The organism is Chitinophaga sp. 05T412, assembly GCF_056396465.1.
This window is the reverse complement of the sequence record NZ_JBFTLN010000003.1, coordinates 692,056-749,726: the sequence shown is the minus strand read 5'-3', so window position 1 is coordinate 749,726 and position 57,671 is coordinate 692,056. Positions and strand designations below refer to the sequence as shown.

Sequence of the window (57,671 nt, the reverse complement as noted above, 5' to 3'; positions counted from 1 at the left end):
TCGATGCCGATTACTTCCAATGGTAAGATTAACCGCAAGTTGCTGCCTGATCCTGAAACCATTGGTGGGCGCATAGGAGAGACCTATGTGGCGCCGGAAAATACTACAGAATCACAACTCGTAAAGATATGGGAGGAAGTGCTGGGACTCACCAATATTGGTGTGATGGCGAGCTTTTTTAACCTGGGAGGAAACTCACTCAAAATCATCAAGATGTCACAGCTGGTGAACCAGGTTTTTGGCGTAACATTTTCTATCGACCGGTTTTTTGAATACCTGACTATACGCGACATCGCACAGGCACTGGAACAGCAGCAAACCCTTTCTGGTGACAGTGATACCGCTGCCCCCGAAACAGATGTGATCATCTTTTAAAAAAAAAGTTATGAAAAAGGCAATCGCAATTATCGGTATTTCCGTGAAAGTGGCTGATGTAGACAATCTCGAAGGTTTCTGGGAATTCATCAAAAAAGGTGAAAGTGGTTTCGGGTCGCTGTCTGCCATCCGCCAGAAAGATATGTTCGATCGCTTCGGGGAATTTGATATCGCTACGCAGGCTTATCTCGATCGGATAGACCTGTTCGATAATGAGTTCTTTAAGATCGCTCCGGCGGAAGCAGAACGTATGGACCCTGAGCAACGCCTTATGTTGGAGAGTGCCGTGAAAACACTGCTCAATGCAGGTTATCGCTCCTCATCCCTCCGGGGCCAACGGATAGGGATCTTCCATACATTTGGTCAGTCGTTATACAAAACATTCTTTGACGACCTTTCAAACCTGTCGCTCACCGCACATATGCCGGGAATGGTAGGCACGCGTGTCGCCAATTTTATGGACTGGCGCGGACCGGTAATTGGTTTTGATACTACCTGTTCCTCTTCGCTCAGCGCCCTGTACTATGCCTGTGAAAGTGTATCCAGCGGGGATTGCAGTATGGCATTGATAGGAGGGGTAGGATTAGGGGTTACCTCCAAAGACAGATCACGTAACTCCCCGGTGATGTCGCGTAACAATCAGTGCCTGCCTTTCGACAAGGCGGCAGACGGCACGCTGGGAGGAGAAGGTGCTATTTGTATTCTCATCAAATGTGCAGATGACGCCATACGTGATGGTGATCCGATTCATGCCATTATCAAAGGTGTTGCCGTTAACCACGGTGGTGCATTGATACAGAATATTTCTGCGCCCAGCCCGGTGGCACAATCGGCCGTGATAAAGATGGCCTGGGAAAACAGTGGCGTCGATCCGGCCAGGATTCGTTTTATAGAAGCACATGGCACCGGCACCGTGCTAGGTGACCCCATTGAATTCAGTGGACTGGTAAGTGCCTTTGAAGGGGTACAACAGGGGAATGAGCRTATCTGTTCCATCAGCTCTGTTAAGGGGCAGCTGGGGCACCTGGGCGCCGTAGCAGGACTGGCAGGGCTGGTAAGACTGGTACTTGCACTGAAGCATCAGCGTGTGTTGCCGCAGGTAGGATTCAGTGAGATCAATCCGCATATCAATGAAAATAACGCACCTGTAAACATACAGCGCAGCATGGAATATTGGGAGAGCAGCGGCCCCCGCACGGGTGGTGTTAGCTCCTATGGTCTTACTGGTACCAATGTGCACGTAGTACTGGAAGAGTATGTGGCGCCGGTGCCCGTAGCACACGCCGCCACACAATTTGCATTGAAAGTGGCCGGTATTTCCACTGCCAGGGCTAAAGCTATCAGCAACTATCTGGCGGATTATCTTGACAGGCATCCGGATGTGCCGTTACAAGATCTTTGCTATACGGTGAACAGGGTAATGGAAGATGAACCTTACCGGGAAATGATTTTGTTCCGGGATCGTGATTCCCTGCAACAGCAGTTGCGTGCGCTCCCATTTAATACACCGCGTACTTTGCCGCGGCAGCAGGTATCACTGTTGATTCCCGCTGTCCTGGAACGTTCACAGCTGGAAGCTTTTCTGGCAAACAACGATTACTGTCGTACTTCTTTTGAAACGCTGCGGACGCAACACGGGCCACTCACTGCCAAACAGGAAGCCTTCCTGTTGCACTACTGCGCCGCAGCGGAGCTGATACATAGTGGCATACATCCTGCACGCGTCATAGGTGGACAATCAGGTAGGTTGCTGTCGTTGTTGCTTTCCGGTAAAATGCCGATGGAAGATGCATTACAGCAATTTGAAACAGCCGATAATGATGCCTTTAATGCAGCAGGTTTTATGAAATTTCTGCAGGACTTATCACCACAGGAACAGCACCTGTTACTGTTGATGGGCACCGAAGGCAGTATGGCCGTAACTATCCGTGGGTGGCAGCCACCCACGAATGTGAAAGTGGTTGCACCATCCGCAACAGCCGATACCGGTTTGGAATTGATGGCCGCCTGTTACAGGTTGGGGTATGCGGTGAATGGCTTGCCACTGGCACGCGCATGTTTCCTGCAAGACCTGCACCTGCCGGTATTGCAACCTAAAAGATGCTGGCCGGAAGTTAAGCCTGCATTTACGGTGGTGGATAAAGTAAAAGAAACGATAGAAAATACACCACAACAATCCTTCAGCCAACAGGCTGTTATTGAAGGTATACAGGAGATCTGGCAGGAGAAATTGAAGATAACAGCAGTAGGTCTGGAAGATGATTTTTTTGATCTTGGTGGCTCCTCTCTTCTTGGCCTTGACGTATTACAACGGATAGAGAAAAAGTTTGCGGTAAGCCTGGAATACGCCGACATTTTCGATTACTGTACAGTTGCCATGCAGGCGGCCCTGATCATGGAAAAATTTGCAGAGAATGGTATTCCCATAGCCGAGAACCAGGTGCCTGACATTGCACCGGTAGTGCTTTCCGACCGGGCACCTGCCTATGAGCAGCTGGTACAGCGAATAAAAGGACAAAGCGCCGGTTTGCGCCCGTCGCCACAAAAAATATTGCTGACCGGCGGTACCGGCTTCCTGGGCATATTTGTGCTCCGCGAATTGCTGGCCATCACTACGGCGAAGATCATTTGTGTAGTGAGGGCTGCGGATGATGAAGCCGCTCAGGCACGGCTGGCAGAGAGCATCCGGTTTTACTTCCCGGACCTGCAGCTGGATGAAACACGTGTGGTGGGTATCAGGGGAGATGTGACCCACGAAGGACTGAACCTCAGCAACGAGGGGCAACAACAGCTCACTGGTATGGACACGGTATTTCATCTGGCCGCTAACGTGAGTCACTTTGGTAAAGCGGCTCACACAGAGCAGATCAATTACGAAGGTACGGTGCATATACTCGCATTTGCAAAGCAGGCGGGTGTCACCTGTTTTAATCATTTCTCTACGATTGCTGTTGCCAGTGGCGGATACATTCCGCAGGTACCTGCTGCTGATTTCTATGAAACAGATCTAGATCTTGGTCAACAGTTTGGCCGTCGGATTTATCCTGCCTCCAAATTCAAGGCAGAGCAGTATTTGCAACAACATAAAGGCAACATGCACGTGAATGTTTTCCGTGTGGGCAATATCAGCGGAGAGCTTTATACAGGCTTGTTTCAGCAGAACATAGCTTCCAACAGTTTGTATCAGCGGTTGAAAACACTGGCTGCTATCGGATTTTATTGTGATGAGATACTGGAGCATTCTTTCGCTTCCACACCGGTAGACCTGGTAGCCGCTGCCTGCGTGCGTGCGGCCCTGCACAGGAACAACGACCTCTCTGTTTTTCATATCCTCGAAACAGCGCCTATCAGGTTGCGGCAGATGGTAGCGCAGCTGGCGCAGCATCATATTCACCTGCAGCGCACCGATATGGACAGCTTCCTGAAAGAAGTAGATAAAGTGATCAGCAACAGTGATCTGTCCAGCGACAATTTTATTCTTGGTGTGATGAAGTACGGTACAACCGATCCGGAAACTACCCGCTTTACCATCCACGAAGCGGCTACCCAGGCATACCTGGAAGGAATAGGTGCCGCGATTGATTACGACCGGGAGCAGTACGCCGGTACTATTGTCCGGTATTGTATGGAGCAAGGATTTATTCATTCGCCGGTGGCGGGCAATGCCTGATCATCTTTTAAAAAAAAACAAAAACCCAAAACATATGAAAGACAATACCTGGTACGCAAAACCCAACCTGGTGGTTGAACCCTTATTTGATCGGTGGTACGCCTGGTCGCACCTGATTTCTCCTGCTACTTCCGCGATGAATGTAGTGAACCGGCATCTGAAAATTATGGATTCCTATATACAGAATCCGCATATCCACGCTGCAGCTGCCAAAAATCCCAAAATGCGTGGCGGCCCATTTGTAGATCTACCGGTGAATAGAGTGGAAGAAGTAAAAGCGCTGCGTGCGGCTACAGTAGCAGAAAAAGCTTATCACCTGCGTTTCGCGGCTGCGATAGCGGAACTGAACCAGTTACTAAAAACTTCTGCCCGCGGCTTTTCCATGGATACATTGTATAGTAAAGTGCCTGACATTCTCCAGGGTAAAGTGGAGTTGGTATATGACCTCAATAATAATCCGTCATTTCGTTTTTTTGAACCGTTGCTGTACAACAGCGAATGTTATCATGAAGCATCCCAGAGCGTGGCTTTATGGATCACCAACAATGATGAGCGGCCTTTTGTATTGAGCACACCACGCCTTGATGAACCGAATGTGATTCATGTAGAAGTGCCTTTCAAACATCCGGGTATTGATATGCTAAGCCGCATGCGCCACGTGGCCGGGGATATAGAAGATATTGCACAGGCGTTCAATATCAGAGAGGAAGACCGTGCGTTGTTTAATACTTTCTTTACAAAGGAACCGCCGGTAGCATACAGCCCTTATGAAGGCGACAAGATCCGCATGCGTTATTTCGGTCATGCCTGTATTCTCGTGGAAACAAAAGATGTGAGCGTGCTGGTGGACCCTGTGATTAGCTATCATGKATACTCCACCGATGTGACCCGTTACTCAGAGGCACACTTGCCTGAAAAAATTGATTATGTCATCATCACACATAATCACCAGGATCATATCCTGTTTGAAACATTGCTTTCTCTCCGTCACCGCATTGGTCATATTGTAGTGCCCAGGTCAGGTAACGGCAGCATGCAGGACCCGGGACTGAAGAAGATGTTTAATGCTATTGGCTTTAACAATGTGCTGGAGATAGGAGAGTTTGATACTGTTGGTTCCGGTAATTGCAGGATCACGGGTATTCCTTTCATTGGAGAACATTCTGATCTTGATATCCGCTCCAAACTTTGCCACCACGTGAGAATAGGTGAGTATACGCTGATGTTCGCCGCTGACTCCTGCAATGTAGAAGCAAAACTGTATGAGGAAGTTTTTAAAGTAACCGGCCCTGTGGATAGTCTTTTCCTTGGCATGGAATGCGATGGTGCGCCGTTGTCGTGGTTATACGGGCCTTTACTTACAGAAGATATTCCGCGTGATATGGATAACTCCCGCCGCCTGGCCGGTTCCAACTATGAGCGGGGGAAGGCGATGGTAGATGTTTTTAAGCCTAAGGAACTGTATGTGTATGCAATGGGTATGGAACCGTGGCTGGAATTTATCAGCTCTATTAAATACACAGATGAATCGAATCCGATTGTACAGTCCAATAAGCTGATCAACGAATGCCGTCAGCAAAATATTATTTCAGAGCGGTTATATGGAGAAAAAGAATTGTTCTATGAAATAGCCGAAATGGTCGCGTTGTAATCACCACCGGCCATTGTGGCCGGAACTTTTAAGCAAGCACTTTATGAAACGAATACTTAAACTCGCCATGCCACGCACCGGTATAACCGGGTTGTTAAAATATGTGTGTCTTGGTATCCTGTCGGGATTATGCAGCTTCCTTTTTATTAATACCGTGACCAGGGTGGTGACATTGATCATCGCCGGGGAATATACGATCAGCAAGGAGTACATGATCCTGTTTACCTGTATTATCCTGGCATTCATGTGGGTGAGGAGAACATTGGCGCTCGCCATCATCCATCTTTCACAAACGCTTTTCTGGAGCCTGCGCAAAGAGATTTTAGCGCTGGTACTGAAGGCCGACTATCAGCAGCTGGCCAGCAGGAGAACAGATGTACATGCCGCTGTAGTAAGCGATGTGAATATTTTGACGAATGCCTCCATGGGGATTATTGATTTTTTTACGGCAGCTATACTGGCTGTTTCCTGCCTGGTTTACCTGGCTACCATTTCCGTGCTGCTGTTTGGTATTACACTGGTGATCGCCTTGCTGGGGATAGGAGTATACCGTTTCCGGGCAAGGGTGAACGTGCGTAATTTCCAGAATGCCCGTAGGCTGGAGACCAGCTTCCAGGAGAACTTTAACGCTATCCTCAACGGCTTTAAGGAAATATATATGGAGCCGGCAAAGGGTCAGTATATTTTTAATGAAAAGATAGGGGAGATATCCAGGGAAGCATTTACGAATAACACCAAAGCCTATACGGGATTCCTGAATAACCAGATCACCGGGCAGGTATTATTTTACATCCTGATTTCTTCCATATTGCTGGTATTCAGTGTTACACTGAATATCCCTTCCGGCAACACCGTAAGTTTTGTGTTTACGCTGCTCTACCTTTTAGGGGCTATTGAAACCATTATGGTATTGCTGCCCAACCTGGTGAGGGCCAGGGTGGCATCCAATCACCTGATGGATCTCAAAACCAAACTGGAGGAAACGGACTATCATACGCCGTCTTCCGGGGGAGATGTTTTCTCCGGCAACTTTGAGCACATTGCTATCAGGGGGCTTGAATTCCAGTACGGAACAACAGCAGAAAAGGCTTTCCATATAGGGCCTGTCAACTTCGACATCACCAAAGGGGAAACTGTTTTTATTTACGGTGGTAACGGCAGCGGCAAAACCACTTTCATGCATGCGGTGTTGGGATTGCAGATCCCTACTGCCGGCCAGATCTGGCTGAATGGTGTGGAAGTAGGGGAAGATAATTATGTTGATTATCGGGCGATGTTCGCCGTGGTGTTCAGCGATTTTTATTTGTTCAATGACCTCGCCGGTATTCCCGACGTAGACCTGGCACGCTGGAATTATTACCTGCAGCTGTTTGAGCTGGAGGGCAAGGTAACGCTGGAGGGGCGTACATTTTCCACCACCTCCCTTTCCACGGGGCAGCGGAAAAGGCTGGCGCTGATCACGGTGTTGCTGGAGAATAAGCCGGTGCTGGTAATAGATGAGTGGGCAGCGGATCAGGACCCGCATTTCCGGAAAAAATTCTACACGGAGATTATCCCGATGCTCAAGCAGGAAGGCATCACTATCCTGGCTATCACGCATGACGACAAATACTACCATTGTGCCGACAGGCTATACAAGATGGATTACGGGAAGCTGGCAGCGGAAGGTGTACCTGTTTACCAATAAAATATGACTATGAAAAAAGCACAATTGTTCCTGTTGCATTTTGCCGGAGGTAACAGTTATTCTTTCCGTTTCCTGGAGCAATGGTTGCCGGATTTTGAGTTGGTACCCATTGAGTTGCCGGGGCGGGGAAAACGTGGCGGGGAGCTACTGCTGCGTGAGTTCACGCTGGCGGTTCGTGACGTGTTCCGGCAGATCACGGCCAGGTATACGCACGGGGAGTTTTTATTGTATGGCCATAGTATGGGCGCTTACCTGGCATTGAGTGTAACCAGTATGCTGGAAAAAGCCGGCAAGCTGCCTGGCTGCCTGATTGTGAGCGGTAATGCCGGGCCAGGAATTTATGAGCCCAAACACCGTCATCTGATGGAGCGGGAGCCATTTATCGGGGAGCTGAAGCGGCTGGGTGGCGTACCAGATGAGATCATGGAAAACGAGGAGTTGTTTGATTTTTTTGAGCCCATTTTACGCGCCGATTTTGAGATTACGGAAAGAAATAATGCCGCCGCTACTGATCCCATTAGTACACCACTATTTGCGATGATGGGAAGTGAAGAGGAAAAAGCAGACCAGATCACTAACTGGCGGCGGTATACAAAGTCGCGTTTTGGTTATAAGATACTGGAAGGGAATCACTTTTTTATCCATGATCATCCACAACAGATAGCAGATATCATCCGGTCGTGCCGCCAGCATATGGCTTTCCAGCAGCAGCGTTAAGCCGGCAGCCGGAGATATTTTCAACCAAATAATTCATCTCACTTAAAAGTTATTGTATGCCATTTTACAGTTATTGCCCGCCGGTGTTACCTGCTAAGAGCGCTTCTCTGGCCTCTTTCTGGCGGAGCTGCGCAAAAATAGTATTGCTGCTGCTACTCCTGTTTACTTCATTGCCAGACCTGTATGCACAGACGGTTGAAGGAGGTGAGATCAGCGGAACGCTACAGAGCAGTGAGGGGAAGCTCCTGCGCGACGCAGTGGTATTGTTGAAAAAATCTACCGACTCGCTGGTGTATAAAACAGCCCTGAGCAATGAGCAGGGAGTGTTCTCTTTTGGCACCGTGAAAGCAGGAAATTATTTTATAGAGATCAACATCCTTGGATATGAAAAATTACGTCATTATGATGTACAGATAACAGGCATGCCGGTTCGTTTGGGGAATTTGTCCGTGCGCAGTGAATCCAAACAGCTGAGTGGTGTGGAAATAAAAGCGAAAACGCCAATGATAGAACGGCAGCTTGATAAAACGGTGGTGAATATAGAGAACAGCATTATTTCTGAGGGCTCCAATGTATTGGAAGTGATGGAACGTTTGCCGGGCGTACAGATGGACCCGAGCGGCATGATTACGCTCAACGGAAAAAGAGGTGTCACTGTTTTTATGGATGGTAAAGCCATGATGATGTCTCCGGAAGACCTGGCAGATATGCTGCGTGGCATGGCTTCCTCCAACGTATCGAAAATCGAGATCATGGCTAAACCAGGTGCGCGTTATGATGCTGCCGGTAGCGGAGGGATTATTAATATTGTCAGGAAAAGAGTGAAGAAAGAAGGCTTCAACGGTAGCGTGAATGCAGGTTTCGGACAGAGTTATTTCAGCAGGTACAATGCCGGATTTAATCTTAGCTGGAAAACCAAACATTATAATCTTTTCTTTAATGGTTCTTACCAGAACAATAAAACATTTTTTGTGAATCATATCACGAACGATGTGCTAAACGATAATGGTTCCATTAAACTGCGGCAGCAGGCAGATAATGATAATATCCGTGGGTCGAATGCATATAACCCGGCTTTGGGCGCTGAATTTTATCTGTCTCCCAAAACAACGTTGTCGGTGTCTGCCATCGGCGGATTCCAGGTTGCCAAAAACAAGGTCACTGCGAAGTCCACCGACTATGAAGGTAAGTTGCCAAAAGGCAGCCAGGATTTCCATAATGATGTGCGGGACAAACCATTTAACTATACCGTTTCCATGCACCTGGCGCACAAGATAGACAGTACAGGCAGGGAGATTTCCGGTGATCTCGATTATGCCAATTATTGGGGCTATGCTAACCAGGATATCAAGAGTCGTTATTATGACGCCAATGATAAATTTCTGAATGATGAGAACAACCTGCTGGAGCAGCACCGGCAACTACATATATATGCTGCCAAAATAGATTATTCACAGCCCTTGAAAGGCAATGCCAAACTGGAGTTTGGATGGAAATCGAGTTTTGTGAATATTAATACCGACAATAAGTTCTTTAACAAAGAAGACGACAAGGTAGTCCCGGATTCTCTGAACAGTGATCTTACCGTTAACCGGGAGAATATCAATGCGCTTTATGTTAATTTCAATAAAGAATACAAGCAGCTGAGCTTCCAGGTGGGGCTGCGGGGAGAACATACCTGGAGTGATGGGGAGCAACGTTTGCGGGATTTCCGTATTGAAAGAAATTATGTGCAGTTGTTTCCTTCCCTGTTTATAGACTACAAACTTAACAAAAATCAGTCGCTCAATATGAAAATAGGGCGGAGGACAGACCGGCCGGTATATTCACAGATCATCCCGTTCCGCCGGCCTTTGTCACCTACCTTGTATTTCCAGGGTAACCCTAATCTGCAGCCGCAAACATCTGTCAACAGTGAGCTGACCTGGTCGTACAAAAACCAGCTGTTCCTAACCTTTGGTTACGATAATTACCATGACTATATGGGTACTATACCCAGGTTGGATAGTAGCAAAGAAACGATCACCCGCATGCCCACTAACATCAAGGGTTCTTATTCCTTCAATTTTGATATCGTTTTCATGAAACAGCTGTTACCCTGGTGGAGTACCAGTGAGGGTATTTCTTTTTACCGGCAGGCTTTCAGTGGAAATGAAGATGGCTTTACGTTTGATAATAACGGCGTACTGTCTTTTAACCTGGATGCCATTAACAGCTTTACGCTCAGCAAAACATTTTCTGCGGAAATCACCTTTAAGGCGGTATCGCAACACCGGGTAATTGGCACCACATTCGGGGGCTATTACATTCTTAGTGCAGGTGTTAAGCAAATGTTGTTTGGTGGCAAAGGTTCTGTAGCAGCCAAGGTGACCAATATCCTGCAATCAGAAGATGAAGGGTCGACCTACAATTACAAGAATCTGAATCAGAATTGGCTGATCAACTTTTACTCCAGGGCGGCCACTATCAATTTCACCTATCGTTTCGGAAAAGGCAAAGCGCCTAAAATGCGTACGGAAGGTGGTGCTGCTGATGAGCAGCGGAGGTCTAAAGCCGGCAGTAATTAAATCATGGATGAATAAAATCAATAAACAGATGAAAAAAATTAATAGCGGTGCACTGTTTCCCTTCGTGGCACTGACCTTATTGGTGTTTGCGTTTTCGCAACAGATGTTTGAGATACCGCCATTAGGTAAGCTGCTGGAACCTTTTGCAGGGGCCGTACAAAATGAAGAGTCACAGCATGATGGCTTGCTGCAACTGCAGGCGGGCAATGGTCTTAAAGATAGTGTGCGTGTGTTTTTTGATGAGCGGCGGGTGCCACACATCTATGCAAAAAATACGGTCGACATGTACTTTGCACAAGGGTATGTGACCGCCTCGCTCCGTTTGTGGCAGATGGACTTTATTACGTATGCTTCTGCAGGCCGGCTTTCGGAGCTGTTTCCGAAAAAAGAATTGCTCGAGTACGACCGTAATCAGCGTCGCATAGGAATCCTGGAAGCGGCGCGCCATTCGTTGGAGCTGATAGAGCAGGATACGGCCACCAATGCCATTCTTACTGCCTATACCGCCGGCGTAAATGCTTATATCCGGCAACTGCATTATCGTGAGCTTCCGCTGGAATACAAGTTGCTCGATTATAAGCCGGAGCCATGGACTAAGCTGAAAAGCGTACTTGTTTCCAAAAGTATGGCTAACAGTATGACGGGTTATGAAGAGGATCTTTTTTTATCCAAGATGATGCTGGCGCTGGGAGAAGACAGCTTCAACAAGCTGTATCCCGATTTCGTGGATCATACTACACCGGTCATGAATGCCAATGCACCAGCAGGTCCGTTGATGGCCTATAACCAGGTGAAGAAGCCGGAATATCTTAATTATTCATTTCTTTCTACACGCCCTATTGTTACTAAAAGTTCCTACAACCCGGCGCTGGGAAGCAATAGCTGGGCGGTATCAGGAGAAAAAACGAAATCCGGGCATCCTATTCTGGCCAACGACCCACACCTGAACCTGTCGATGCCTTGCGTATGGCTGGAATTACAGATGAGCAGTCCGGGTGTAAACGTATACGGTGTGTCCATTCCAGGTTCTCCGGCGGTGATTATTGGCTTTAACGAAAACATTGCCTGGGGCATTACCAATGGCGCAGATGATGTGAGGGACTGGTATAAACTGAAGATCAGCAACGACTATAAAAAATATGAGTATGATGGAAAATGGCTGGATCTTTCTTCGAGAATAGAAGTGATTAAAAGAAGAGGACTCGCCACCGTGTATGATACTATTTACAGTACCATCCATGGGCCGATTGTTTTTACGCGTAGTTTCCCGGGCCGTGAGCAGGATCTTATGAATAATGCTTTGAAATGGGAGTTGCACAATCCTTCCAATGAGTTCCGGACATTTATCAAGCTGAGTTCCGCCGCCAACTACCAGGATTACCGGGAAGCGATCAGTCAGTATTCCTGTCCTTTGCAGAATTTTACGTTTGCCTGTAAAGATAATACCATTGCCATCAACCACCAGGGAAAGATGGCGGAGAGATGGCCGGGGCAGGGAAAGTTTATTCTTGATGGTACGAGCAAGCGGGATTTGTATACCAGGTATATTTCTACAGACAGTTTACCACAGCTGTTGAACCCTGCATGTCATTATGTACTTTCTGCCAACCAGCATCCAACTTTTGCCAACTATCCCCACTACTACCATGGTTATTATTCGGAGACCAGGGCTAACAGGATCGGGCAATTGTTAGACAGCGCCACGGGAATGGATATTGGCCGCATGAAGGCCATTCAGCTGGACAACACCAATACCTTTGCCGTAGATGCTTTGCCGGTGTTGCTGGCGTCTGTGCAAACCCGGTTGCTCAACAAAGAGCAGCAACAGTTGTTGGCAGCCATCAGCCAGTGGAAGGGCAATTATGACGCTGATAATGAGCAGGCGGAGCTCTATGAGCTGTGGTGGAAAAACGTGAGAGACTATACGTGGGATGAATTTGACAGCTACCGTTTTTTTATGCGTATGCCTGAAGACTACATCTTGCTGAACCTGATCGGACACGATCCTTCCAACAAGTATTTCGACAAGCAGGGCACAGCTATGATAGAGCAGGCCGGGGATATTGTGACTAATTCGTTTGCCGTAGCAGCAGACGATTATCTTAAGATGAAAAAGAAAGGGAAGGTGAGCTGGAGCAGTTGCAACAAGATAAACGTGATGCACCTGACGAACATGCCGGCACTTAGTGTGCGGGACCTGGCTTCGGCAGGGCATCCTACCGCTATCAATGCGATGTCGGCAAACTGGGGGCCTTCCTGGCGTATGATTGTGGAACTGGGAGACCGTCCCGTGGCTTATGGCGTGTATCCCGGCGGACAATCAGGTAATCCCGGCAGCCGTGACTATGATAGTTTTATCAAAGACTGGAACAAAGGGAATTATTATCAACTGCATTTTTACATGTCGCAGCAGGAGGCGCAGCATCAGACAGCTGCCAGCTGGTTGCTGAAGTAATCACTCTAAAAGATTATCATTATGAAAACGAAGTTTTTGCAGACATTGATAGCTATCATGGCGATCACCATTTTGATTATATTAACGCGGCAGGTTGTTTTCCTGCCGTGGTGGAGTTTCCTGGTGCCGGTGTTGCTGGCGGGTATGTTTAGTGTGCGGATACCTTGGGTGTTTCCTGTGTTTCTGACCGGCTTTGCAGCAGGGTTTATCACCTGGGCGGGCGGCAATTTGTATTTCGATCAGGCTGGAAATGGGATTGTGCTGGAGCGGGTTGCTTTGTTGGTATCTGTTTCCAAAGTAGTAGTGCTATTGTTAGCAGGTATAATAGGAGGGGTATTGACAGGATTGGCCCTGTATACAGGCCGTGCGTTGGTTTCACCACGGAAGGTAGTCAGCATGGACAACGGGCGGTAAAGATATGGCTACAACTGAATAGTCAATGAGGCAATGAAGAGCTGACCTGTTTGTGCAATATGTAGGGTGTGCCTGTGCGGATAGATCAGCTCCAGTTGTTGACGGAGATTTCGTAGTCCTATTTTTTTCCCATTGTGATGAAGGGTATCGGGGTCGTATGAGTTTTTTACTTTAAAGTGAAAAGAGGATTCATCCGCCCGGAGATCGATATCTATCACCGGATCATCGATTTTTTGACTGGCTCCATGTTTGAAGGCATTTTCCACGATGGTGAGCAGGAGCATGGGGGCGATGCTGTATTCATTTTCACAGGCGGTAGTAAAGTGTATCCTGAGCCTGTTATCATACCGCAGTCTTTCCAGTTCAATGTAGTTTTTGAGCAGATTGATTTCGTTGGAGAGTGGAACGAACTGGCTATTACAGCGGTTGAGTATATGGTCGAGCATTTCTGATAAGCGCTCAATGGATTCGGATGTTTTCTCCGACTGGCAAACAGACAGGGAGTAAATGTTGTTGAGTGTATTAAACAGAAAATGCGGATGCAGCTGATTCTTCAATATCTGTAGTTCTGCGGCCGACTTTTCTTTTTGCAGTAACAAAGATCTTTGTAAGATATCGTTCTGGTCTTTTAGTGATTTTAGCAGCAGGAAGATCAGTGCAACAGAAAAGTTTCTGAAGAAATATAAGTATATCAGTTTAGAAAAATTGGTGAATATTTCCACCGGTGTTTCACTTTTTTTGGGTGCTACTCCCGACAGGGGCTCCTGAATGTATATGGTGATCACCCTGGACAATACGCAGATGAGATACATACCTGCCAGGAACATCAACAGTACCTGCAGGTATTTTTTTGTTTTGAAAAGGCGGGGAATAATCAAATACGCCAGGAAATAGGAAGTCATCGCCTGCGTAGCGATGGTAAGTCCATTGTATAAGTAGGTGTTCAACGAAAACCAGTCTTCCCGGTAATAATAATTTCTTTCTTCTGTAGAGATTAGCAGGATGCCCAGCCAGAAAAAAAAATGGGTGAGTACCCGGTGGTTTTTATGAAACGCGTTTATTCTCCCCAGTAAATTCATAATAGTAACAATGATACTATTTGTTGTTAAAAAAATATCTCCTCCTGCCTGAAAGGGCAAAAGCACTCCCCAGATAATCAAAAACGCACCACGAAATGCATACGGGAGGCAAGATGCCTTATATGTAGGCTGTAAGCCATTTTCCGGCAACAGTGGGAGTCAGATGTTAGTTTAATTTCGATATTGAACTAAATCTGATCCTGATGAAATTTGTTATCCCGGTTGTTTTTTTATTTGTTAGTCTGTTTATCAAGCTGCCTTCCCTGTCAGCGCAATCTTTTCATGGTGCGTTGATCAGAGGCACCGTGGTGGATGTGCAACACGCACCGGTGCCTAATGCGGTAGTAGTATTGAGGAGGGCTGCAGATTCCGTGGTATACAAAACTTCTCTTACAGATACACAGGGTAAGTTTACATTTGAAGCAATAAAAGATGGGATTTATCTTGCGGAGATCAACATCATTGGATATGAGCGATGGCTGCAAAAACCTTTACCGGCAGATGTCAGTCATCCGGAAACGGATCTGGGCCTGGTGATACTGAAACAGCGGTCGGAGCAGCTGAAGGGTGTAGAGGTGAAGTCGCAGGTGCCTTTTATAGAAAGGCAGATCGACAAAACGGTGGTGAACATAGAAAACAGTATCATCAGCGAGGGTTCCACCGCATTAGAAGTATTGCAACGGCTGCCCGGAGTGCAGGTGGACCAGGGCGGGCAGGTTACCCTCAATGGCCGTTCTGCAGTAAGTATTTTTATGGATGGTAAGGCGGTGCAGCTTTCTGCCGAAGACCTGAATAATCTTTTACGCGGCATGCCTTCTTCCATGGTACAGAAAGTGGAGATCATGACCAAGCCCAGTGCCCGGTACGATGCCGCAGGCAGCGGAGGTATCATTAACATTGTCAGGAAAAGGAATCGGAAAGAAGGGCTGAGTGGCAGTGTTAACGGTGGATTCGGGCAGGCGCATTATGCTAAGTATAATGCCGGTGCTAACCTGAACTACAAAAACAAAAATTATAATCTTTCACTCAGCTTAGCTTATTTACATAATACTGACTTCTATACTACGAGTATCACAAGTGACGTATTAAACCCGGATCTTTCTTTAAAGAACCGGCAAAAAACTGAAAACAGGAACGCCCGCGCCAGTAATGCCTACACACCGCAGCTTGGCGCAGAGTTATACCTTTCTGCCAGAACAACTTTGTCGCTTTCTGCTACAGGAGGATTCCAGTTTGCCAATAACCGGGTAAATTCCACCTTGAAGGAAGAGAACGGAGCTCATCTAAAAACCGGAAACCTGCTTTTTGATAATGACATCCGTGATAAACCTTTTAATTACGGCACGGGTATGCACCTGGTACACCAGATAGACACCAGCGGGCAGGAGTTTTCGCTGGACTTTGACTACCTGCACTACTGGAGTAAATCTCACCAGGATATTAACAGCACAACATTGGATACCTCCTGGAATTTCATGAAAGATAACAATGATGTGCTGGAGCAGGACAGAAAACTAAATATTTATGCCGTTAAAGGGGATTATGTACTGCCCCTGAAAGGCCATGCCCGCCTGGAGGCTGGTTTTAAATCCAGTTATGTTAAGGTGAACAATGATAATAGCTACTATCACGTGATAGGTAGTGCGCACAAATTTGATTCATTGAACAGCAACTATATTATCAACCAGGAAAATATCAATGCTGTTTATGTGAATGTTAATAAGGAATATCGCAACGTTACTGTGCAGGCGGGCCTTAGGGCAGAGCATACGTGGAACAGTGGAGAGCAGCGTCCGGATGGTGAATTGGTGCGTCGCAATTATGTACAGTTATTTCCCTCGTTATTCCTCGACTATAAGATCAGTAAGGACCATGCGCTGAATGTAAAAGTGGGTAGAAGAACGGACCGCCCGGCCTATTCACAGATGAATCCTTTCCGTCGCCCGCTATCGCCTACGTTGTACTTCCAGGGCAATCCTTACCTGCAGCCACAAACTTCTGTAAATACGGAGATCACTTATTCCTGGCGGAATGAGTTGTTCCTGACTTTCGCTTACGACTTTTATCACAACTATATGGCCACTCTTCCTTACCTGGATTCCAACCAGGTAACAGTAACCCGCATTCCTACCAATGTTAACGGCTCACATTCCTGGAATATTGATATTGTGTACTCCCGTAAAGTGGTTGACTGGTGGACAGTCAACTGCGATTTTACGTTGTATCGCCAGACCTTTGGCGGGAGCGTGGACCATTTCAGTCTGGATAATAATGGCGTACTTTCTTTTAATGCTGATGTTAACAATAACTTCAGTATCACCAGCAGGTTATCCGCAGAATGTTCTTTCCATGCGGTGTCCCAACGCCGGATGGTAGCCACAACTTATGGAGGTTACTATATTGTGAGCGCCGGTATTAAACAACTGGTTTTTGGTAGCCATGGGTCTATTTCTGCTAAGGTGACCAATATTTTACAGACAGAAGATGAGGGCTCCAGTTATGTGTATGAGCACCTGAATCAAAATTGGCAGATTAACTTTTTTAGCCGGGCAGCCAGCGTTAATTTTACCTACCGTTTCGGAAATGGTAAAACAACCAAACTGCGCTCGTCTGGTGCATCCGAAGAACAAAGACGGTCAAACTAACACTATCAGCCCTAATTCTAGTAAGAAAAGCAACTATGACTATGAAATCGATTAACCTTGGCCTCGTGAGCGAACATGTTCTCTTTAGAAAATTATTGGTGAAATTTCTGGAAGAACATGACATCAAACTAATGGTGTATGCCGAAAACATCAGTGATCTGCTGACGCAATTAAAGACCACTACTGTTTCTGTATTGCTTTTTGATGCGGGAGAGCAATCGCATCAGAATCGCGAATCATTGCAGGCTATCCGGAATATTGCCCCACAGATGAGGATTTTAGCCGTGTTACCCAACTGCGAAGTAAAGAACATTGTAAATCTTATTGATGCTGGTATTTACAGTTGTATCTCAAAAGATGATGAGCCGGAAGAGCTGCTCAAAGCGATTACTTCTGTTTACGAAAACCGTTTGTACTGTAACCAGTTGTTTACGGAAGCGCTTTACTTTTATAAAGAGAATTTGCATATGAATGCGTCGAAAGAGTTGCTGGATGAAAGGGAGAAACTGATCCTGAAATATCTGTGGGCGGAGAAGAGTAATAAAGAAATTGCAGATAAATTATATCTCAGTGTAAGGTCTATTGAAAAGATCAGGCAGGACCTGAAAGAGAAGGTGGGGGTACGCTCCATCATCGGGTTATTGAAATATGCGCTGGATCATAAAATTCTGAATGCTGAAATAAAGTAGCGTTTATTTATTAATATGTATGAGCAATAATGAGAGAAGAGTACCGGGACATTGCTTTCTGGTACTCTTATGTAAATAAGAATAACCTGCTCATGATATCGCCGGCCATTTGATCATTGATCAAATGGCCGGCTTCGTTATAAATACTTAAACTATCACCACAACTCATCCAACTGAATGACTGAATTTTGTGTTATCAAAAAAAATAGCACAACAAATGACAGCAAAAAACAAAGTAGCCCTGGTAACGGGCGGCAGTCGTGGTTTAGGCAGGAATATGTCTTTACATCTTGCTAAAAACGGGCATGATATCATTATCACTTATAAAAGCAATCAGGCAGAGGCCGAAAAAGTAGTAGCCGAAATACAGGCGCTGGGCGTTAAAGCAGCAGCCTTTCCGCTGGATACCGCGAATACCAGCACATTTGATGCTTTCTTCGATACGGTATCCGGTTATCTGCAAACAACTACCGGCAGCGGTACATTTGACTTCCTCATTAATAACGCCGGTATTGATCGTGGCTCCCTGATCCCGCAAACCACGGAAGAAGACTTCGACGAGCTGTATCATGTACATTTAAAAGGCGTATACTTCCTTACGCAGAAGGCGTTGCCTTTTATTGCAGACAACGGCCGTATTATTAATCTTTCAACAGGACTGGCGCGTTTTGTAACGCCGGGTTATGCGGCGTATGCGTCCATGAAAGGCGCTATTGAAGTATTTACCCGCTACCTCGCAAAAGAAGTGGGCGTACGGGGTATTACAGCCAACGTAGTCGCACCAGGTATTATTGAAACCGATTTTACCAAAGCGGTATTTGATCATGCGCCGCAGGCCATTGCACACATCTCCGCGCAAACAGCGCTGGGTCGTACAGGCGTACCGGATGATATTGGTGGCATCGTAGCATTTCTTTGTACAAACGAAGCACGCTGGATTACTGCACAACGTATTGAAGCTTCCGGAGGGATGTTTTTATAACAGATCCGTTGTAACTGATTATAAAGCCGTTTCCATGAACCATGGAAACGGCTTTATTGTTATTCCGTTATATTTGAAGCGCGTAATTAAATTGCTGAAAAATGTCCGGAACTCCTGTCTTAAAAAAGCTATACTTCCACAAAGCCGCTACGGCTTTGATTGTGGATGCCCCTGATGAATATATTGCCCTGATTGGTGAGGTACCTTATGATACCAAACCTGCCGCTAAAAAGAAGGGCGCCTATGAGTTTGTACAGGTATTTGCTACACAACAATCGGCGTTGGAAAAGCTGGTAAAGATACATGTGGCCTCKGGTAAGCCCGATTGTATTTTCTGGGCCTGTTATCCCAAAGGTACGGGGAGTATTAAAAGTGATATCAAGCGGGAAACCGTTTGGGTTGCTTTTCAGGCGGCTGGATTAGAGGCCGTGACCAGCGTATCTATTGATGACACATGGACGGCGTTGAGAGCAAGACCGATCAACAGATAGCAGAAAGCAGAAGGCAGAAAGCAAAAAGCAAAAAGCTATTGTAGCGGATGATTAGCGCGAAAGGATAGTATCCGCATTAATTATCCGCTACAATAGCTTTTTGCTTTCTGCTTTCTGCTTTTGGCTCTTTAGCATGTCCGGAATCGGACAGCGCTTGTGTTGTAAACGGGCATTTATAATGGCGTAACTGATTGTAATAGATTGATAACCATAGTGTTTTCGTTTCGGCATTTTATTGGAGCAACTATCTGCCATATCAGGTGTCTATACGGTGAACGGCAATAACATCACACTATGTTTAAAAATTACTTCAGGGTCGCATTACGGAATATCTGGAGAAGCAAAGGCTTTTCTGCTATTACCATTTTTGGGCTGGCCATCGGAATGGCTACCTGTTTGCTGATTACATTATTTGTAACAGATGAATTGAGTTACGACCGGTTTAATGAAAAAGCGGATCGTATTTTCCGGCTGGATGCAGATTTCCTGGTAAACGGCAATGCGTTTCATGAAAGATATTCTCCCAGTCAGCTAGGACCTGTGTTGGTACAGGATTTTCCGCAGGTAGAAAATTATGTACGATTTTTCCAGCAGGGTAAAATCCTGGTGAGAAAAGGAACTTCCACCCTGGTAGAGCAGAACGCCAGTTTTGCTGATTCTTCCCTGTTTGATGTATTTACTTTACCGCTGGTAGCGGGTGATCCTAAAACAGCATTGACACAACCGCATACCATGGTGATTTCCGAGCGGATGGCGCGTAAGTATTTTGGTAGTACGGATGTATTGGGCAAAACGTTGTTCACCGATAATACCAATACTTACCAGATCAGTGGCGTGATGAAAGATGTGCCGGATCAGTCGCACCTGCATTTCGATTTTGTGCGTGCCATGTCAGAACTGGAAGATAGCCGCAATACCCAGTGGATGGCCGATAATTATACCACGTATGTATTGCTGCGTCAGGGAACAACCGCCGCACAGCTGAGTGATTATCTCCGGGCTTCCGCCTTGAAATATATGGAAACGTCMCTGCAGAAAATGATAGGAAGCACTATTGCCGAAGCAGAAAAAGCCGGTGGACATTTCCGGTATACCCCGATTGCGTTACCCGATATTCATTTGAAATCTCCTCAGGCCAATGAAGTAGAGCCTTCCGGCAATATTCAGTATGTATATATTTTCATTGCAGTAGCGATCATTATTTTGTTGATTGCCTGTGTGAACTTTATGAATCTTTCTACTGCCCGTTCTGCCGGACGTTCCAAAGAAGTAGGGGTGCGGAAGGTGTTGGGTTCACAGCGTTCGTCGCTTGTTTTTCAATTTTTGACAGAATCTGTGCTGACCAGTTTTTTTGCGTTGATACTGGCATTCGCGATCGCTATTTTGTTATTGCCGTTTTTGAATCAGTTATCTGATAAACATATTACGCTGAAAATGGCTTACCTGTATTGGTTATTGCCTTTCCTGGTAGTAACAGCGACTGTGATAGGTTTGCTGGCAGGAAGTTATCCCGCTTTTTTCCTATCTGCCTTTGATCCTATGAAAGTATTGAAAGGAAAGCTGACAACGGGATTTAAAGGTAGCTGGCTAAGAAATAGTTTAGTGGTGTTCCAGTTTTCGGCGGCTATATTATTGATTGTAGGTACGCTGGTGATCAACAACCAGTTGAATTATATCCGTCATAAAAAACTGGGGTATAACAAAGAGCAGATGCTGGTATTGGGGAATACAGCTTCTCTAGGTACGCATGCAAAAAGTTTCCGGGATGAAGTATTGACTATTCCCGGTGTAACGGCAGGTACGATGACGGCTTCCGTGCCCACGGAGATAGCCATGAACACCAGTATTTATTCCAAAGATGCCGCGCGCAGCAATGGGCAGGTAACGGGTTTAAATGAGTGGTACATCGATGCAGATTACATTCCTACGATGGGGATGCAGATGGCCATGGGCAGAAATTTTTCGCCGCAGATGCCTTCTGATACCAACGGATTGTTGATGAATGAAACGGCTGCGCGTTTGCTGGGCATTACAGACCTGGAAAATAAATATCTCTATGCCAGCAATGAAGGGATGTTACCATTAAAAGTAGTGGGGGTAGTAAAAGATTTCAATACCGGCTCTTTAAGAAAGAAGATACCACCTATTATTTTCCGTTTGGGAGAGTATCATCGCTATATGGTATTTAAAGTGGGTACCGGTAATTTGCAGGGTACTATTGCACAGATCAAACATCGTTTTGATGCGCAGGATGGTATGACCGGGCAGCCTTTTGTATATTCTTTTATGGACGATGACTTTAACCGGTTGTATCAGGCGGAAGAGCGTACCGGACGGATCTTTATATCCTTTGCGGTGCTGGCGGTGCTGATAGCATCGTTGGGTGTGCTGGGGCTGATTACGTATGCAGCAGAGCAGCGTACCCGTGAAATAGGCATCCGTAAAGTATTGGGTGCTTCTGTAGTCGGTATTGTTACCATGTTATCAAAAGATTTTCTGAAGCTGGTGTTCGTGGCTATTCTCGTGGCGTCACCGCTTGCGTGGTGGATGATGAACCGGTGGTTACAGGATTTTGCCTACCGCGTACAGATTAGCTGGACGGTATTTCTGGCCGCTGCAGGTATTGCCATATTGATTACTATGCTCACGGTGAGCTACCGGGCTATCAGGGCTGCGTTGGCGAACCCGGTGCATAGTCTGAAGGCCGAATAATTAATCAGCCAGTGGTAGCTCCAGGTAAAAGGAGCTGCCACCTTCTTTATTATTTTCGAACCAGATTTGTCCGTGTTGGGCGGTGGTATATTCTTTACAGAGGAAAAGTCCCAATCCGATTCCTTTTTCATTATCGGTGCCGAAGGTGGACCGTACTTTCAGTGAAAACATATCCAGTTGCCGGGAGGGATCTATGCCGGCGCCGCTGTCTTTTACTTCGATGCGGCATTTGTCACTATTTTTGCTGGTGCGGATATAGATAGCTCCACCGGAAGGGGTGAATTTAGCAGCGTTGCCTACCAGGTTACGTACAATTAATTGCAGCATGTTGAGGTCGGCCATTACTTTGATGGAAGCATCTATATTGGTGTCCAGGCAGATACTTTTTTTGGCGACGGCCATTTTATTGATTTTGAGAATGGGTAGTATAGCGGCGGCAACATCTATGGGGACCAGGTTCACGTTGAGGCCATCCATCTGGGTTTTAGACCATACCAATATGTTATATAGCATTTCCTGCGTACTGTTGACTACATAGAGCAATTCGGTTTCTATCTGTACTTTATTTTGCGGATCTATTTCTATTTCCCGCAGCAGTTGCAGGTAAGACTGTATAGAAGCCAGCGGATTGCGGAGGTCGTGGGAAATAAGAGAAAACAGTTTACTTTTCTCTGTATTCATAATTTCCAGGGAGCGGGTTTTTTCTTCTCCTCTTTTCTTCTCTTTGTTATAGGCTGTTTTCAGGTAGATAGTGCCCACAAAAATAACTACGACGTTAATGATGTAGGTAGGCGTCATGTCAGCGAAGATGTCTGCACGTTCCGGATAAACATCCGCGATAACATTGGGGTGGTAATATTCAAAAAGAATAAGTCCCAGTACTGTAAAGAGATTCAGCACAATCCACCAGTAGTATTGTTTGGCGGGGGAGGTGAGCATGGTCAGGAAGAAGGCCAGGGTAAAAGACAGCAGGGAGGCGCCTCTGATACCACCACTATAGAAATAATTCACCGCAAAACCCGCGTTGATCATGACTACGGCAATGGCTATACACAGATCTACCTTCTTCCTGACTCTTGATAAATAATATATACCAGCAAAAATGAGGACCAGCACCAAAAAAATCAGCGAGGTAGCGGTGAGTCCTGTCGCGTAGTTGTAAGGAACATTGAATCCAATGATGACCAGTGAGATAGCACAAATAGCATTAAAGATGCGATTTTCGAGGGTAAAATGCAGGGGATCTCCTATAATATACAGTGAAAATGCTTTCACTCGCTCTATTAGATTTCGGGTACCGGTTGTTGACATATAACGAATTTAAGGCAAGAATTACGAATTACGAATTACGAATTACGACTTGGTGAGGAGATATCAGCGGGTATTATCTTCAGTTGATCTGTAATTCGTAATTCCTAATTCGTAATTTTTTTTGGTATTCTTCTTACAATTTGATTAATTTTCAAAAAGATAAGTGTACAGCCAAAATGTATTTCTGACGTTATGAAAAGCAATATCCGCGCCATTCCGCGTCCTATAAATTAATCATTCCAATTGAATTAATGTTTTGATAATACGCTTGCCGTTTATGGGGTAAGCGGATAAAAGTAATTTCGTCAGGTGCGATCATTCAATTAATATGACTACCTCTTTAACAGACATAGCACTGTTTCACCTGGTTAAAACTGGCAGCATAGAAGGCTTTACGGAGTTGTACTTACGCCACTGGGAAGCGTTATATGACTACGCCTGGAAGATCCTGGGTAATAAAGATCATGTGGAAGATGTACTGCAGGAGCTTTTCCTGCATCTGTGGGATAAACGGGAAACCATTGAGATAGATACCAACGTAAAAGGATATTTGTTCCGGAGTTTGAAAAACCGGATTTATAATTTTCTGAAAGCCAATGCGGTAAAAAATGCACACTATCAGGCGCTGCTCAACAACATGGGGAATGTTGCGGAGGAAGACGGCGTGATGGAAAGAAAAGAATACGTGCGGCGGCTCCTGTACCACCTGGAAGTACTCCCCGATAAAATGAGGAAAGTGGCCCGCCTCTATCTTATGGATGGCCTTAATGTCAAAGAAATCTCCGACCAGCTCTCTCTTTCCGAGCATACCGTGCGTAATCAACTCAACAACGTAAAACGACGGTTACTTCGCAAGTAAATTTGTTTGTTAAGGAAATGTTAATTGCTGTTTTCATCTGATCAAAAAAGGATGGCGTAGTTGTCTTCGTATACACATACGGGTTACTATGGGAGAACATGATAAGAAAATATCTGACTGGCTGGATCAGCTAAGTCAGCAAAACAAGGAAGTACCCTTTGCTTCTGACGCAGAAAAGGAGCAGGCAAAGCAACGTTTACTACAGTCTATCCTGACGAATGCCGCACCGGCAATACCAAAAGTTCGTCCGCTTACCTGGGTGTATCGTATTGCCGGCAGTGTTGCTGCGGCGGTATTTCTTTTGCTGGGCTTCCGCTATATTTTACATGGACCCGCCCGGGAAGAAAAAGTATCCCTTACCTGGGTCAGCACCGGTATTAAAGAACATAAACGGGTATTGTTACCGGATAGTTCCGTAGTGACCCTCAACGCCAATTCACAAATCAGTTTTAGCAACCATTTCAATAAAGAAGACCGCATCGTTACCCTCCACAAAGGCGAAGCCTTTTTTGATGTGCAACCACAGCCTGCCCGCCCATTTAAAGTATTAACCGATAGTATCGTGACCACCGTATTGGGTACCTCTTTCAATGTGATAAAATATCAACGCAGCGCCGCTGTGAAAATCACCGTGAAAACAGGAAAGGTAGGCGTGGGTAAAGCACAGCAAACGTTTTGTCAGCTGCTGCCGGCAGACCAGGTGCTAATCAGCAGTAAAGACTATCACTTTACCAGCAGCCATGAAGAAGGACTGGCAGGCGACGAATGGACCAGCGGTCGTATTGTAATGCGGGAAGAACCATTGTCTAATATACTGGAGCGACTGGAGATGATCTATGGGGTGGAGTTTGACAAGCATAACCTATCCGATGATTCACTCCGGACAATCACCTTTAATGCCGGCATGCCTTTGCAGAGCGTGTTGTCAATTGTAGAGAAAATAAGTAATGTACGGTTTAGCAGTAAAGACCAACAAAACAAAATCCACTTGTATGTAAAATAAAACAGCATTCGCCCTAACGAATGCTGCTGAAAACTCTCACATAAAATGTAAGCTCATGATTCTCATTTCTAAAATTAGAAAAAGGATACCTATTTGCCAATTATTTAAGGCAAAAGTACTCCGGTTGTTGCTATGGCTACTACCATTAGCCTTTTGCAGCAACGTTTTCGGGCAAACCAGCCCCGCACTCGATAAGAAAATACCACATGTGGCCATCCCGGCAGGCAATGCCCTGGACGCCCTGAAAGAAATTGAAAAAATTACCGGGCTTAATTTCGCCTACAATGCCAACCAGCTAAAGACTTTCACCGTTAGTCACCAAACCTATGACAACAAAAGTTTACGGGAAATATTAGCCGGCATCCTGAAAAATACAAAAACGGTAGTCAACGAACAATCCGGCGTGATTGTCATTTTGCCCGGCGAAACACCCGCTCCCACTGCAAAACCAGCAAGGAAAACCAGTGGCATCGTCAGCGATAAAACCGGCCCTTTGCCCGGCGTCACCGTATTGGAAGAAGGCACGGGCAACGGCACCATTACCGATGAAAACGGGCGCTATACCATCAAACTGAAGAATTTGCCAGCTACCTTACAGTTCAGCATCACCGGCCTGAAAAAACAAGAACAAATTGTAACCGAAGAAGGCACGCTGAACGTAAGCATGGAAGGCGACTTCCAGAAACTGGGAGAAGTAGTGGTGACCGCCCTGGGCATCAAAAGAGAAGAACGCTCCCTGGGATATGCTATCCAGAAAATTGGGGGAGAACAGGTAGATAACGCCAAATTCACCGACCTGAAAACAGCACTGGCAGGCAAAATTGCCGGCGCTCAGCTGGTAGGCGCGCCCAGCTCCACTTTCCGGGATGCCGGAATACGGCTGCGCGGCGCCAATAGCCTAAGCGGCGGCTCTCCCATTTTTGTCCTGGATGGTACCATCATCTCACATACCGATATCAACCTGGATAATATAGAATCTATTTCTGTACTGAAAGGAGCTGCGGCTACCGCCCTATACGGTATCCGCGCGGCTGCAGGCGCCGTATTGCTGACCTCTAAAACAGGTAAACGCAATCAGCCTATGCGCGTAGAAGTAAACTCCGGCACCGCCTTCGAAAAATTATCTGTGATTCCGCAATACCAGAATATCTACGGCGCCGGTGATAATATGAACTTCGACGTTTTCCATTATGATGCGAACAAGCACCCTGCTACCTGGAAGCAATTCGATGGTCAGAAAATGGTGCAGTATTATATGGACCAGAGCTGGGGCCCAAAAATGGATGGTACCATGGTGCGGGAATGGTTTAGCTGGTATCCCGGCGAAGACTTCGGCAAACTCACCCCGTTTGAATCACATCCTAACAACGTCCGTGATTTTTTCAGAACCGGTATCAATCTCAATAACAGCGTGGCTTTTTCCGGCGGTTCTGAAAGAGCGTCCTATCGCTTGTCGTACGCCAATCAATACCGCGATCTTATTTATCCCAATGCCAACCGCAAACGTAACTTTATTGATTTTGCCGGAACCTTTGACGTCACCGACAAGTTTTCCGTTTTTGCAGATATCAATGTCGTGAGTACCAAACAGATCGCAGAACCTTACGACGGTGGTAACTCCAATCAGCGTAGCATCATGGCGCAGTTTAACCAGGAGTTTCAACGCTCCGTGGATATGAAACGCCTGCGCGATTATAAAACGCCTGATGGCACTTACCGTACCTGGAATATCGTAGGCCCTAATGGTAACGACTCTGCCACTACGTTAAGGCCCCGCAAACGCGATAACCCCTACAGCGTGTACTATGAAAGCTATCGTCGCTACGCCAACTTCCGGGTATTTGGTAACGCCGGTTTCAATTATAAAATATTACCTAACCTGAAGCTGCAGTCGCTCATACGCGCCGATATCATGGTCGACGATTACGATGACCGCATCGCCTCTGGTACTGTAAAACAAGATATGTATAAGTCTGGCCAATCGCTGCCCCGTGAGTTCAACTATGAAATGACATTGAACTACAACAAACAGCTGCGCGACTTTTCCATTGATGGATTAGTGGGTGGTAACATCCGCCATTATAAACTAACCCGCAACGAAGCCAACACCGTAGGTGGATTGAGTGTTCCTAACCTATATGCCATCACAGCCTCTATTCAGCGCCCTAACGCTTTCAACGATTATTTCGAACAGGAAATAAGAAGTGTATATGGTAAAGTATCCGTAGGGTATAAGCGTTTACTGTATGTAGATATTACGGGTCGTAACGACTGGTCGTCTACCTTGCCTGCTGCCAGGAACTATTATTTCTACCCATCCGTATCCGGTAGCTTTATTTTCACGGAGCTGCTGCCTAAAAGCAACTGGCTGAACTTTGGTAAAGTACGACTGGGTGTAGCGCAGGCGGGTTCCGATGCGGGTATCTTCGCCATCAACACCGGCTATAACCTGCAAAACTCTTACAATGGCTCACCGGCGTTAAATACGCCGGATCAACTGGTAGATCCGCGCTTGTCGCCCTCACTGAGCACCAGTATTGAAGCGGGGTTGGCGCTGAAACTACTGAATAATCGTTTAGGGGTAGATGTTAGCTTCTATAAGAATAAGAACACCAAGCAGATTGCGAACCTGCAGATCAGCGAAACCAATGGTTACAATAGCTACCTGACTAACCTCGGAGAAATTCAGAGCAAGGGTATGGACATTGCCATTACTGCCACGCCTATACGTAAACGGGATTTCTCCTGGGACCTCTATGTAAACGCTGCTACCAACAAATCTAAAGTAATAGACCTGGCTGCCAACATGGATAACTATCTCGCCGCGTCACGGGAAAACGGGTTGCGGCTGGAACTCGATCACCGCAAGGGCGCAGAGTGGGGATTGCTGGTAGGGCCTACCTTCCAGTACTATCAGGCAAAGGATGCCAATGGTAAGAATATTGAAAGTCCTTCTAACGGCAAACCTATTGTAAACGCCAACGGTGCTTACCTGACCAACGAAAACCAACCGCTGGGATCTATCCTGCCTAAGTTTACCGGTGGTTTGGGAAGTACGTTTGTGTATAAAAACTTCGACTTCACGTTCTCGATCGACTACCAGGTAGGCGGTAAGTTCCTGTCGCTCACCAAAATGTTCCTGCTGGGAACGGGTCTCGATCCATCTACGGTAGGTACCAATGATAAAGGCAACGACTGGCGCCTGCCGGTAGCGCAGGGTGGTGGTATTAAGCCAGACGGCGTACTTGCAGATGGCACACCTTTCAGCGGCTACGTGGAAGCACGTACGTATTACTGGACTTACCTGTTTAACAAAGTAGCGCCACCATTTATTTATGATGCCAGTTATGTAAAGCTGCGGGAGCTGCGCCTTGGTTATACCTTCGCTGCCAGACCCTGGACAAAGCACCTGGGTGTGAGCAGCCTGAATGTGGCCTTATATGCACAAAATCCATGGTTGATTTATACTGCCCTGAAAGGCATTGATACTTCCGAGCTGGAAAGCTTCTGGGAAGAAAGAGGACAGGTGCCGGCGACCCGCACCATTGGTTTTAACCTGAAACTGGTATTATAACCATCAAACATTGACTTATGAAGCATTCATCTATTACCTATATACTTTTACTATTACTGACCGTATACGGTTGTAAGCCGGGCGACTTCGGAGATATTAACACCAATCCCAATATGCCAAAGCGGCCTTATACCGGCTACCTGATTACCAATATTATCCGTGACATGGCTGCTACCATTGGCGGCAGCAATGGTAGCCCGATCCGGGAGGCGCCTTTGTACTCGCAACACCTGGCGGAAATGACTTACCAACGGGAAGGCGTATACGTAAGAGGTAACTGGGACTTCGGTTACTATCAGGGGCCTTTGAACGATGTACAGGTGGTGATCAACACCAATCAGGACCCCGCCACGAAGCTGCAGGCCATCTCATTTGGTTCCAATGCCAACCAGCTGGCGGTAGCCCGTATTATCAGGGCCTATTTCTTCCTGCACATCACCGATCGCTGGGGCGACGTACCTTACAAGGACGCGCTGAAGGGCAGTGATAATCTCACACCTGCTTATGATAAACAGCAGGATATCTACAACGACCTGTTTAAAGAACTGAAAGAAGCTGCTGCCCAGTTTGATGGTGGCGTAAATGTAAAAGGCGATATTATGTTTGGTGGTGATCCAAACAGATGGAAAAAATTTGCCGCCACCATGCGTTTGGTGATGGCGTTACGCCTTTCCAAAGTAGATGCCGTAAAAGGGAAAGCGGAATTTAATGCCGCACTCACGGATGGGGTGATCACAGATAATAAAGATAATGTAGTGTACAACTATCTCGCAGGAGATCAGAACAATGAAAGCTACTGGTCGTTCAGCTGGCGGGTAGACAACAACCCTTATGCTTTATCCAGCACGCTGGTAGATAACCTGCAGGCCAACAATGATCCCCGCTTACCAAAGTTTGCCGACAAAGCCGGAGATGGTTTGTATCACGGACAAGCCTATGGCGTGATTAACACCAACTTTTCTTCCATGTCTTTGCTGGGAGCTGCTATGCGCAAACCTGAAACACCAGTATACTTTTACACCGCCGCTGAAGTACAGTTTGCATTGGCAGAAGCCGTGAAGCTCGGTTGGATAGCCGGTGGCGATGCAGAAGCCGAAGGCTATTACCTGGCGGGCATTAAAGCTTCCATGCAACAGTTTGGTGTATATACGGATGCCGCTTATGCTGCCTGCATCGCATCACCGAATGTGGTATACAATCCCGCTAAAGCGCTGGAACAGATTGGTACCCAGAAATGGGTAGCGCTGTTCCTCAACGGCTGGGAAGCGTGGTATGAATGGAGACGGACCGGTTTCCCTAAATTGCTGCCGCCAGCCAATGCGCAAACCCGCGACGGGCAAATACCCCGCCGTCATGGATATCCTTCCAGGGAAGCATTGTTGAATAAACAACATTATGACGAAGCGGTACAACGCATAGGCGGTCCTGATGACCTGGCCAGCCGCGTATGGTGGGATAAACAATAAAATAGCTTTTAGCCGTTAGCTTTTAGCTTTTAGCAAATGCAGCGAAAATTGCCATATATTGGTCTTCGCTGCATTTGCTAAAAGCTAAAAGCTAACGGCTAAAAGCTATTTTAACCCGATCATATGAAAACGATAGCCTGTATACTTTTCAGTTTCTTGTTGTGTGCCTATAGCATGCCGTCTTCGTTTACCCGGAAAGATGCGGCCAAAGCCTATGCGGCCTTTAATCAATATTTCTACAGTGAAACAGACCAGCTGTATTACGCCAATACAGAACGGAAAAATATAGGCGCCATCTGGACCCAGGCCATTTACTGGGATATGGCGATGAATGTATATCAACGTACCCGCGCCGCTGCCKACCGGARAAGAGTCCGTGATATATTTGAAGGCGGCTACCGGCGTTACGACCAATACAACTGGAACAATACCAAAGAATGGTTTATTTATGATGATATCATGTGGTGGGTGATATCACTGGCGCGTGCGCATCAGCTGATGGGCGATAAGGAATATCTGCCATTGGCGGTAGCAGGGTTTAAGCGGGTTTGGGACGGCTCCTATGATCCGGCGGATGGTGGGATGTTCTGGGATTTTAAGCACAGTGGTAAAAATGCCTGTATCAATTTTCCTACAGTGATTGCTGCCATGACTTTATATCAGGCCACCAATGACACCAGTTATTTACAACGTGCCAAAGCCGTATATCACTGGGGCGTACAACACCTGTTTGACACCACCAGCGGCCGGGTGGCTGATAATTATGTAAATGGCCACAAAGGTTGGTCGGATTATACTTATAACCAGGGCACTTTTATTGGGGCAGCCGTGATGCTGTATAAAGCCACCGGAGTGGTCAGCTATTTGCAACAGGCCAATCTGGCGGCGACTTATACGCAGCAAAATATGGGTGCTGACAAAGGAATTTTGCCCGCGGAAGGAGATTGGAACGAGCAAGGCGTATTAAAGGCGATTTTCGGGCAATATGTGATGCAATTGATTACAGACGGGAAGCAAACGCAGTTCCTGCCCTGGATACAGCAAAACATTAATACGGCCTGGAATAACCGTGATCCGCAGCGGAATCTTACTTTCCGCAACTATGCGATCCCCTGTGTAACTGGGGTGTTACAGTCGTACGAGGCCAGCAGTGCGGTATACCTGATGCAGATTTGTCCGCCTGAAAAATAACGACCTTTCCTTTTCAGCTGGTAAACCCTTATTTTTGCGGCTTAAATTTGGAGATACCTCATGAGAAAGCTTTTTTCTGTACTGTTTGTTTGTTGCCTGTGTTGCATTACCGTGACCTCTTTTGCCCAGGACGATGTACGTACCTGGAGTTTGTCGGAAAATGATACCCGTTACATTTTTGCAGATACCGCATTTGTGCGTATCAGCAGCGACACGAAACAAGCACCAGTAGATACGTTGTTAACCGGCGAGGAAATTACTGTGGTGAAAATTACTGATAAGCTATTGAACCTGAAAGGGCTTACTGCACCCTGGATACAGGTGAAGTATAAAAAAGATGGGATAGATAAAGAAGGCTATCTCTGGCAGGGGCTTATTTCCTTTAGGCAGGTGCGCCGGGGAGACACCAAGTATATCTATGCAATAGATCGTCGTATGGACAGCTCCACAGTGGCAGACGATGGTGTAAAAATCGGGATGAAGTACTTTTTAGTAAAGCTGAAAATAGTGCAGGCGGGCCAGTTAAAAGCGGTTAGTGCGTTTAAAATATTGGATGGAGAAAGCGCAAATTTTGGTGATGCGAAAGTCATGAGTGGCCTGGGATTATCCAATGTACAAAACATTGTGGTGCTCACGTTTGGCGGAGAAGCCTGTGGTATTGAATCCAACTACTTTTATTTTGCATGGATGAATGATAGCCGCCTGGTATCATTGCCTTCGCGGATGAGTGTAGGAGATGCCGGCGCTTATTATCACGACGAAACATTTACGTTCCCGGCAGAGAAAAACGGGCAGCCGGATATCATCCGCTGCGACATATCGGATGAAGAAGCAACAGAGAAGATGGACAAGAACGGAGAGCCTATCATGAAAGGAACAAAATCTACTTTTAACTATAGCTGGGATGGCGTGAATGGCACCTATAAAAAAGCAGAAAGCGGAAAGCAGAAAGCAAAAAGCTATTGAAGCGATTGCCTGTAGCGGATATTAATACGCTTTGATTATTCGCTTCAATAGCTTTTTGCTTTCTGCTTTCTGCTTTCCGCTTTCCATCCTGTGTAATGGCCGCTCATCTATTTTTTCATACAAAGCTATTTTAATAAAATAGTTTTGTGATGTTAAAAGACGCCCGTCATTACTTACCATGTCCGCTTACAATCAACCCAGAAAACGCGTTCTGATACTCATTATCACAGGATTAGTATTAATATTGATCACCCGCTTACTTTATTTGCAGGTAGTAGATAAAAAATATGTTCGTTTGGCCGATGCCAACGCGGTGACCCGAAAAATTGTGTATCCCAGCAGAGGGATTATTTTCGACCGGCAAAACCGGAGTATTCTGAGTAATGATATTTTGTATGATCTGGTAGTGATCCCGGCAGCTGTTAAGAAGATAGATACCGCCTATCTCTGTAATATTCTGCAAATAGATATCGATGAATTCAAATCGCGTATAGCCGACGCCGTTAAGAAGAACGGACGGGTTCGTCCTTCCGTATTCGCGGGGTTGTTGTCGGCGGCCACTTACAGCCGTTTACAGGAAAGTATGTACCTGTTTCAGGCCGGCTTTGAGCTGGTACAGCGGCCTATACGTTCCTATCCATATAAAGCCGCCGCCAATATATTAGGCTACATCGGTGAAATATCCCCGGCGATGCTGAAGCTGTCGCGCTACGGTGATTATCAGTCGGGTGATTATATTGGTCTCACCGGATTAGAGAAAACCTACGAGTCCGTTTTAATGGGACAGCGGGGTACACAGTATATCATCAAAGATAACCTGAACCGTCCGCAGGGGGCATTGGAAAATGGGGCGTATGATACGGCCGCCATTGCGGGGAAGAACCTGCGTTTATCGCTCGACATTGAACTGCAGGTATTAGGCGAGCAGCTGATGCGCAATAAGATAGGCAGTATTGTGGCCATTGATCCGCAAACTGGTGGTATTCTGGCGATGGTGAGCGGGCCTGTTTTTGATCCGAATCTGTTGACCGGAAGTTCCCGTACCCGCAATGTGAGCAAGCTGTTTACTGATCCTACGGAACCGTTCCTGAACCGGGGCATACAAGCCACGTATCAGCCGGGATCTTCCATGAAACCATTAACGGCCATTGTAGCGCTGGATGAAGGGCTGATTACACCAGCGTTTGGCTATCCCTGTACCGGCGGCTATTACGCCTGCGGCCACAGAATAGGTTGCATGCACGCAGAAGCTGGTCATGCCGCCAACCTGCGTATTGCGATGGCGCATTCCTGCAACTCTTATTTTATGCACCTGTACCGCCTGGAAGTAGATGCCGGCAAATGGGGCGGCGTAAAAAACGGACATACCAGGTGGAAGGAGTATATGTCGAAGTTTGGACTGGGGCATAAACTGGGTATCGATATTCCTGGTGAGAACCCCGGTATTGTAGCAGATACGGCGATACTGAATAGATTATATCACGGCAACTGGAGTTCCTGCTCTGAATTGTACGTAGGCATGGGACAGGGGCAGGTAGCGGTAACCCCGCTGCAAATGGCCAACGCCATGTGTTTGATTGCCAACCGGGGCTTTTATTACCTCCCGCACCTGGTGCAGTCGATAGACCAGGACAATTCCGATTTGCTGAAGAAATTCAAAGAAAAGCATGCCGTAGGCAATGTGTCCGATACCGCTTATAGCGCCGTGATTTTAGGAATGGAAGATGTGATTGAACATGGTACCGGGAGAGGCGCGCATATGGAAGGTATTGACGTATGTGGTAAAACCGGCACGGCACAAAACAGGGGCGTTGTAGATGGTAAAGTAGTGGATCTCAAAGACCATTCTGTATTTGTGGCGTTTGCGCCGCGGGAGCATCCACGTATAGCGATTGCCGTAATTGTGGAGAATGCCGGTATGGGCGCTACTTTTGCGGTGCCTATTGCGAATCTGATGATGGAAAAATACCTGCGTGATACCTTGCCCGCATCAAAGCAGCCTATCATGAAGCGGATGCTGGAAACCAGCACCATTTCGCTGGTAAAACAGCAGCTGTCTAAAATAGATTCCCTGAATATGACTACCGGCGCGTTAACCGCCGATCAGGTGCTGAAGCATTATTTTCATTGAGCTACTTTGTTTGTATATTAGTTAAATGAAAATTCTCTGGAAGATAGCGGGCATTTTATTGCTGTTATACATCAGCATATGTGTCCTGGTGTACTTTATCCAGGAGCGCTTACTTTTCTTCCCGCAAAAGCTACCTGTTAACTATGCTTTTCAATTTCAGGCTCCCTTTGAAGAACTACAGTTCCGCATGAAAGATGGTACCCGGTTAAATGGGTTATTGTTTACGGGAGATAGCGCTAAAGGGCTGGTTTTTTATCTTCATGGCAATGCCGGAGCACTCAATACCTGGGGAGCCGTAGCAACTGCGTATACCCGTTTGGGATATGATGTGTTTATGTTGGACTACCGCGGTTATGGTAAGAGCGAAGGACATATTACCAGTGAAAAGCAGTTATATGAAGATGTACAGGCGGTGTATGACCAACTGAAAACCCGGTATCCCGAACAACGTATCACTATATTAGGATATTCACTGGGTACGGGCCTTGCGGCCAAATTGGCGGCCACCAATCATCCGCAACGACTTATTCTGCAGGCGCCTTATTTCAGTATGACGGATATGGCAGCACATCATTATGCTTTTCTGCCTTCTTTTTTATTGCGGTATAAATTTCCTACTTATCAGTACGTGCCGGCGATTACAGCACCTATTACGATCTTTCACGGAGATCAGGATGAGGTGATTTATTATGCGTCTTCTGCTGTGAAGCTGAAGCCATTACTGAAACCGGAAGATACGCTGATTACGCTGCATGGGCAGGGACATAACGGTATGACCGATAACCCGGATTACCAGGCGGCGTTGCCGGGTGTATTAAAGTAGCGATGTTAATCTTCGTCTTCATCGGTCCAGAACTCCTTTAATGGCTCAAGTACTTGTTGCTGAAACTCTTCATAGGTTTCGAAGAGGGAGGTCAAAGGATATGCCGGGTCGGGCTCTGGTCTGCCCCAGGTGAGATGTACCATGGCGAAATTATATGGTGGCATACCGGTCACAGAGAAAAGAACATCATCAGATCCACCATCCGCACAAAGTGCTGCACAAGGAATACCAGCAAGTACATGTTTGTTTTTGGTAGACCAAAGCCATGGGAATTTTCTCTCCCGGGCGGGGACTTCTTTTTTTAATTGTTCTTCTAATGTCAGTTTCCGTTCAATAGAAAGTGTATCCCATGATGCGGAGATGAATGGAACGATTGGCTGATCGCTAAAGTATTTCCGTATCACTTCTTCCTGCAACCCCATGATATCTATTGTTATAGGTTCATTCGGGAGTTCAGTTATGTCATTGATGGTGCAACCTCCAATGGGATGTAGAAAATAGCCGGTTTCCAATTGTATGCTTAGTTGCAAATGTCGCCAGCCGGATGACGGTTTGTTGTTGATAATCCAAACCTGTAACCGGATTGAATTGACGTAATATTCTGTCGGCTTAAAGATCCCTTGTACGCAACCCATCGTAACGTCAATGGGTACAAGATTGGTTTCCCCAATGAGGTGTTGTTCTGAATAGATGTATGCTTTCATGGTGTCTGGTATCAGGTGGAAGTATCGGTATCGTCCCAGTCAGTGATCCCACAAAATCTACGCAACCAGTTCAGTGCCCGGTGCCGTTCAAGAACGGCATAGCTATGTAAAGCGGTGGTATTCTGTTCTCCGCTGAAATAAAGATCCCTGAAATAAGTGGTACCTAGCTCATTAAATAGATTCTTCAGTAGTATCTCCGATTTATCAATGTAGGAGAGGTTATTAAGGAAAGTGGTTGGGTCAGTTAGTAATTGCGGCACTGCATCCATAAAATGATTCAGTTGTTCCTGAGAAACATCACTGGTGGGAGAAGGTCGTTCCGGTACGAGTCCTAGTGTCCAGGCCAGTACATAGGCCGCTTCCAATTTCCATGCAAAACTATCGATGTCTGTATCATCGGCAGTATCTTCGAGGAAGTCCCGTTCACTCAGACTAACATCATCCCATAGCTGGGTATCTTTAAGCCATTGTGTGAGTTTGGCGGCTGCTTTGGGCTCTTCAGTTCCGTATAAAGCTACATAGGAAACGGCGTAAAGAATAAGCATACGTTTACCTGTTTCAATAGGCGTGGCAAAGTCTTCTTCCGGGTCATCTACGTAGCCCAGATGGGTTACCTGGTATTTATCTATGCCGTATTCTTTCAGGCGGGCTTCCAGTTTTTCTTTGCGGCGTTTTATTTCGCCTTCTTTTGCAATCATAGCGTGATAGAGATATGCGGTAAGTTACTATTTGTGTTACTTAAACCCCAATTATTTTTACCCCTTTTTTCTTTGCATACTTCAGTTGCGCGGGATCAGCATTGGTAACAATCGCATGCAATATTTCCAGTGGCGCAAATTGGAAATAAGAGGGTTGATCTATTTTGGCGGCATCGCATAACAGGTAGGTTTGTGTGCTTTGTGCAGCGAGGGCCAGTGCTATGGCGGCTTCTGTTTCGCTATGTGCAAACAGGCCTTGCGCAGAAAGTCCGTCTACTCCTATAAATGCTTTGCCTGCCTGGTATCTGCGGATATGTTCTATGGCCATGCTGCCGTGTATGGCTTGTCGCGCGGCATCGTATTCGCCGCCTACGATGTTGAGGGATACCTGGCTGTTTTGCAGTTCGCTGATCACGGGCATGGAGTTGGTGATGACTTTAATGCGTTTGTTTTTAATGAACTGGCATAAACGAAAAACGGTGCTGCCGCAGTCCATGAAAATGATATCTCCTTCTTCGATATAGCTGGCAGCTTTAGCGGCTATTTTATCTTTTGCGGCGAGGTTGGCGGCGGCTTTATGAACGAAGCGATGGGGCATTTCCGGCGCCTCTACGGGAATGGCGCCGCCGTGGGTGCGGTAAACCAGGCCCTGGTCTGACAGTAGGTTCAGGTCGCGGCGGATGGTGATTTCAGAGGTGTCCAGCGCCTGGGCGAGGTCTTTGGTATCTACTTCCCCTTTTTCGGCCAGCTGCGCCAGAATTTTTTGCTTGCGTAATTGGAAATTCATTGGAATGCTTTAACTTGATCAAAAATAATCAAAAACGATCAAAAACGATCAAATTAATATGAAAGAGATAAATATCCTCGACACGGTAATTTTGTCTGATAACTGGTATACCCTGAAAAAGGTGATCTATGAAATGAAAGGACCGGATGGGGTGGTGGTACGACAAGAGCGCGAAGCATACGATAGGGGCAATGGGGCTACCATCTTGCTATATCATAAAGAAAATAAAACAGTGATACTCACCCGGCAGTTTCGTATGCCCACTTATATCAACGGCAATCCCAGCGGCATGATGATAGAATGTTGTGCGGGCCTGCTGGATGAAGACAATCCCGAAGCCTGTATACGCCGTGAAACGATGGAAGAAACGGGGTATAACATCACCGATGTGCGCAAAGTATTTGAATCGTATATGTCGCCTGGCTCGGTGACGGAGATCCTGCATTTCTTTGTGGCAGCGTATTCCAAAGAGCAGCAGGTACATGCCGGCGGCGGACTGGAAGATGAGCAGGAAAATATTGAAGTGCTGGAACTTCCCTTTACTACAGCGATGGATATGATCCGCAGCGGAGAGATCAAAGACGGAAAAACCATCATGTTGTTGCAATATGCGGCAATTAATAACCTTTGCGGCTAAACGAAAACAGGTGCGCATTCGCTGCTGCAATAATTGCGTATCTTCATACCTGAAACCGGGTGTTATATGAAAATGGAACGTCACCTTCCTGTTGCTGCGCTGAAGCCTTTCGTCAAAGCTTTTCTGATTATAGAAAGCGGCGACGGAATGGAGAACAGCACTTTGCCGGATACCTCTGTTGTGATGAGTTTCCGGTTTAAGGGAAGTGTGGCGCATGTTACTCCAGCTTTCACCGATACCTTGCCAGGCGCTGGTTTATCAGGCATGCGTAAATCGGTGCGACAGTGGAAGTATGCACCTGACACCGGCAATTTGCTAGTACTGTTTGAAGAAGGGGGGGCCGCTGCTTTTTTTAAAACACCGCTGCATGAGTTGTTTGAAGCCCAGCAGCCACTCGATGATTTAATCCGTTTACAACAGATCCGGGAAGTAGAAGAGCAGCTGGAAGAAGCCGGTAGTCATAAAGAAAGAATTGCGGTAGTAGAAGCTTTTTTGTTGTCGGTATTAAGTATGCAAACACCGGATGTGCTGGTGCGGCATGCCGTAGAACAAATTAAAAACAACCACGGCAATATAAAAATCAAGCAGTTGGCCGCTGAATTATTCATCAGCCAGGATGCTTTTGAAAAACGATTTCGTCGCCATATAGGCTGTAGTCCAAAACAGTTTGCGGCGATTGTGCGCTTAAGACGTTTGCTCGATCATTTCGATGGTACGGAGAGCTTAACAGATGCCGCACATAAAGCCGGTTATTTTGATCAGGCGCATTTCATCAAAGATTTTAAAGCATTTACGGGCCAAACCCCACAGGCATTTTTCCAGCAATCTACCTGGTGGTAGTTGTCGTGCTGATCTCCGCTATCCGGATAAAATTTTCCCTACCGGAACATTCTTGCCGTTATTGTTCTCCTCAACGAATCTACGTCCCTTTGCGGTATTGTTCATCAAAATAAAAAGCATGTCAACAACACCGTATACAGGAAAAAAAGTAGTAGTAACAGGCGGTACTCATGGTATGGGTTTAGCCACCGTAAAGATGCTGGTAGCAGGTGGTGCAGAAGTATTGCTCACAGGTAATAATCCGGAAAATATAGCAGCAGCGCGCCTTACATTAGGCTCCGCCGTGCAGGTATTAAAATCTGATACTACCAGTATGGAAGATATCCATGCGCTGGCTGGTATAGTCGCCGCGCAGTTTGGGCAAATTGATTTTCTTTTTATTAACGCCGGCTATTCCGTGCTGGAGTTGTATAATGAGGTAACGGAGGCGTCTTACAATAAAACGTTTGACATCAACACCAAAGGAGCCTTCTTTACCGTGCAGCAGTTGGCGCCGTTGATAAAGGATCATGGGTCTATTGTGTTTACTACGTCTGTAGCGAATCAGACCGGTTATCCGGGCATGACGGTATATGCTGGTGCGAAGGCGGCCCTGGCTTCCTACATAAAAGGATTTGCCGCCGAGCTGTTGCCTCGTAGTATCCGCGTAAATGCGGTGAGTCCGGGATTCATACAAACCCCAACGATGGGCGTGACGGGCGTATCGAAAGAAACTTTGCTGGAGTTCGAAAAAATCGGAGAGCAGGTAACACCGTTGAAGCGCAATGGTCAACCCGAAGAGGTGGCGAAAGCCGTGTTATTTCTGGCGTTTGATGCCACGTTTACCACCGGGGAGGAAATTACCGTAGATGGTGGCTTGTCACAACAAATAAAGTCGCCGGACGCATCACATTAGTCAGTGGGTTAGGGGAATAATTTAGGGAGAAGGGGTACTGCAGCGGTATCCATCTCCCTGAAAAAATAATGGCAGGCTGCCCTTTTTTACGTGTAGTCTGCTCCGTTAGTTAAAACGTTTCTACGCCATTGATATCTGTATTCCAGAATTGCCCGGTGGTGCTATTGTTGAGAATACCGGCATAAATGACTGCTGCAGATTCTCCGGGAGTGAGAGATGCATTCATGCCTCCCAATTTTGTTTTCACCCAGCCGGGATGCATGGATGTTACCCGGATTTGTTTTTCTGACAATCGTTTCGCTAACATAACTGCGTACATGTTCACGGCGGCTTTCGACATCCGGTAGGCGGGGCCATTGATGCCCGCGTTTTTAATCAGTCCCATGGCGGACGACATCATCACTACCTGTGCTCCCTGCCGGAGATGTGGCAGTAACGTTTCTGTAAAGAAAACAAGTCCCGTTACATTGGTGGCAAAGGTTTGCGTAAATGCCTCAGGCTTAGGTTCCAGGTCGTACACATCCGGTGCAGCGCCGGCATTGTTCACCAGCAGATCTATCTTCCTGCCGGAGTCCGCGATGGTAGCAGCGGCAGCCTGTACCATCGATAAATCGGTAATGTCCAGTGGAATAACAGTGAGGGAAGGATGCACAATGCCAGGGATATCTCCGGATCTGGAGGTGGCAAATACCTGATACCCTTCGCTGAGTAATTTTTGCGTGAGCGCAAACCCGATTCCGCTGCTGCCGCCGGTTACAACGGCGGTTGGTGGTTGTGATGGTATCATAAATAACGTGTTGGAAGTGCAGCAAAACTAGGGGATGCAGCTGGGTAGTTTGTCGGTAGTTATACGGATATTATAGTATACGATGTTGTACTTACGCGATATTTTTTTTTCAAAAAAAAGTCTTGAAATATTTTTAAATGAGCATTTGCTCACTTATCTTTGTGCCGGATGAGATATAGAGATGAAAATAAAGTGCTGGCGATTCGGGAAGCTGCTATTAACATGGTAGCCCGCGATGGGCTGGAAAACTTTGGGATTAACCGGCTCGCGAAAGCGGCGGGTGTATCTCCGGCTACTATATACATCTACTATAAGGATAAGGAAGACCTGCTCACCACTATCAGTATAGAAGAAGGGATTAGGATGACCCGTGCTACCCTGGATGGATTTGATCCGAACATGTTTTTTAAGGAAGGACTATGGGTACAATGGAAGAACCGGGCGGATTTTTCATTGGATAATCACATGGCAGCAGCTTTTTTTGAACAGCTTCGCAACTCTACCTACAAGGATAAAATGGTGGAAGCCATTGGAGAGGAGTTTAAGAAGAAGATGGGCAACTTCGTGGAGAACGCGATTATCCGTGGTGAAATAAAGCGGATGTCGCTGGAAGTATACTGGTCCGTGGCTTTTGCTCCCTTATATTCTCTGATTAAGTTTCACAACGAAGGTAAAAGCCTGGATGGCCGCACGTTTAAGTTTTCAGAGAAAGTGATGAAAGATACATTTGATTGCGTGATAAAAGGCCTGTCGATTTAGCTATTTTTTTGCTTTAATTAATAAATGAGCGCTTGCTTATAAACATGTCTATCGCTTACATCCTCATTTTCAGAACCAATATCAACAACCCGGATGATCGCCGGAAAGTGGCGCAGGCACTGGACCAGGAGCCCAGCATTGGCAAATGGACGGTAGATCTGGAAGACGTGGACCGCGTACTGCGTGTAGTCGCCACCGGGCCCGTGACAGACCGTATCATTTCACTCGTAAATGGCTGCGCTTATGAATGCGCAGAGTTGGAAGACTAATATCTATTAATATCCTTTATATGAAACAACAAGCACCTGCCTTTTCTACTCACCAGAAACTGGTGATTGCCCTATTGGCCTTCACACAGTTCACCGTTGTATTGGATTTTATGGTAATGTCGCCGCTCGGTGATATACTCATGAAATCAATGAATATCAAACCTAACCAGTTTGGTTTGATTGTATCTGCTTATGCATTCAGTGCCGGTATATCCGGCTTACTCACAGCGGGTTTTGCGGATCGTTTTGACCGTAAGAAACTACTGATATTTTTTTATGGTGGCTTTATCCTGGGCACCTTGTGCTGTGGTTTAGCGAACACGTACTATACCATGATGGCGGCACGTATCATCACTGGTTTATTTGGTGGCGTCATGGGATCTATTTCCATGGCTATCATCACAGATCTGTTTCCTTTATCACAACGCGGCCGGGTAATGGGATTTGTGCAAATGGCTTTTGGCGCCAGTCAGGTATTGGGAATTCCTATTGGCTTATACCTGGCCAATGCCTGGGGCTGGGAAGCGCCTTTCTTTATGATTGCTGGCATCGCTGTATTGGTCATGTTGGTGATCAGCATCCGCCTGGAACCTATTGTTGCGCACCTGGCGGTACAGCGGGATAAAAGCGCCTTCCAGCATTTGCTGCACACCATCCGAAACAAAGAATATCGTATAGGCTTTACCGCTACCGCGCTGATGTCCATTGGTGGCTTTATGATGATGCCTTTCGGTAGTGCATTTGCCATCAATAATCTGCATGTTACGCCGGAGCAGCTGCCATTGTTATTTATGATAGCCGGCATCAGTAGTTTGTTCATTATGCCAGTACTGGGAAAGGTGAGTGATAAGATGGATAAATTCCGGTTGTTTGCAGCAGCAGCGGTATACATGATGGTGATTGTGGCCTTTTATACGCATTTGTCGGCCCAGCCGCTGTGGATCATTATCGGCTTCAACGTATTGATGATGGCTGGTATCATGGGACGTATGATTCCATTTACCGCCCTTACCACCGGTATTCCTGAGCTGGCAGACAGAGGTGCTTTTATGAGCGTGAATTCTTCTCTGCAGCAAATAGCAGGTGGTATCGCCGCGGTGATTGCCGGTATGATTGTATCGCAGAAAGATAAGTTTAGTCCGCTGACCAATTATGATACCTTGGGTTGGGTAGTAATCGGTCTTACGATCCCTTGTATTTTCCTGGTATATCGTGTAAGCGTAGTGGTGAAAAACAAAATGGCACGTGGGGCAGGAGTTACTGCCACACCAGTTGCTTCGGAAGCGTAGGAGAGGAGGCTGTCTCATCAATACATGAGACAGCCTTTTTTTGTTTCCTGATTCATTTACAGTAAGTAGCCAATAACTGCGGTGCCTGTGCCTCGCCCATGACAGCCGCCTGTTTCAGGTCAGGACAGGCTTTTTCCTTGTTATTCAGCAATAGGTAACAAATCCCCCTTGCCAGATAAATGTCTGCCCTATTGGGATTTAAAGCCATTGCCGCATTAAAGTCCGCCAACGCAGCCACCGGGTTGGCCTTTCGGTTACGTTCATACACTCCTTTAAAATAAAGCACGCGGTCATTGTGCGAATATGTTTTAGCAAGATTGCTGAAGAAACGGTCATTATCTGCCTGGTTTTTGCTGAGTTTTAAGAACAGGATACCAAAGGCCTGATGTTGGTCGTCTTCCGCCACCATTACCGGCGAAAAGGTGGTATCATTCAGAAAAAGGGCTGCAGCTGTGTTAGTATAATTTTCTCCGTTATAATGTGAATCCCACAACACCAGGCTCCCCTCCGGAATCCCGGGCATATTGCGACGGGAGATTTCACCTGCGTGAATGCTATCATAAGGGTTGATACCTGCTGACCAGTAATACCATGGATGGTTACAATAGATCTTTGCCTGACGTAGCTCACTGTTACGGATAAACGTAGTCATAGCATCCATACCCCGTCTTTCCTCATTACCATGGCTTTGGGGGTTTTCATAAGAAAGTGTAAACGAAAGTTGCAGCAGTAGCAATACAATTGCCACCCACCGGATGTTTGCCCGGAAGAACGCGATGCCAGGGAGCAACACACAGAGGGAGCAGGCCAGTAGTTGCCGGAGAATCGTGTAGTCTTTTTGAATAGGATCATAATATTGCCTCAGTACCAGCTTATTCGTAAATGCGATGTATCCTATGACAGATATCAGGAAGCACAGCAACACGAGGTCTAATATTTTGCCGGCAGCTTCTTTTTGCTGTCGCTGTACAGCGGGTTGTTTAGCTTTGCCAGGTTTCAGCTTCCCTTCCCTGCCGGTCGCCGGCACAGGAGGTGCAAAGAGGTTCCACCAGTAATTAAAGCCATATAAACTAATCACCGCTGCAAAGGGAGCCAGTGTGATCAGGTTTCTGAGTGCGCCACCCGACTGGCCAATGTTCAGGTATGCAGCGAAGATTACGTATATGATGAACCCAACTGTAAATTGAAGCAGTATAAAATAGTCTGCCAATAAACGTTTGGTGCTGACCAGATACCCTTGTATAAAAAAGAAAAATGCCACGGGCCCCAGTACATATACATACTTGCCAATATGATGCGTTAAGGCCATATGGCCATACTTGTTAGCTTGTTTGCCAGAAACCAGTAACTCGTCCAGTAACGCAAACGGATGACCGGTATAAATAAAAAAGGCCAGCGCCCAGGCTAACATACCAGCGCCCATCAATGGTATGAATGCATACTTCCTGTGTTGTAGAAGAGGAAGCAACCAAAAAGGCATTAATAATATAGCTTCTGTTCTTGCCAGTGGTAGTAGCCCGGCTACTACGGCAAACCAAAAAAAATCTTCTTTGTAATAAAGGTAAATTCCAAGGCAAATAATAAATGATGCCAGCGGTTCTGTCATGGCATCCCTTGCAATACCAAAGAGGAATGTTTGGAATAGTAAAAAGAAGACGGCCATGCATGGGTGTGCGATTCCTTTTTTTTGCAATCCTTTATATAACAGCCATGCAGACAACGCTGTGAGCAAAATCATGGCGATACCAGCCCCTGCACGGCCAAAGAGCTGTATGGGTATATAAAATATTACTACGAACAAAGGTCTGTTCCAACCCGACAGAAATTGTCTGAAGTTGTGGCGGGCGTTCAACACATTCATATAGCGTGTAACGGCATCATCATCCCAGGTGAAAGTGGAAAGCTGTAACCAGATGATGGACAATGCCAGGAACGTAATAATAATGGCCAGGTAGCCATATTTATGGGAGAGTTTGGCCAGAGATGATTTCATGTCGATTGTTTGGTTTCGTGGTACTCCTGTTCTGTATTGATTTCCCAGATATTCTCTTTACCCGTATATCCCGCAATAATGTTATCTACTGCTGTCATGGCGGTGAGCATAGAGTGGTCTGCATTGTTGTACTTATGCATGCCGTTTCGGCCTATCAGGAAAAGATTGCTAATAGTGTTCATAAACGTTTTTATCTCCCCAAACCTCTTGTAAGTACCGAAGTAGGCTGGATATGTTTTTTTCATTCGTACCAGGGTGCTGTCACGTACATCTTCACGGAGGATGATACCTATTTTTTGCAATTCATCTATGGCGAAGGTGGTGAAGTCGGGATCGCTCATCTTCCATAATTCATCTCCTTCGTTACAGAAATATTCAAGTCCCAGCCATATTGTGTTAGGATCTTGTACCATAGCAGGGCTCCAGTTATTGAAAATCTGCAGCCTGCCTATTTTTACATCGTTCTCCTGGATGTAGATCCAGTTATCCTTAATAGATGTTTGTTTATTTTCGAGTACGAGTTTATCTACCAATAGCCCAACGGTAATAAAGTCGCGATATTCAAGGCCGGCAGCAATGTCTTGCACGTTTCCCGGGACTATTCCGTCAATAGCCGTTACCAGCTCTTTTACAGGCATGGTGGAGAAGAAGTAGTCTCCTTCATAGGTATTGACGGCCATAGTAGTATCATTTAGTGATACAATGTTTTTCACTACGGCATCGGCTATCTTTATCTGACACACTTGCTGGTTCATATGAATTTCACCGCCCATTTCCTGAATCCTTTTAGCTACTTCCTCCCATAACTGGCCAGGGCCATATTTGGGATAGAGGAAACGCTCAATAAGACTGGTTTCCGTATCTTTTTGGGCGAGATCAGTAGTAGCCTTTTTCTTAAACAATTTTTGCAGGGCATGTAATATGGTGGTAGTAATGGACAATTTTTTTATCCGCTGGTGGCCCCATTCGGCGTCAATTTCATGACAAGCCTTCCCCCATACTTTCTCTGTATAATCTTTGAAGAAGGTTTGATACAATACCTTTCCGAAACGTTTGATGAAGAAGTCTTCCAGACTTACCTCCTTTTTTGTAAAGAACAAGCGGGCATGTAAGTAGGAGCCGATGATGTGGCATAACCGGAAAAAACCCAGCTTGGAAATACTATCCAGTGCGAGTGTAAGTGGATAGTTAAATAGTTTCCGCTCGAAATAAATCCTGGATAATCTTTCCCGCACCAGCATCACCATGTCCCGGTTTTTATTGGCGCYGGTATCCGGAAATACTTCCCTGTTCTTGTTTTGGTAGGAAATTTTTATTGGTCGCTCTATTTCTTCTATTGATAAGATATTCTGCCACCAGTTCATTACCCGATCCGACTTGGAGAAGAAACGATGACCTCCTATATCCATCCGGTTTCCTTTGTAGTTCACTGTTTTGGAGATGCCACCAATATCTCCGGACATTTCCAGGATGACAGGTTTAATATCTGTCCTTTTCAAAAGCTCGTATGCCGCCGTTAAGCCGGCAGGGCCAGCCCCTATAATAATAGCCACCTTTTTATTTTTCATCCCCATGAAATTTTAATGGAAGTATTTGTGAGTAGCAGACTTCCTTTTGCGAAATTTTTTTTTGCCGATAAATGCTATACCCTCCCATAGTATGGCAAGTGGGTACAGTGGAAAGAAAAGTATTTTCACAACTATCTTCCAGCAGATAATTGCATAATAGAAAGCACGATTCATACTTATAAAAGAAATGAAGTAATAATGGCCGTTTAAGGCATTCCCTGTTATCGCTTGTATTGACTGATACTAATACAGGCTGGTGAGAATAAACCCTTATGCCGGGTGAAAATTTTTTCTGTTAAAAATATGTGAATAGCAAAAGGTGACGCTATGCATTGGCAGCGCAACGCGTTTAATTCCTGGGTGGTAAATCACGTAAAGCGTATATACGAAAAATCGATACTATCTTACCAAAAGCTAATACTAAATGAGGATTGCAAACGTTTTGCCACCACACAAACGTTTGCGCAAGATTTGCGGGAGTCTTTTATTGTTGAACTTATTTATATAGGTTTAAGAAACCCAAATCCTATTTTATGAAACTACTCCTCGCGGTAGCGGCCATGGCTGGCCTTACTACGCAGCAACCTCAAAGTCCCTCTCCTGTAACGACGCCCCCCGTAGTCAACACAGTAGTAGTGGCAAGGCAGTATGACAACCCTAATGATGTTAACTGGCATATTGGCTATATGTCTGGTCTGAATCTACTGGTACTCAGCTGGCCTTCATTTAATAATCCTTTGATTCCTTATGTTACGGTTACCTTTCAGGGTGTTTCCAAAAACGTTAACCTGAATACTACCTTTAACATGTATTTCGAAAGTATTACCCTAACGGTTAACACAAATTACACCATTAACATTGCTGGCCGCAATTATTATTTCCACCTGGATGTTAATGGAAACTGTGTGATTACCGGTCATGATTGATGATTCACAATAATTAATAACCAAACCCAAATTGTCACACTATGAAACTACTCATCACAGCTGCTACCTTGTTTAGCCTGAACACAAAAGCGCCGGCCCCTGTAAAGCCCCTTGTTAAAGCAACCACCATGACCAAAGCGGCCCGACCATTATCATTTCCAAGAGATGTGAATTGGATCATCGGCTACTTTTCCGGTCTGCCGCTGCTATCTCTTAATTGGCCAGGTGTTGCTTATCCGGGAATAGGCCCAATCACGGTAGTATTCCAGGGAACCAGCTATATGGTTTCTCCGGGTAATACTACCCACCTCTTACTGCCGGGGATCACGCTGACAGCGAATACCAACTACACAATGACTATTGCCGGGGTCGACTACTACTTCTATTGGCCGGGAGGAGGTGCGAGTCAATGCACGATTACCGGACATAATTAATGAACAGTAACAGTGAAGGCTATACGGAATGAAAAATTCCTGTTCAGCTGAAATAATGCGCAGGCTAATCAACTCATGTTGGTTAGCCTGTTTTCGTTGAATGTTTTTTTCGGGAGAAGAAGAAAAATCATTTATGCCACTAATGCGTATCTTGTTATCGTATGTTGTTACTCTCAGAAAAGGACCTCGTATGGTCGGCTGTAGTGGCTAACTGCAGCATGAACCGTGACCGGAATGCCAGCGGTATTAATAGCTACGAAAAGGAATTTAAGTTGGTGCCTGCACATTTCCTGGCGCAGAAAGTGCAGGAGCAAGGCTTCGCCAGCTGGTTGGATCTATGCTGTGGTAGTGGATTTGCATTGGCGCAAACCTATGATGTATTAGCGCAGAGGGGACTGCAGCAACAGGTGTACTTAAAAGGTATTGACTTACTGGATACCTTCCCGACAGGCGCGGAAAATAGCCAGGGTATTAGTTTTGAGGTGGCCTCCGTTGTCGATTGGCAACCGGATAGATCTTATGATCTCATTACCTGTTCACATGGGCTGCATTATCTGGGGGACAAGTTACAGGTAATTGCCATGGCCTGTAAAGCGCTTAAGCCGAATGGCTATTTCATTGCCCATCTCGATATGAAAAATATAACGGTACCTCCTTCGGTATCATTAAAACAACTATTTAAGGAACAGGGATTATCTTATAATGCCCGTACGCACCTCCTCACCTGTAACGGGCCCCGAAACTTCAACGCCGGGCTTACCTTTCTGGGCGCTGATGATCAGGCAGGGCCTAATTATACCGGGCAGGGAGCGGTGAATTCTCACTATTGCAATGGATAATAACGCAGTTGCGGGAAGATGAAAACCTACCAGTGTCAAACACTGTTAAAGTTTACATGTTCCCACATGGCGGTAGTTATTTCTTCGTGAATTTGTATCTGATGTGTGTAGTCAGTTCTGACGGTATTACTTCCACAATTTGAATGTCGTACTTGTTTTTATCCATGCCGTCAAATAAGCGGATGCCGCTTCCCAGGAAAAGGGGCGCAATATGAATGAAGCATTCATCTATCAGTCCGGCATTAAGGAATTGTTGAATGGTATCTGCACCACCTTGTATCCTGATATCTTTTCCTTTGGCGGATTGTCTGGCTTTTTCCAACGCACTGTGTATGCCATCGTTGATGAAATAAAAAGTGGTGGTGCCTTTTTGTACCCAGGGTTCGCGTTTTTCATGCGTGAGTACATATACATCCGCTTTGTATAAATCCTCTTTCCAATGGACTTCGCCTTCTTCGAACATGCGTTTTCCCATGATGTAAGCGCCTGTTCTGGCAAACACGGCATCAATTAATTTACTGTCGGCGCCGTATTCCTCTCCGCCTTCCATGTTGATGTTTTTCCAGAAAGCTTTTTGTTTATACATCCATTTATGGGTGGTGGGTCCATTGTCGCCCATGGGGTTGGCCGGACTTCTGTGATCGCCCGCAAAAAAGCCATCCAGTGATATGCCGCTGTCAAAGATAATTTTGCTCATATTATTAGGGTTGTGGTGATTAAGAGAGCCGAATTTCGGTAAGTTCTGTTGAAATAGCTTATGCTATTTTAAATTGACGGCTGCTTTTTTCTTTATCCGCCATCAACTTGTGATAGTAGCTATAGGAAACGAAAATCAGCACGAAGCCCACCAGGATGGGGGCCCACTGCGAAGCGGGATCTCCTTTGGCATAACCTGAATACATGGCGCCGGCGAGGTCGAAGAAAAGACCCGCATAGGCCCATTCTTTCAGTCGCGGAAAACGGGGAACCAATATAGCAATGACCCCTAGTATTTTAGCCAGTCCCAGGAAAGGCAGCAGGTACATTGGATATCCCAGGTGTTTGAACATGGTTTGCGCTTCCGGAACGCTGAGGAGATCGGGGATGGCGCCCAACAGGATTAAGGCCGATAATATACCGGTAACAATCCAATAAATGATTTTTGTCTTTTTCATATTTTTATAGCTGTTTGAGATGTTTAAATTCCTGGAATCAAAAGTAAGTTGGCGCCTGAAATCACCACGGGTGTTGGCGCGACTTAAAAAGGGTTGATTCCGACATTCTTTTATCTTAGATTTGACGTATGAAGCAGATATCTATTCTCGTTCCAAAAGGCGCGGTGGCGCTCAGTTGTATTGAAGGGTCTTTTGTTGCCTTTACTAAGGCGAATGATTTCCTGGAAAGTCTGGGAAGGCCTGCCCTGTTTAATGTGAAGCTGGTGGGGTTAACCAAAGAAGCGCAGGTATATGACCGGCTTTTCGGGGTAACACCTGATGTGCTGATCACGGAACCGCATAAAGCTGATCTGATCATTATTCCGGCGGTGAATGGGGAGCGGGAGGTAGCTATCAGCGACAACCAGGACTTCTATCCATGGATTGTACAGCAGCATCAGGCGGGTGCAGAAGTGGCCAGCTTATGTGTAGGCGCTTTTTTACTGGCGGCTACCGGCTTACTGCAAGGCCGGCGTTGTTCAACACACTGGTTGGCAGCAGCTGATTTCAGAGATATGTTCCCGGATGTGGAGCTGGTATCCGAAAAAATTATCACGGATGAACATGGTCTTTATACCAGCGGTGGCGCCAATTCCTTCTGGAATCTGTTGATCTACCTGATTGAAAAATATACAGACCGGGATATGGCCATTCTGGCGTCTAAATATTTTGAAATAGAAATAGACCGCGATAGTCAGGCTGCCTTTACCATTTTCAAAGGACAACGGGAGCACCAGGATGAATCCGTGAAACAGGCACAGGAATTTATCGAACAAAATTTCATGGAAAAAATTACAGTGGAACAATTGTCGACGATGTTTGCCGTAGGGCGTCGTAGCCTGGAAAGACGATTTAAGAAAGCAACCAGCAACACAGTGTCAGAATATATTCAACGGGTGAAGGTAGAAGTGGCGAAAAAAGGTTTTGAAAGCAGTCGTAAAAATATTAATGAAGTGATGTGGGAAGTGGGTTATTCAGATACCAAAGCTTTTAGAACTATTTTCAAAAAAACAACCGGATTATCGCCACTGGAGTATAGGAATAAGTACAATAAAAGCGCGATGAAGGCGATTTAGACCTGGGTATCCGGCGCTCCGGGATGAGAGAATAATTTTTGCCAGCTGCCWTCCAATACGCCTTTCAACATACTGCATAATTCCTGGAAAGTATTGGGCTTGGTCAGGAATAGTTTAGCGCCTAAACGCAAGGCATCTTCCATATCTTCCTTCATATCAGAAGTGCTGAGGATGATGATATTGGTGATTTTATGCTGCAGTAGTTTCTTCAGCTCAATCAAACATTCCCTTCCATTCATCAGCGGCATGTTAAAGTCGAGGAAGATAAAATCCGGCGCCTGGATTTTGTTTTCTTCCAACATGGCTAATGCCTGGATACCACTATCGCAAATATGTGTTTCTATTCTCGGAGAAATGTTATGGATGGCTTCCTGGAAGAAACTTCTGTCGTCCGCGTCGTCATCAATAATCATGATTTGTTGTGGTTTTGTCATGGTTAAAATTTAAAGATGATGGATTTTCATTCAAATAAGTCACTCGATAAGTCACTCGGTGGGAAATATGAAGATAAAGAAAAATGTGAGAGTATTCGAATTAAATATTTCTTAATGCGTAAGGCAGACTTTGTTAGGAAAGCTGACCTAAGTCCATGCCATGCATTATTGTTTGACAGTAGCTTAAATTAATGAGTATGAAAATATTCCAGCAGCCGATACAACTGCATCAACGAAAGAGGGGGTTTCACCTGATCACGGCGGAACTGGTACAGGCATTTCCGCAGCTGGCGGAAATTAGAACGGGTATGTTGCAGGTATTTATTCAGCATACATCGGCGGCATTGACGATTAATGAAAATGCAGATCCTACAGTGCGACTGGATTTTGAAATGTATTTCAGCAAAGCAGTACCGGAAAATGATCCGGCCTATTTGCATGATGATGAAGGCCCGGATGATATGCCGGCTCACCTGAAAGCGAGTTTGCTGGGCAGTTCGGTCATGATCCCGATCCGCAACGGCCGCCTGGCGCTGGGCACCTGGCAGGGTGTATACTTATGTGAACATCGTAATGATGGCGGCCCGCGTAGATTGATGCTGACCGCCTGGGGAGAATAAACTTATCTTTCCAGCCACTTTTTGTATGCTACCCGCATACAATGGCCACAGGGCCGGTACCCATTTTGCTGCGCTTCTGCTTCGTCGGTAAAGAAAACACGATTGGATGTTTTCATGCGCTTACCCGAGGCACAGGAAAGGGTGCCGTATATTTTGAGCGACTGATTACCACCCAGTCTGATAGCGCCCTGATGAATCAGTTTACCTAGTTGTATGTGTGATATTTTTTCATGATAAACCATGTTGTTGCTTTTATCAGCTTTGTGCGTCGTGGAAAATGATGCCTAAGGTATGCCGGTTTCCGCTGTGCACGGGGCTAACCCCATGTTTCATATTTACGCGGTAGTAGCCTTTGCTGCCCTTCACCGGCCGGAAGTTAGTGGTGAATATCAGCAGGTCGCCCCGTCCGGGTTGGAGTACATTGGCTTTAGACTGTGCCCTGGGAATTTGTTCGGTGAGTACGAATTCGCCTCCCGTATAATCTTCTCCCGGTTCATTTAAAAACAGGACTACCTGCATAGGAAAATAAATATCTCCATACAGGTCCTGGTGCAGGGTATTGAATCCGTTGGGACCATATTTCAGAATCAGGATAGTGGGTTTTGTTTGCCCATTTTCATGGCAATAGGTTTTCAACTCCGCATGTGTTGCCGGGAATTTTTTATCGATTTGTAATACCTCCATCCATTTATTGGCCACGGGCGCAATAAAGGGGTACACCGTTTCCCGGATGTCGGTAATCATTGGTGGCAGGGGATATTGGAAGTATTTATATTCCCCTTTGCCGAAACGGTAGCGTTCCATCACAATGGTTTTCCGGTAAGTATTATCTGCGTTGTAATCATTAATCAGGGCTTCGCATTCCGCTTTAGAGAGGATACCTTTTACGAGTGCATATCCCTGTTCCAGCAATTGTTCGGTAGTAGCGGCCCAGTTGTGCGATAGCAGTCGTTGATGTATATTGTTCATCTGTCGTCATTTATATGAAGAGTAAAATTAGCGTCCCGTTGGGCGATAGAAAACCCGGATCTTGCGATGTTGTAAGAAGTGCGATTGGTATTTTTCCGGGCAAACGTTGTGTTTTTTACCGGTAGCTATCCGTGTGGTAGCATAATGATGTAATCTTGTAACGATCAATGAATCATAAGTATGTTGAAAATTGCGATTATCAGTGACATTCATGCCAACTTGCCGGCATTAACGGCGGTATTAGAAGATATCAGGTTATCTGAAGTGGACCAGGTGTATTGTTTGGGTGATTTAACAGATGCGGCACCCTGGCACAATGAAGTGATTGCACTGATCAGGAGCCGGCAGATGCCGGTGATTATGGGGAATCATGATGAGCGTATTGCGTTTGATATACCGGTGGTGCCGCTTAGTAAACATAGTAAAGAGGAGCAGGACGCCAGGGATATTGCTATTCAGTATACAAAAGATAGCATTACGCCTGCCAACAAATCTTTCCTGGCCGACCTACCCCATTTTATAAAACTATATTTTCACGGTATTACCTTTCTGTTGGTGCATGGCAGTACCCGGAGTAATGATGAGTATATTTATGAACAGCATGATGCCGGTGATATATTAAGTATGTTAAACGATTTTCAGGCAGATGTATTAATTACGGGGCATACGCATTTGTCGTATGTCAGGTCATTGCCTTTAGCAGGCAAGATGGTGATGAACACCGGTTCTGTGGGCCGCTCCAAAGAACCGGACCGGTTGGCTACTTATCTGCAGCTGACCATCAGCGGTGGTCAGGTAACGCCGGAGATCCGCAAGGTAGATTACCCCGTGGCGGATACCATCGCTGGTATCCATAATAGTCCGGTACCTGATTTTTATGCCCGTGTTTTAGCGGGTAAAGCGTAATGATTATGCCATCACAACAAGTTCTTTCAGGGTGTTATAGAGTTGTTCCATATTAACCGGTTTGCTTAAAAATCCATCTGCACCGGAAGCGATCACTTCTTCCCTTACTTCGCTGTAGCAGTTGCCGGATACGAGGATAAGCGGAATTTGCCGGAGTGTTCTGTCGGCTTTAAATTTTGCCAGCATTTCTATGCCGCTGATATGTGGCATGATCATGTCCATGAGGATCACGTCGGGCTGGTGCATGGTGGCTTTGGAAAATCCTTGCGGACCTGAGTCGGCCAGGATGACTTCGATGCCCATGCGTTTGAGTGCCAGTGAAAAGGCGAGGTGGTTGAGGTGATCATCGTCTACCACCAATACTTTGAGGCCGCTGAGTAAGGAGTAGTCAATTACCGTATGGGCGCTGGGTGGTGGTGCAATGCTTTCTACGGGCAGTTGCAGGGTAAATACGCTGCCGCCGCCGTCGGGGTTATCTGTTACGATTAAGTCGCCCCCCATCATGCGGGCCAGGTGGCGCGCGATGGGAAGTCCCAGTCCGCTGGATTCTGTTTGTTGCCCCTGCTCACTCACATATGGATCAAAGATGTGTTCCTTTTTATCTGCGGAAATGCCTGCGCCCTGATCGGCGACTGACAAGAACAACTGATTATTTTTTGTGGTGGCCTTTACAGTAATAATAGAGCGGAAGGTGGTAAACTTAATCGCGTTACTGAGCAGGTTCACGATGATGGTGCGGAGTTTTGATTTATCTGCCAGGATATATTCGGGCAGGTGATCGGCGAAGGCAATATTAATATGTACGGATCGTCTTTTAGCGAGGTATTCATAAGTATCGCAGAGTTGTTGTATCCAATCGGTGAACAGGAAGGGGGTTTTGCTGATTTCATCTTTCCCGGCTTCAATCTTAGACCAGCCAAGGGCGTTGCTCATCACGAGCTGCATGTCCTGGCAGGCAAAATGAACCGCTTCCAGATGGGCAATGCCCACCTGGACGGTTCGTTTCCCTCTATCGGCTGTTTCAATATAGTTTTGCAGGATACTATTCACTACGTTCAGGGGGGACCTGATTTCATGAGTAGTTTCCCGCACATAGATGCGCATGGCCTGGTTGGTTTTATCCAGCTGGTTTACCAGTAGCTGTAATTGTTTGTTCTGGAAGCGGCTTTCCCTGGTGAAATAATAGAGGGCGGTGCCGTTCAGAAAGGTAGCTGCAAATATAACGAGCCAGTGTAGCCCTGCTTCGGTATCTTTCGTCAATACCAGCGATGGGATGATGCCCCGGCGGTAATTCATTTCAATGAGCAGCAACATGGCTGCGCTGGTGGTTAAAACGATGACCTGGGCCAGTGGCCGGTGAAATACGAGGAATACACAGAATGCCAGGAAAGGGGCAAACAGGTAGATCTGGGAAGATGGCCCCAGTATAGTACCGAAATACCAGATGGACACGCTGTGTAGCAGGAACATGAGCTGCTGCCCATATTCAGGACGGCTGTACCGCGTGATCAGCAGGATGGACAGAAAGGAGGCACTTTCCGCCAGAGCGGGGTATAAAATGCTTTTATACCCGGTCATATAATAGAGTAAGCAGCCTAGTGCCAGCGCTAGCAGACTGGCGCCAATGGCCAGTGAATTGACAATCTTTGTAATCCTTTCTGTTGTTTCCGCTGCTTCAGCACTCTGATGGGTGGTCCTGGGTAATGTAGTAGTCATTTCCATAGTTTTCCAGGTTTTCGAATACAAAAGGGGGTGCAGATCATATTTGCTCTTTGCATTCAAGGTAGAAGAATGCAGATTATCAAGTGTAAATTCTTTGTTAACAACATAGATGTTTTGCGAGATGTTTAAAGTTACCCATGGAAGATTTTCACAAGAAACGCACATTTTTAGCCAGGTTATAAACACTGTTGTTATATACACATTTTAAATTATGTATTAAGATTGCTTTTTGTACCGGATCGTTTTAGTATGTTATCCTGATTATTTTATCCATGTATAACGTATACGTATCAACGTTTTATTATCCCCGCGCAATGCGGAAAAATTCCAACGATTAAAAATTCCCGATGTCGAAAATGGTTTGTTAATTTTTCGGATACTTTTGCAACAGCAATTAAATACCTATAATCATTACTGTATGTGAACGCCCGCACAGGGCTAAGCTTTTCATGCACATACACACGGAACTAAGCAAACACGGGACATCAGGCACCTGCAGGGAACTATTGCCTTGTCTGTGGAAAATTTAAAAGCAGATTTAAAATGTACATCAGAAAACTATTGCTGACAAGCATATTGCTATGCCTTGTCCTTTACACCTATGCCCGGCCGGATAGCACGGCTACTATCAGTGGATATATTAAAGATGCTGCCGGTAACGCAGTAGCGGGAGCTTCCGTAAAACTGGAGCCTGGCAACGCCAGCGCCATTGCCGATGCGGCAGGATATTTCCGTATGCAACAGGTAACGCCCGGCAAGTACGTGCTGCATGTTTCCATCGTAGGATTTTCTCCCGTCGACAAGAAAATAGACCTGAAAGCAGTGGAACATAAAGTACTTCATCTGATGATGACGTCGTCTGTGAGTGAAATTAATGCGGTATCCGTCATGGGCCGTTCAGTAAGCCAGGAAGTAAACCGGCAGGCTTTTAATGTGACCGCCATTGATGCGAAAAAGTTATACAATACCACACTCGATATCTCACATGCCCTGGATCGTGTATCAGGTATACGGGTGCGGGAAGACGGCGGCCTTGGCTCCCGCATGAATTTTTCGCTTAACGGTTTCACCGGCCGGCAGGTAAAGTTTTTCCTCGACGGTGTGCCTATGGATAACTTCGGCTCTTCTTTTCAACTGAATAATATTCCCATTAACCTGGCCGAAAGAGTAGAAGTATATAAAGGCGTGGTGCCGGTATGGCTTGGCTCCGACGCGCTCGGCGGCGCTATTAACATCGTTACCAGCAACAGTAAACGGAGCTATGTAGACGCCTCGTATTCCTTCGGTTCTTTTAATACACACCGCTCTGCTGTGAATGCAGGTTATACTGCTCAATCCGGATTTACGATACAACTCAACGCTTTCCAGAATCATTCTGATAATAATTATCGTGTACGCGTAGACGTAGCCGACCTGATAACAGGAGAATATTATCCCCGTCAATGGGTGAAAAGGTTTCACGATACCTATCACAACGAAACCGTCATTGCCAACGTGGGCGTAGTAGGAAAGAAATATGCTGATAAGTTACTCTTCGGTATCACCATGGGACAAAACTATGCGGAAATACAAACCGGCGCCCGGATGGTTTCGGTGTTTGGAAACTGGCACCGGCATGGCAATATTATTATGCCCAGCTTGAAATACCAGGTGAAAGACCTGTTCGTAAAAGGACTGAACTTCAGCTTAACCGGTAACTATAATTTAGGTAAAGAAAATAATATAGATACGGTAGGCCGCCGTTACAACTGGTTTAAACAATATATACCACAGGCCGGCGCAGAAAGAGAGCGGAGTATGTATAGGTACTCCAATAACAATGGCCTGGGCACCGCTAATCTGAGTTATCGTTTGAATGCACACCATTC

General features: G+C 46.1%; 48 protein-coding genes (2 of these 48 only partly in view). 34 read left to right on the top strand and 14 right to left on the bottom strand.

Annotated elements, in window-relative coordinates; translation table 11 throughout:
* The 8 genes from AC1DFM_RS10275 to AC1DFM_RS10240 form a co-directional block, all read left to right on the top strand.
* The coding region annotated (locus tag AC1DFM_RS10275; RefSeq protein ID WP_477076629.1) for an amino acid adenylation domain-containing protein crosses the window boundary (this coding region is incomplete at its 5' end): on the top strand, positions 1-375 show 375 of its 4,518 nt. The annotated region extends 4,143 nt beyond the left edge of the window.
* A 10-nt stretch (positions 376-385) separates the two neighbouring features.
* A complete protein-coding gene (locus tag AC1DFM_RS10270; protein WP_477076628.1) occupies positions 386-4,045 on the top strand; it encodes a beta-ketoacyl synthase N-terminal-like domain-containing protein in 3,660 nt (1,219 codons plus the stop codon).
* A 34-nt stretch (positions 4,046-4,079) separates the two neighbouring features.
* Positions 4,080-5,696, top strand: coding sequence for an MBL fold metallo-hydrolase (locus tag AC1DFM_RS10265; RefSeq protein ID WP_477076627.1), 1,617 nt, complete (start codon positions 4,080-4,082; stop codon positions 5,694-5,696).
* Between the two features lie 43 nt (positions 5,697-5,739).
* Positions 5,740-7,383, top strand: a complete 1,644-nt coding sequence (locus tag AC1DFM_RS10260) for a cyclic peptide export ABC transporter (RefSeq protein WP_477076626.1) — start codon at positions 5,740-5,742, stop codon at positions 7,381-7,383.
* A gap of 9 nt (positions 7,384-7,392) precedes the next feature.
* Positions 7,393-8,100 carry a thioesterase II family protein gene (locus AC1DFM_RS10255; protein WP_477076625.1) on the top strand — a complete coding sequence of 236 codons (708 nt, stop codon included), beginning with the start codon at positions 7,393-7,395 and terminating at the stop codon, positions 8,098-8,100.
* Between the two features lie 56 nt (positions 8,101-8,156).
* A complete protein-coding gene (locus AC1DFM_RS10250) occupies positions 8,157-10,667 on the top strand; it encodes an outer membrane beta-barrel protein (protein WP_477076624.1) in 2,511 nt (836 codons plus the stop codon).
* Positions 10,668-10,695: 28 nt separating this feature from the next.
* Entirely contained in the window at positions 10,696-13,122 is a 2,427-nt protein-coding gene (locus tag AC1DFM_RS10245) for a penicillin acylase family protein (protein ID WP_477076623.1), read from the top strand.
* A 21-nt stretch (positions 13,123-13,143) separates the two neighbouring features.
* Positions 13,144-13,536 (top strand): hypothetical protein, encoded by a 393-nt coding sequence (locus tag AC1DFM_RS10240; RefSeq protein ID WP_477076622.1) that lies wholly within the window; start codon positions 13,144-13,146, stop codon positions 13,534-13,536.
* A gap of 8 nt (positions 13,537-13,544) precedes the next feature.
* On the opposite strand, the gene AC1DFM_RS10235 is transcribed toward AC1DFM_RS10240, so the two are convergent.
* Complete coding sequence (locus AC1DFM_RS10235; RefSeq protein WP_477076621.1) at positions 13,545-14,615, bottom strand: sensor histidine kinase; 1,071 nt, start codon at positions 14,613-14,615, stop codon at positions 13,545-13,547.
* Between the two features lie 203 nt (positions 14,616-14,818).
* Between AC1DFM_RS10235 and AC1DFM_RS10230 the strand changes: the two genes are divergently transcribed.
* The 5 genes from AC1DFM_RS10230 to AC1DFM_RS10210 all read left to right on the top strand — a co-directional run bounded on the left by AC1DFM_RS10230 (position 14,819) and on the right by AC1DFM_RS10210 (position 22,134).
* Positions 14,819-17,260 (top strand): outer membrane beta-barrel protein, encoded by a 2,442-nt coding sequence (locus AC1DFM_RS10230; protein WP_477076620.1) that lies wholly within the window; start codon positions 14,819-14,821, stop codon positions 17,258-17,260.
* A gap of 41 nt (positions 17,261-17,301) precedes the next feature.
* Positions 17,302-17,949 (top strand): helix-turn-helix transcriptional regulator, encoded by a 648-nt coding sequence (locus AC1DFM_RS10225; RefSeq protein ID WP_477076619.1) that lies wholly within the window; start codon positions 17,302-17,304, stop codon positions 17,947-17,949.
* A 217-nt stretch (positions 17,950-18,166) separates the two neighbouring features.
* Positions 18,167-18,931, top strand: a complete 765-nt coding sequence (locus AC1DFM_RS10220; RefSeq protein WP_477076618.1) for an SDR family oxidoreductase — start codon at positions 18,167-18,169, stop codon at positions 18,929-18,931.
* A 101-nt stretch (positions 18,932-19,032) separates the two neighbouring features.
* The gene (locus AC1DFM_RS10215; RefSeq protein WP_477076617.1) at positions 19,033-19,422 is read left to right on the top strand and encodes a hypothetical protein; all 390 of its coding nucleotides are present in this window, start codon (positions 19,033-19,035) and stop codon (positions 19,420-19,422) included.
* A gap of 294 nt (positions 19,423-19,716) precedes the next feature.
* Positions 19,717-22,134 (top strand): ABC transporter permease, encoded by a 2,418-nt coding sequence (locus AC1DFM_RS10210; RefSeq protein ID WP_477076616.1) that lies wholly within the window; start codon positions 19,717-19,719, stop codon positions 22,132-22,134.
* Here AC1DFM_RS10210 and AC1DFM_RS10205 read toward each other — a convergent pair whose 3' ends face one another.
* Complete coding sequence (locus tag AC1DFM_RS10205) at positions 22,135-23,445, bottom strand: sensor histidine kinase (protein WP_477076615.1); 1,311 nt, start codon at positions 23,443-23,445, stop codon at positions 22,135-22,137.
* A gap of 328 nt (positions 23,446-23,773) precedes the next feature.
* Here AC1DFM_RS10205 and AC1DFM_RS10200 point away from each other — a divergent pair, with 328 nt between their 5' ends.
* The 8 genes from AC1DFM_RS10200 to AC1DFM_RS10165 all read left to right on the top strand — a co-directional run bounded on the left by AC1DFM_RS10200 (position 23,774) and on the right by AC1DFM_RS10165 (position 35,458).
* Complete coding sequence (locus AC1DFM_RS10200) at positions 23,774-24,304, top strand: RNA polymerase sigma factor (protein WP_477076614.1); 531 nt, start codon at positions 23,774-23,776, stop codon at positions 24,302-24,304.
* Between the two features lie 88 nt (positions 24,305-24,392).
* Positions 24,393-25,307, top strand: coding sequence for a FecR family protein (locus AC1DFM_RS10195; RefSeq protein WP_477076613.1), 915 nt, complete (start codon positions 24,393-24,395; stop codon positions 25,305-25,307).
* A 55-nt stretch (positions 25,308-25,362) separates the two neighbouring features.
* Complete coding sequence (locus AC1DFM_RS10190; protein WP_477076612.1) at positions 25,363-28,881, top strand: SusC/RagA family TonB-linked outer membrane protein; 3,519 nt, start codon at positions 25,363-25,365, stop codon at positions 28,879-28,881.
* 17 nt (positions 28,882-28,898) lie between these two features.
* Positions 28,899-30,347 (top strand): SusD/RagB family nutrient-binding outer membrane lipoprotein, encoded by a 1,449-nt coding sequence (locus AC1DFM_RS10185; RefSeq protein ID WP_477076611.1) that lies wholly within the window; start codon positions 28,899-28,901, stop codon positions 30,345-30,347.
* Between the two features lie 123 nt (positions 30,348-30,470).
* Positions 30,471-31,538 (top strand): glycoside hydrolase family 76 protein, encoded by a 1,068-nt coding sequence (locus AC1DFM_RS10180; RefSeq protein WP_477076610.1) that lies wholly within the window; start codon positions 30,471-30,473, stop codon positions 31,536-31,538.
* 60 nt (positions 31,539-31,598) lie between these two features.
* Entirely contained in the window at positions 31,599-32,504 is a 906-nt protein-coding gene (locus AC1DFM_RS10175; protein WP_477076609.1) for a hypothetical protein, read from the top strand.
* 178 nt (positions 32,505-32,682) lie between these two features.
* Complete coding sequence (gene mrdA / locus AC1DFM_RS10170; protein WP_477076608.1) at positions 32,683-34,635, top strand: penicillin-binding protein 2; 1,953 nt, start codon at positions 32,683-32,685, stop codon at positions 34,633-34,635.
* 25 nt (positions 34,636-34,660) lie between these two features.
* A complete protein-coding gene (locus AC1DFM_RS10165; protein ID WP_477076607.1) occupies positions 34,661-35,458 on the top strand; it encodes an alpha/beta hydrolase in 798 nt (265 codons plus the stop codon).
* Between the two features lie 5 nt (positions 35,459-35,463).
* Here AC1DFM_RS10165 and AC1DFM_RS10160 read toward each other — a convergent pair whose 3' ends face one another.
* Genes AC1DFM_RS10160 through AC1DFM_RS10150 form a run of 3 tightly spaced genes read right to left on the bottom strand, consistent with a single transcriptional unit; the run spans position 35,464 to position 37,647 of the window.
* On the bottom strand, positions 35,464-36,162 hold the full coding sequence (locus AC1DFM_RS10160) for a hypothetical protein (protein WP_477076606.1): 699 nt from the start codon (positions 36,160-36,162) through the stop codon (positions 35,464-35,466).
* Between the two features lie 11 nt (positions 36,163-36,173).
* A complete protein-coding gene (locus AC1DFM_RS10155) occupies positions 36,174-36,860 on the bottom strand; it encodes a DUF4272 domain-containing protein (protein WP_477076605.1) in 687 nt (228 codons plus the stop codon).
* Between the two features lie 40 nt (positions 36,861-36,900).
* The gene (locus tag AC1DFM_RS10150; protein ID WP_477076604.1) at positions 36,901-37,647 is read right to left on the bottom strand and encodes a DeoR/GlpR family DNA-binding transcription regulator; all 747 of its coding nucleotides are present in this window, start codon (positions 37,645-37,647) and stop codon (positions 36,901-36,903) included.
* A gap of 58 nt (positions 37,648-37,705) precedes the next feature.
* Between AC1DFM_RS10150 and nudK the strand changes: the two genes are divergently transcribed.
* From nudK to AC1DFM_RS10135, 3 genes are all read left to right on the top strand, one after another.
* A complete protein-coding gene (nudK, locus tag AC1DFM_RS10145; protein WP_477076603.1) occupies positions 37,706-38,284 on the top strand; it encodes a GDP-mannose pyrophosphatase NudK in 579 nt (192 codons plus the stop codon).
* Between the two features lie 66 nt (positions 38,285-38,350).
* Entirely contained in the window at positions 38,351-39,124 is a 774-nt protein-coding gene (locus AC1DFM_RS10140; protein WP_477076602.1) for an AraC family transcriptional regulator, read from the top strand.
* Between the two features lie 118 nt (positions 39,125-39,242).
* The gene (locus AC1DFM_RS10135) at positions 39,243-40,019 is read left to right on the top strand and encodes an SDR family oxidoreductase (RefSeq protein ID WP_477076601.1); all 777 of its coding nucleotides are present in this window, start codon (positions 39,243-39,245) and stop codon (positions 40,017-40,019) included.
* A gap of 109 nt (positions 40,020-40,128) precedes the next feature.
* Here the strand turns inward: AC1DFM_RS10135 and AC1DFM_RS10130 are convergent, their stop codons facing one another.
* Positions 40,129-40,806 (bottom strand): SDR family NAD(P)-dependent oxidoreductase, encoded by a 678-nt coding sequence (locus AC1DFM_RS10130; protein ID WP_477076600.1) that lies wholly within the window; start codon positions 40,804-40,806, stop codon positions 40,129-40,131.
* Positions 40,807-40,974: 168 nt separating this feature from the next.
* On the opposite strand from AC1DFM_RS10130, the gene AC1DFM_RS10125 reads away from it, so the two are divergent.
* From AC1DFM_RS10125 to AC1DFM_RS10115, 3 genes are read left to right on the top strand one after another with little or no spacing between them, the layout of a single operon-like run.
* Positions 40,975-41,565, top strand: a complete 591-nt coding sequence (locus AC1DFM_RS10125) for a TetR/AcrR family transcriptional regulator (protein WP_477076599.1) — start codon at positions 40,975-40,977, stop codon at positions 41,563-41,565.
* A gap of 44 nt (positions 41,566-41,609) precedes the next feature.
* Positions 41,610-41,834, top strand: coding sequence for a hypothetical protein (locus AC1DFM_RS10120; protein ID WP_477076598.1), 225 nt, complete (start codon positions 41,610-41,612; stop codon positions 41,832-41,834).
* 20 nt (positions 41,835-41,854) lie between these two features.
* Positions 41,855-43,123, top strand: coding sequence for an MFS transporter (locus AC1DFM_RS10115; protein ID WP_477076597.1), 1,269 nt, complete (start codon positions 41,855-41,857; stop codon positions 43,121-43,123).
* 52 nt (positions 43,124-43,175) lie between these two features.
* Here AC1DFM_RS10115 and AC1DFM_RS10110 read toward each other — a convergent pair whose 3' ends face one another.
* Together AC1DFM_RS10110 and AC1DFM_RS10105 are read right to left on the bottom strand one after the other, a co-directional pair.
* A complete protein-coding gene (locus AC1DFM_RS10110; RefSeq protein ID WP_477076596.1) occupies positions 43,176-45,116 on the bottom strand; it encodes a hypothetical protein in 1,941 nt (646 codons plus the stop codon).
* Positions 45,113-46,684, bottom strand: a complete 1,572-nt coding sequence (locus tag AC1DFM_RS10105) for an NAD(P)/FAD-dependent oxidoreductase (RefSeq protein WP_477076595.1) — start codon at positions 46,682-46,684, stop codon at positions 45,113-45,115. Before AC1DFM_RS10105 ends, AC1DFM_RS10110 begins: the two co-directional genes overlap by 4 nt.
* Positions 46,685-47,217: 533 nt before the next feature.
* Here AC1DFM_RS10105 and AC1DFM_RS10100 point away from each other — a divergent pair.
* The 3 genes from AC1DFM_RS10100 to AC1DFM_RS10090 all read left to right on the top strand — a co-directional run bounded on the left by AC1DFM_RS10100 (position 47,218) and on the right by AC1DFM_RS10090 (position 48,883).
* The gene (locus tag AC1DFM_RS10100) at positions 47,218-47,610 is read left to right on the top strand and encodes a hypothetical protein (RefSeq protein ID WP_477076594.1); all 393 of its coding nucleotides are present in this window, start codon (positions 47,218-47,220) and stop codon (positions 47,608-47,610) included.
* A gap of 41 nt (positions 47,611-47,651) precedes the next feature.
* Positions 47,652-48,044 carry a hypothetical protein gene (locus AC1DFM_RS10095; RefSeq protein ID WP_477076593.1) on the top strand — a complete coding sequence of 131 codons (393 nt, stop codon included), beginning with the start codon at positions 47,652-47,654 and terminating at the stop codon, positions 48,042-48,044.
* Positions 48,045-48,205: 161 nt separating this feature from the next.
* A complete protein-coding gene (locus AC1DFM_RS10090) occupies positions 48,206-48,883 on the top strand; it encodes a class I SAM-dependent methyltransferase (protein WP_477076592.1) in 678 nt (225 codons plus the stop codon).
* A 76-nt stretch (positions 48,884-48,959) separates the two neighbouring features.
* On the opposite strand, the gene AC1DFM_RS10085 is transcribed toward AC1DFM_RS10090, so the two are convergent.
* Entirely contained in the window at positions 48,960-49,580 is a 621-nt protein-coding gene (locus AC1DFM_RS10085; RefSeq protein ID WP_477076591.1) for a dihydrofolate reductase family protein, read from the bottom strand.
* A 58-nt stretch (positions 49,581-49,638) separates the two neighbouring features.
* Positions 49,639-50,037 (bottom strand): DoxX family protein, encoded by a 399-nt coding sequence (locus AC1DFM_RS10080; protein ID WP_477076590.1) that lies wholly within the window; start codon positions 50,035-50,037, stop codon positions 49,639-49,641.
* A gap of 128 nt (positions 50,038-50,165) precedes the next feature.
* Here AC1DFM_RS10080 and AC1DFM_RS10075 point away from each other — a divergent pair, with 128 nt between their 5' ends.
* Entirely contained in the window at positions 50,166-51,152 is a 987-nt protein-coding gene (locus AC1DFM_RS10075) for a GlxA family transcriptional regulator (protein ID WP_477076589.1), read from the top strand.
* On the opposite strand, the gene AC1DFM_RS10070 is transcribed toward AC1DFM_RS10075, so the two are convergent.
* On the bottom strand, positions 51,149-51,586 hold the full coding sequence (locus tag AC1DFM_RS10070; RefSeq protein WP_477076588.1) for a response regulator: 438 nt from the start codon (positions 51,584-51,586) through the stop codon (positions 51,149-51,151). The genes AC1DFM_RS10075 and AC1DFM_RS10070 overlap by 4 nt on opposite strands.
* A gap of 197 nt (positions 51,587-51,783) precedes the next feature.
* Here AC1DFM_RS10070 and AC1DFM_RS10065 point away from each other — a divergent pair, with 197 nt between their 5' ends.
* Entirely contained in the window at positions 51,784-52,206 is a 423-nt protein-coding gene (locus tag AC1DFM_RS10065; protein WP_477076587.1) for a secondary thiamine-phosphate synthase enzyme YjbQ, read from the top strand.
* Between the two features lie 2 nt (positions 52,207-52,208).
* Here AC1DFM_RS10065 and AC1DFM_RS10060 read toward each other — a convergent pair whose 3' ends face one another.
* Positions 52,209-52,448 (bottom strand): Ada metal-binding domain-containing protein, encoded by a 240-nt coding sequence (locus AC1DFM_RS10060; RefSeq protein WP_477076586.1) that lies wholly within the window; start codon positions 52,446-52,448, stop codon positions 52,209-52,211.
* 13 nt (positions 52,449-52,461) lie between these two features.
* Entirely contained in the window at positions 52,462-53,175 is a 714-nt protein-coding gene (locus AC1DFM_RS10055) for a 2OG-Fe(II) oxygenase (protein WP_477076585.1), read from the bottom strand.
* Positions 53,176-53,355: 180 nt separating this feature from the next.
* Here AC1DFM_RS10055 and AC1DFM_RS10050 point away from each other — a divergent pair, with 180 nt between their 5' ends.
* Positions 53,356-54,081: a metallophosphoesterase family protein gene (locus AC1DFM_RS10050; RefSeq protein ID WP_477076584.1), complete on the top strand. Its 726-nt coding sequence runs from the start codon at positions 53,356-53,358 to the stop codon at positions 54,079-54,081.
* A 3-nt stretch (positions 54,082-54,084) separates the two neighbouring features.
* Here AC1DFM_RS10050 and AC1DFM_RS10045 read toward each other — a convergent pair whose 3' ends face one another.
* Complete coding sequence (locus tag AC1DFM_RS10045) at positions 54,085-55,797, bottom strand: ATP-binding response regulator (protein WP_477076583.1); 1,713 nt, start codon at positions 55,795-55,797, stop codon at positions 54,085-54,087.
* A 549-nt stretch (positions 55,798-56,346) separates the two neighbouring features.
* On the opposite strand from AC1DFM_RS10045, the gene AC1DFM_RS10040 reads away from it, so the two are divergent.
* Positions 56,347-57,671, top strand: the 5' portion of a protein-coding gene (locus AC1DFM_RS10040; RefSeq protein WP_477076582.1) for a TonB-dependent receptor. The gene runs 1,048 nt beyond the window's last position; 1,325 of the gene's 2,373 nt are visible here — the first part of the coding sequence; it begins with the start codon at positions 56,347-56,349; the stop codon falls past the right edge of the window.

Coding starts and splice junctions, on each gene's coding strand:
- AC1DFM_RS10260 (WP_477076626.1), top strand. CDS start 5,740: ATGAAACGAATACTTAAACTCGCCATGCCACGCACCGGTATAACCGGG.
- AC1DFM_RS10255 (WP_477076625.1), top strand. CDS start 7,393: ATGAAAAAAGCACAATTGTTCCTGTTGCATTTTGCCGGAGGTAACAGT.
- AC1DFM_RS10250 (WP_477076624.1), top strand. CDS start 8,157: ATGCCATTTTACAGTTATTGCCCGCCGGTGTTACCTGCTAAGAGCGCT.
- AC1DFM_RS10245 (WP_477076623.1), top strand. CDS start 10,696: ATGAAAAAAATTAATAGCGGTGCACTGTTTCCCTTCGTGGCACTGACC.
- AC1DFM_RS10240 (WP_477076622.1), top strand. CDS start 13,144: ATGAAAACGAAGTTTTTGCAGACATTGATAGCTATCATGGCGATCACC.
- AC1DFM_RS10235 (WP_477076621.1), bottom strand. CDS start 14,615: ATGAATTTACTGGGGAGAATAAACGCGTTTCATAAAAACCACCGGGTA.
- AC1DFM_RS10230 (WP_477076620.1), top strand. CDS start 14,819: ATGAAATTTGTTATCCCGGTTGTTTTTTTATTTGTTAGTCTGTTTATC.
- AC1DFM_RS10225 (WP_477076619.1), top strand. CDS start 17,302: ATGAAATCGATTAACCTTGGCCTCGTGAGCGAACATGTTCTCTTTAGA.
- AC1DFM_RS10220 (WP_477076618.1), top strand. CDS start 18,167: ATGACAGCAAAAAACAAAGTAGCCCTGGTAACGGGCGGCAGTCGTGGT.
- AC1DFM_RS10205 (WP_477076615.1), bottom strand. CDS start 23,445: ATGTCAACAACCGGTACCCGAAATCTAATAGAGCGAGTGAAAGCATTT.
- AC1DFM_RS10200 (WP_477076614.1), top strand. CDS start 23,774: ATGACTACCTCTTTAACAGACATAGCACTGTTTCACCTGGTTAAAACT.
- AC1DFM_RS10195 (WP_477076613.1), top strand. CDS start 24,393: ATGGGAGAACATGATAAGAAAATATCTGACTGGCTGGATCAGCTAAGT.
- AC1DFM_RS10190 (WP_477076612.1), top strand. CDS start 25,363: ATGATTCTCATTTCTAAAATTAGAAAAAGGATACCTATTTGCCAATTA.
- AC1DFM_RS10185 (WP_477076611.1), top strand. CDS start 28,899: ATGAAGCATTCATCTATTACCTATATACTTTTACTATTACTGACCGTA.
- AC1DFM_RS10175 (WP_477076609.1), top strand. CDS start 31,599: ATGAGAAAGCTTTTTTCTGTACTGTTTGTTTGTTGCCTGTGTTGCATT.
- mrdA (WP_477076608.1), top strand. CDS start 32,683: ATGTCCGCTTACAATCAACCCAGAAAACGCGTTCTGATACTCATTATC.
- AC1DFM_RS10165 (WP_477076607.1), top strand. CDS start 34,661: ATGAAAATTCTCTGGAAGATAGCGGGCATTTTATTGCTGTTATACATC.
- AC1DFM_RS10160 (WP_477076606.1), bottom strand. CDS start 36,162: ATGAAAGCATACATCTATTCAGAACAACACCTCATTGGGGAAACCAAT.
- AC1DFM_RS10155 (WP_477076605.1), bottom strand. CDS start 36,860: ATGATTGCAAAAGAAGGCGAAATAAAACGCCGCAAAGAAAAACTGGAA.
- AC1DFM_RS10150 (WP_477076604.1), bottom strand. CDS start 37,647: ATGAATTTCCAATTACGCAAGCAAAAAATTCTGGCGCAGCTGGCCGAA.
- nudK (WP_477076603.1), top strand. CDS start 37,706: ATGAAAGAGATAAATATCCTCGACACGGTAATTTTGTCTGATAACTGG.
- AC1DFM_RS10140 (WP_477076602.1), top strand. CDS start 38,351: ATGAAAATGGAACGTCACCTTCCTGTTGCTGCGCTGAAGCCTTTCGTC.
- AC1DFM_RS10135 (WP_477076601.1), top strand. CDS start 39,243: ATGTCAACAACACCGTATACAGGAAAAAAAGTAGTAGTAACAGGCGGT.
- AC1DFM_RS10130 (WP_477076600.1), bottom strand. CDS start 40,806: ATGATACCATCACAACCACCAACCGCCGTTGTAACCGGCGGCAGCAGC.
- AC1DFM_RS10125 (WP_477076599.1), top strand. CDS start 40,975: ATGAGATATAGAGATGAAAATAAAGTGCTGGCGATTCGGGAAGCTGCT.
- AC1DFM_RS10120 (WP_477076598.1), top strand. CDS start 41,610: ATGTCTATCGCTTACATCCTCATTTTCAGAACCAATATCAACAACCCG.
- AC1DFM_RS10115 (WP_477076597.1), top strand. CDS start 41,855: ATGAAACAACAAGCACCTGCCTTTTCTACTCACCAGAAACTGGTGATT.
- AC1DFM_RS10110 (WP_477076596.1), bottom strand. CDS start 45,116: ATGAAATCATCTCTGGCCAAACTCTCCCATAAATATGGCTACCTGGCC.
- AC1DFM_RS10100 (WP_477076594.1), top strand. CDS start 47,218: ATGAAACTACTCCTCGCGGTAGCGGCCATGGCTGGCCTTACTACGCAG.
- AC1DFM_RS10095 (WP_477076593.1), top strand. CDS start 47,652: ATGAAACTACTCATCACAGCTGCTACCTTGTTTAGCCTGAACACAAAA.
- AC1DFM_RS10090 (WP_477076592.1), top strand. CDS start 48,206: ATGTTGTTACTCTCAGAAAAGGACCTCGTATGGTCGGCTGTAGTGGCT.
- AC1DFM_RS10085 (WP_477076591.1), bottom strand. CDS start 49,580: ATGAGCAAAATTATCTTTGACAGCGGCATATCACTGGATGGCTTTTTT.
- AC1DFM_RS10080 (WP_477076590.1), bottom strand. CDS start 50,037: ATGAAAAAGACAAAAATCATTTATTGGATTGTTACCGGTATATTATCG.
- AC1DFM_RS10075 (WP_477076589.1), top strand. CDS start 50,166: ATGAAGCAGATATCTATTCTCGTTCCAAAAGGCGCGGTGGCGCTCAGT.
- AC1DFM_RS10065 (WP_477076587.1), top strand. CDS start 51,784: ATGAAAATATTCCAGCAGCCGATACAACTGCATCAACGAAAGAGGGGG.
- AC1DFM_RS10060 (WP_477076586.1), bottom strand. CDS start 52,448: ATGGTTTATCATGAAAAAATATCACACATACAACTAGGTAAACTGATT.
- AC1DFM_RS10055 (WP_477076585.1), bottom strand. CDS start 53,175: ATGAACAATATACATCAACGACTGCTATCGCACAACTGGGCCGCTACT.
- AC1DFM_RS10050 (WP_477076584.1), top strand. CDS start 53,356: ATGTTGAAAATTGCGATTATCAGTGACATTCATGCCAACTTGCCGGCA.
- AC1DFM_RS10045 (WP_477076583.1), bottom strand. CDS start 55,797: ATGACTACTACATTACCCAGGACCACCCATCAGAGTGCTGAAGCAGCG.